The organism is Flavobacterium enshiense (genome assembly GCF_022836875.1).
In the GTDB taxonomy this organism is placed as follows: domain Bacteria; phylum Bacteroidota; class Bacteroidia; order Flavobacteriales; family Flavobacteriaceae; genus Flavobacterium; species Flavobacterium enshiense_A.
The window spans coordinates 1,730,145-1,787,815 of the sequence record NZ_CP090376.1 but is presented as its reverse complement, the minus strand read 5'-3'; the positions used below and the strand labels follow the sequence as shown (position 1 = coordinate 1,787,815).

Here is a 57,671-nt window from a genome sequence, read left to right as displayed (position 1 = left end):
AAAACAAACCTTTATTCGATGATACTATAGCCCTATAAAAATCATGGCTATAAGTGAATTCATGAGCTCTTGGTACCATACTATGAAAGTACTCTTTTGAAATAGCCAATGCATATCCTTGTTTACCATCTAAGTCCATTTGGTGAACTTGGTTTGGGGTAATCAAAAGAATCTCGCCATTTTCAATTTCATAATTATTAAAGTCAAGAAAATGAGAAGAATGATCAACTACATTTGTAAACCATAAAATTTCGAAAAAATTATGTCTGTGGATATTTACGAAATAGTTAGGGTTAGCATTCTCTATTCTTGTAATGACACAAAAATCCAAATCATCTAAATTATGTGTAGATATTTCGTTTACAACCTTCTTCATAACAACATTTTATCATTTAATAATTCACTAAAAAATTAATCATTTTATTTAATCAAAGTTTTTCAAGAATTTAATGCATGAAATCTACTCGCTGCTCAAAGCTTCTGACTGACACCTCTACAAAAATAAAAATTAAATAATCAAGAATAAAACTCGTTCTCTTGACAAATTCGTAACAACATTGAAAATGCTACAAACAAAAAAACCTCAACAGTTTAAAAACTATTGAGGTTTCAACTTCCGATTCAGCGAAGTTGAATTTATCTGGAAGTAAATATAAAACTTACCAAAACTATTCAATTATGCAACTATTTCCTATTGGTAAGCTTCTTCATGAACATTTGCCACTGCTCTACCTGATGGATCATTCAGTTTTTTAAAAGCTTCATCCCATTCCAATGCTATTTTTGTACTACAAGCCACACTTGCTTCCTGAGGCACACATAAAGCCGCGGTATCACTTGGATAATGTTCGCTAAAAATTGTACGATAATAATATTCTTCTTTATTCATTGGAGTTTGAATTGGGAATCTGAATTTAGCATTAGCCAATTGCTCATCTGAAACTGCTTGAGCAACTATTTCTTTCAACGTATCAATCCAGCTATACCCTACTCCATCACTAAATTGCTCTTTTTGGCGCCAAGCAACACTTTCTGGCAACATATCTTCAAAAGCTTTACGTAGCACCCATTTTTCCATACGCTCTCCGTTGATCATTTTATCCTGCGGGTTGATTCGCATGGCCACATCCATAAACTCTTTATCCAAGAAAGGCACACGTCCTTCGATACCCCATGCCGCTAAACTTTTGTTAGCACGCAAACAATCGTACATATAAAGCTTACTTAATTTACGAACTGTCTCTTCATGAAATTCTTTAGCGTTTGGCGCTTTATGAAAATACAAATAGCCACCAAACAACTCATCTGAACCCTCACCTGAAAGCACCATTTTAATTCCCATTGATTTAATAACACGAGCCATTAAATACATTGGCGTACTCGCACGAACAGTAGTTACATCGTATGTTTCCAAATTATAAATCACATCACGAATAGCATCTAAACCTTCCTGAATGGTGAATTTAATTTCGTGGTGAATGGTTCCTAAATGATCTGCTACTTTTTGTGCAGCTGCCAAATCTGGAGAACCTTCCAACCCTACAGCAAACGAATGCAATTGTGGATACCATGCTTCAGATTGATCATCAGTTTCTACACGACGGCTAGCATATTTTTTGGCAATAGCCGAAGTAATTGAAGAATCCAATCCACCTGAAAGCAATACTCCATAAGGCACATCACTCATCAACTGACGGTGAACAGCAGCTTCTAAAGCTTCACGAATAGCCTGAATACTTGTTTCGTTTTCTTTAACAGCATCGAATTCCGTCCATTCTCTATCATACCATTTCACCAATTGCCCATCTTTGCTATGTAAATAATGTCCTGGTGGGAATAATTCAATTTTTGAGCAATAACCTTCTAAAGCCTTTAATTCAGACGCTACATAAAAGGTTCCATGTTTGTCCCATCCTATATACAACGGAATAATTCCGATATGATCACGAGCAATAAAATATTCATCTTTTTCTACATCGTATAAAGCAAAACCAAAAATTCCGTTCATTTCATCAACAAACGTTGGTCCTTTTTCTTTGTACAAAGCCAAAATAACTTCACAGTCGCTTTGCGTTTTAAAATCATACTTCGACGAGCTCAGCAACCCGCCTTCAAACTGTTTACGCAATTCACGGTGGTTGTATATTTCGCCATTAGCCGCTAAAACCAAATTACCATCAGGACTGAATAAAGGCTGTTTCCCAGAAGCCGGATCAACAATAGCTAAACGCTCATGCGCTAAAACAGCTTTGTCATTAGAAAAAATCCCACTCCAATCCGGACCACGATGACGGATAATTTTTGCCATCTCTAATACTTGAGGGCGTAAAGTTTCAGCTTTTTGCTTTAAATCGAAGGCACATACAATTCCACACATAATATATTTTAGATTTTAGAAATCAGATTTCAGATTTGAAAATTGATTTAATTATTATTTTATTTCTGAAACAAAATTGCGCTATAAAGTTTTAATTAGAAACCTTAACCAATTATTTAATTACAATTTTATATTTTAAAATTTAATTTACGGCTAAAATGAAATTAAAACCATTAAAAACGGAAGTTTTGGATTACAGATTGTAATTTCAGTTTATTTTACTGTATTCAACATTGAATTTAACGCGAAGATTTCAAGGTTAAAACCCGACAAAATGTTCTTAGAAACATTACAAAAAGTAAAATGGTTTGTCCTTTAGCCCTGATGGGAGTATCATCCTTTTGTGGAGTTTTGACGGAACAAAAGATAAAACGGACAGCAGGAAAATGGTTTGCTGACAGCTCCAAGCCATTCGCTCCAAAAAAAATCCCGAACTTTCGTCCGGGATTACCATTTATTTCACTTGTTTTCCTTTTATAAACGTATTTTTTGGCTTGATTAGCAAAACCTGTTCGATAGGCACCGTCATAAAATCAGCATCGAAAATGGTGAAATCGGCCCATTTTCCAACTTCCAGACTTCCTTTTTCGTTTTCTTCAAAATCAGAATAAGCTGCCCAGATAGTCATCCCTTTTAAGGTTTCTTCGCGTGTTAAGGCATTTTCAGGCAAAAAGCCGCCCGAAGGAAAGCCTTTCAAGTCCTTACGCGCTACCGCTGCATAGAATGTATACATAGGATTGACTTCTTCGACCGGGAAATCGGTTCCAAGAGCAATCACTCCAGCCTTGTCAAGCATTTTCTTATAAGCGTACGCATTTTTAATTCGCTGCATTCCCAGTCTTTCCGTAGACCAATATACGTCGGAAGTCGCATGCGTAGGTTGAACAGAGGGAATAATTCCCGATTTGAAATAATCGAAATCCTTTTCGCGCAACACTTGGGCGTGTTCTATTTTCCAGCGTCTGTCTTTTTTCCCCGTCAGCACTTCTTTATAAATTTTCAACATTACCGTATTGGTCGAATCACCAATGGCATGCGTGTTCATCTGAAAATCAGAGGCCGCTATTCTCTTTGCTGTCTTGCGCATTTCCTCTATTGGCGACAATAATGCCCCAAATTGTTTCGGCCTGTCGAAATAAGGTTTGTGCAGGCAGGCGCCGCGTGACCCCAAAGCACCATCTGCCATAAATTTAAAGGAACGCACATTGAGCTTATCGGTTTTATAAATACCTTTTTCAATGTAATAATCCAGATTTTCCTTGGACGCCTTAACCATTGCATAAATATTGATATCCAATCGGTTTTCACGCTGTAAACTATCAATCAGGTTGATTACACCACGTTCAAGTCCGGCTTCGTTAATGGTCGTTAATCCATATTCGAACATTGTCTTTTGTGCCGACATAAGCGCATTTATCTGTTCCGTTCTTGATGGCTTTGGCATACTATTGTACACCAGCTCCATCGGATTATCTATCAATATTCCGGTCAGCGTACCATTTTTAACTTCAATCTGACCGCCTTCTGCTTTCGTTTTCGGAGTGATTCCTGCCATTTTCAACGCAACAGAATTAGCTATCAATGCATGACCGTCTATACGTGTAAGTACTATAGGTATGTCCGGAAAAATCAAATCCAGCACCTGATTATTAGGAAACTCCCTATCAGGCCAGTCATTCTGATCCCATCCCCTGCCTTGAATATATGCTATTTTCTTTTTGCCTTTGAATTGGCTAACCCTTTCGATTACCTCTTCGAAACTTTTGGTTCCGCGTAAATCTACCGTCTGGAGATTCATTCCGTAGTTATAAAAATGAGCATGAGCATCATAAAACCCCGGGTAGATGAATTTATTTTTAGCATCGTAAATATCATTCGAAGAAAACATTTCATTGATTTCAGCCGTTTTCCCTATCCCGACGATTTTACCTCCGGAAACAGCGATAGCTTCTGCTTTCTCGAAATTCTTATTAACCGTATAAACAGTAGCATTGTTTATGATAAAATCGACAGGTTGCTTTTGGGCATTGGCAAGACAACAAGCCAGCACGGAAAGAAGTGCAATTTTAAATTTCATTTTTTGACAGTTTTAAGTTTCCCGCCCGTTATTCGAAGGCAGAAAAATTGGTTTCCAAATATACCGATTAAAGATTAGTATTACAAATAAAGAACTGACTCAGAATCAGATTTTTAAATTCGTTTTTTTTTGTAAACAATTTTATGATAGTCTTACATTTTGTGTAGCTCCTTACTAATTAGGACTTCGTTTTCATCGTCAAAACAAACAAATAGTACTTTTTCTATTTCAATGTGATTAGACAGAAATTCGGAAACGGTTTTAACAGCTATTTTTGCTGCCTCTTCTTTTGGAAATCGGTAGACACCAGTACTTATGCTCGGAAATGCAACTGACTTACAATTATTTTCAACGGCTAATTTTAGTGAATTTATATAGCAATCGGCAAGCCTTTCTCTTTCATTATTGTTTCCGCCGTACCATATTGGCCCAACTGTATGAATTACATATTGAGCAGGAAGATTTCCTGCTGTGGTAATTACTGCCTGTCCGGTTTCACAGCCTCCTTGTTTTGCTACAATTTTTTTGCATTCCTCCAGGATAGTATTTCCGCCAGCCCTGTGGATGGCACCATCCACTCCGCCTCCACCCATAAGGGATGAGTTGGCTGCGTTTACTATAGCATCTACATTAATTTTAGTAATATCTCCTCTAACAACTTCAATCATGATTTTTCGATTTGATGGTATGATACTAATTTAGTAAATTACATAACATCTTCAATCACAAACCGGGAGCCTTTAACCTCAACAACATCGCCGATTTGTTTTCCCAATATTTGAGAACCCAACGGCGATTGTGGCGACAGTGCTAAAATTGAAATGCCGTCAATGGTTATTTTGGGCAAAGCGGCACTGATAAAAAGCTGCAATCCATTTGCTTTTACCAGACTTCCGACAGCAATGGTCTTATTGGAAACCGTTGCGTCAATTTTACTCAAAATCCCTTTAAAATTAACAGCTTCCTGAAGTTTCGCACTCAGTTTTTCCTGCTCGAGATGCATCATGGACAATGCGGTTTCGTGTTTGTCTCCGGCCGAACTTTTAGCATCGTTTTGCGCATCGTCTGCCAAACCGGAAATCATGTCGCGGTATACATCAATTTTATCCTGAAGCAAGGTTAAATGATGATTGAGTATTTTTTGTTTAAAGGTCATGTTTACAAATTTAAAAAGCACAAAAGGGTTGCTTTTGTGCTTCAAAGTTATGCTTTAAAAACGCTTACTAAAAATCAAATTTATAGTTTGCTCCCAATAAAACCTGGAAGCCCTGAACAGGATAGTTCAACCAACGCTCATATTGCTGATTTGCGATATTGTTAAGTTTAAGGAAACCTGTAAGACGCTCGTTGTGTTTGTATCCCACATGAGCATTTAAGTCGAAATAACTGTCTAATGTCACAATCTTTGTCAATGGTTCTGTTAATGTAATATCGTTGTAATAGAATTGATCTTTACGATCTCCAACAAAGAAAATGTCGGCACCTGCGTACCATTTTTTTGTGATATCCACATCCAGGTCGGCCCCGATTTTCAAACTTGGTAAGTTCCACGCTTCAGCCTGATCGGTTGAATAACCGTTGAATGTTCCGTTGATTCCGAACGCCACATTCTTAGAAAAATCCATTTTCAGTTCTCCGAATAAGCTTACAGTCTTCAGATCATCGTATACCACTCCGAATGAATTTCCATAAACATAGCCTTCGGTATTTGGATTGGCCGTTTCATAAGGATTAGCAGTAAAGAACGCTTTGTCATCTTCAGCCATATAGGAACCTCTTACATTGAAAGCCACAGTATTGGACAATTTTCCCTTAAGTCCCACATAAATATCATATTGCTGATTGGTTGGTGCTATGGCAAGCGTTGGGGAAACGAATTTATTTTCTTCGACAAAATCGGCAAAAGAGTTCTGTTTCAGATTTCCTTCTGCACCAGCATAGGCAATCATGATATCGCCTACAAGCTTATATGAAGCTTTGATTTGAGGATATACAAATATTTTATCATCTGTTATGTCATTAACTATCCCTCTGCTATAGAAAAACCCGGCTCCTGCCTGAACAGACAAATCATCCTTTTGCAATAAAATGCTCGGTACCACTCCGAAATTCAGATAACTATAACTCATATCCGGCACTCCTAAATAATCTTTTTCAAAACTTCCGCCTACATAATCTGCTACGAATTCCGTTTTGAATTTATATTCTTTCACTTCAAAATCGAAAGACGGTTTAATGAAAAATCTGTTTTCTTCCGAGCCGTGAGAATCCCAAAAACGTTTAAAAAGCATTGGTGTTTCGTCCATCATTCCTTCTTTCACGTCTAATTTAGCACCCAAGGTAAGCGTCTGATAAGTTTGATCCTCGTTTATCGAATTGATGGCATCATCATTAAAAGGGACAAATTCAGTTGGTAATCCATACCAATTATACATTTGGTGTTTGTAGCCTAAATCGGCATTCCAGTCTATTTCACGAGTACGGCTTCCGTAAGTGATATCCAATGCTGTATTGTAGTAACTGTCATCCAATTTTACCTCATCAATTCCGCCCTGGGATGATAAATGACGAAACATTCCACCCACATAATCATTATTGGACAAATCCTGAGTGACAAATAATTCAGCATTCACGGTTCCGTAATTCCCGATACCCAGAGTGGCATAATTTTTAAACAGACGTTCTTTAGCCTCTTTGTCCACATCGGCAGCCCTACCCTTTGCCGGGGTAAATGTTGATGCTACCGGAAAAGAAAAGATGTTATACTTGATTTCTTCTTTTTGCGTATTGGTTTCATCGTCGATAACCGGCGTTTCTTTTACTTTGAAAGCGTCGGAGATGGTTGGTGTGTATGGCTTAACCACGTTTACCACTTCCGTTCCGATATTTTCGTCTTTTTTCTGCGCAAAAGTCTGCAATCCTGTAAAAAGAAAACCGATGGCTGTTATATACTTTACTGTCTTATTCATATTTATTTTTTTAGGGAAAAGAGATAAGGGAAAAGAATCTGCAAATGTTTTCATTTCCGATATTTTATGTTTCCTTCTATTTTTCTGACTTCTTACTTTGTTATGGATGAATTTCGTTTGGCTTCCTCGCCTTTAATGAAATCGAGTTCGGTCTGGGCCTCTGAAACGACATCCTCAAAAGAAGCAAAGTTTTTTATTACGCTCTCCAAAATATAGGTTGCCTGAAAACTGTCTTTCAGTCCGTAGAAGTTTTTCGCCATGACAATCAACCCTTTGGCTCCAAAATATTTGTAACCTGAATAATCCTTGGCTAATTTCTGAACCACTTCATTGGATTTTTCAAACTTGCCTTCCTTGTTTTTAAAATAAGCATCATAATACATTGCTTCCGCAGCTAATTCTCCTTTGGCGATTTTCTGCAGTTTCGCATAGGCATCTTTGGCTTTTGCTTCATCGTTGGTTTTGATTGCCGAGCGTGCTACGATAATCTGAGCATCACTTTTTACTTTGTCATCCGTTTTCGGATTAGACAACACTTTGTCTGCATAAACAACTGCGTTGGCAAATTCCTTTTGCTCATAATAGCTTTTCATCAGATTGGATTGCGCAAAAGTTACGTTCTGCGGGAAATCAGCTTCAGCCTCCAAACGCTGTAAAACAGGAATTGCTTTTTCGTAGGTTTTGTTTTTCAGATGAATTTCACTCAAACGTGCCAGCGACTGTTCTGTAAATTCATTTCTGGATTTACTGATAACGTATTCGTAGTTAGGAATGGCTGTCGTTCCCAATCCGTCAGCAAAATACAACTGGGCAAGATAAAAATTGGCTTTCAGTGCATGCAATCCATCAGGGAAATCACCTAAATATCCTGTAAAAGCTGAAATAGCCTGTTTATTATTATTCTGTAAGTATTGTTTTTCGGCTGATTTATAGGTATCATTATCCAAATCGGCATTGGAAACTTCTACAAAATCAAGTGTTTTAACCCAAGCGGCATACTCATTCACTTTATTGTTATCCATATAAATTAAACGAGCGGTTGAAACAGCTTCATTGGCTTCCTCCGTACGCGGAAATTTAGCAACCACTTCTTTGAATTTCGCTAATGCCTGCTGGTCTTTATCATTGTTGTAGTACACCAATCCCTGACGCAAAATCGACTTCGAAACATAAGAACTCCCATTATATTCACCAATTAAACGATCATAAGCTTCCACGGCTTTATTTACGTTATTTTGGGTTACATAGGTGTTCCCTAATTCGTATAATGCATCATCAGCATATTTAGAATCAGGATGTTTTTTCATAAACGAACTTAGGTTTTCGATTTTCAAATCGTTTTTACCTACAAATCCATATGAAATTGCTTTTTGAAAATGAGCGTAATCATCATCAACACCCCTAAGTTCCATGACCTTGTTATAAGCATCCATGGCTGGCCAGTATTTTGAAGTCACAAAGTAGCTGTCGCCCATTCGCAAATAAGCATCATTGAGACGTACCTTGTCGCTCTTTTCTGTGTTGATATACTCCTGAAAATGTTTCGCGGCATTTTCGTATTCTTTCAGTTTGAAGTAAGTGTACGCTAAATTATAGTCTGCATTTTTTGCTTCGGGAACATTTTTTGCCTCGGAAGAACCTGCAAACTGTTTGAAACTCAATAACGCATCACTAAATTGATCTAAATTATATTCGGTTTCCCCTTTCCAAAAAGTGGCTCTCGCAGTAAACTTTGCGTCACGAGGCTCTGCAATTGATTTATTGAATAAAGTGAGCGCTTCTTTATAATTTCCGTCGGTATACAATTCCAAACCTCGGTAAAACGTAACCTTCTGATACGCCGAACGGTTTTGCGGATTTTTATTTTTTTCCAATAAACTCAATGCTTCCTTATAATTTTTCGAAGTGATATATGAATTTACCAACAGGTTTTCAATTTCCTGCTTATAAGACGTTTGCGGGTATTTTGCCAAATAAGCCTGTAATACTTCCGGCACACTTTGGTATGGGTTTCCGATTTCATAACTGATTTTGGCATAATTTAGAAAAGCATCTTCTTGAATTTTAAGATCAAAATTCATTTCAGAAGCATTTTTAAAAGCATTCAATGCTTCCTGTTTCTTACCTACTTTCAGATAACTTTCCCCTAAATGATAATAAGCATTTTGAGCCACACCATCCCGACCTTCGATAATTTTGTTGAACTGAGCAATGGCATTTTCATAATCTCCCGCTTTGTAATAAGCATAACCCAACTGGTAAAAATCGGTATTGTTCCACTTCCCTTTTTTCCCTTTGTAATTTAGCAGGTACGGAAGCGCTTTATCGTATTGTTTCAGGTTGAAATAACTTTCCCCGATGATTTTGGATAATTCCGATTTTTCTTCGGCATTGGATTTTGACAGTTGAGGAACTCCCAAATCGATTGCTTTTTGGAAATTTCCCAATTTAAAATTCATATCAGCCTGGAAATAGGACATTTTTTCCTTGTATTTGTCCTGATCCTGAACCTGATCGAAGTATTTTGTGGCATCTTTATAATTATCGGTTTCATAAGCCATATACCCTAAATAGTATTTCGCCTGAGACCCGAATTCTTTGGAATTGACCACTTTGTTGAAGTATTTGTCGGCTTCCTTTTTATCCTTGGCCGAAAAATAACAATATCCTTTCTGGAAATTGAATCTCTCACGCTCCTCATTTGTCATCGAGGCCTCATCCACATTCTCAAAATATTTTAGAGCCTGCGGATAATTGGATTGGTCAAAATAATAATGCGCTACTTCTATAAATGCCTGATTTTGTTTAGATGAAGTCGGATATTCTTCAACAAAATTTTCAACCATCATATCCGCTCCGGGCTGTTCCAGACGAATAGCGCAATTCGCTGCATAATAAGCGCAATCCGATTTTACTTCATAACTCACTTTTGAGCCTTTCACTCTTTCAAAAAGTATTTGGGCCGCATTATACTGGTGATCTTTATAAAGGGCAACAGCCTTATCAAAATCGGTTAATTCATAAGTATAGATGTTGGATTGTTGTGCAGAAACATTTACCGCACTAAAAATCAGAGAAGTATAGAGAAACTTATCCAGTTTTCGCATAATTATTGGCTTTTTAAAAATCAAATATATCAAATTCCCGCCGTTATTAACGCGCAATTTGAATGCTTTATTATAAGGGTTTTCAACAAAGTTGAGAAGGAAGGGATAAGAGAAAAGGAAAAAGGGATAAGAGAAAAAGTACTAAGTAAAAAGAAACAAAATTTAAAAATGAAATGATAATGCTTCCACAATCTCAAACTTCTTGGCTCTTCCTTATCCCTTTTTCCTTCTCCCTCTTCCCTTCTAAGATTCAATCAAATAATTTTCATACGTTTTTTTGATTAAGTTCGTTCTACTTATTACTTTTACAAAAATTAAATCACGAAACATGTCACAAACGATACTTTCCCTTAAAAACGTAACCATTTACCAAGAACATAATGCGATTTTAACCAACGTAAACCTTGATGTCAAACACGGTGAATTTCTGTATGTAATTGGAAAAACAGGTTCGGGAAAGAGTAGTTTTATGAAAACCCTATATGCCGATTTATCGCTTACAGAGGGTACCGGAACCATCGTTGACTATGATTTAACTTCTTTGAAAGAAAATGACATTCCTTTTTTAAGACGAAAGCTGGGTATTGTTTTCCAGGATTTCAAATTATTACCGGACAGAAATGTGCATGATAATCTGGAATTTGTGCTAAAAGCTACCGGGTGGACGGAAAAAGAGGAAATCCAGCACAAGATCGAGGAAGTATTGGACAAGGTAGGCATGAAATCAATGACGTCCAAAATGCCACACCAACTTTCAGGAGGTGAGCAGCAGCGTGTTGCCATAGCTCGTGCATTGCTTAACGATCCGGAACTTATCCTTGCTGACGAACCTACAGGAAACCTTGACCCACAAACCAGTGTGGAAGTAATGGAAGTACTGAAAAAAATCAACCAAAACGGAAAGACGATTATCATGGCAACGCACGATTATGCACTGATTATGAAATATCCTTCCAAAACGTTGAAATGTGAGGATAAAACCCTGTTTGAGGTAGTGCAGCGAACGATATAATTATTTATCCTTTTTGTAAACGTGTGGATTTTCCACAATACCCTTTTTAAATAATTTTCGGACTCCCATTCGAAGCCAGGTATCGCATTGCAGTAAGATATCGGTTATTTTATTTTCAGGTCTCCCGCGAAAGGAGGTTACATGAAATTCATCTGATTGCAACAACGGTTGTTTTGAAAAATAGTAATTGGAAATACAACATCTGTTTCCTTCAAAAACAACCGGAGAAACCGAATGAAGCGAATTGTTATGGGTCGCCATAACTACAAGTCTGTTGAATTTACTATGAATCGTGATTTGCGGATTTTTTAATCCATTTGGCCATAATTCCAAATTCCCACCATATTCTTCTTTCCAGTCCGGTGTCACATAATAAAGCAGGTTTAAAACCCTCCAAAGATTTCGGTCTTTATCATGTGAATTATCCAAATGCGGATTCAAAAACTGTTTGTTTGCCATTAAAGAAATTCCGCCGGCATACAAGTTTTCATCCGGAATCGCACTAGCAATTCCGCATATTTCAGCAATGAGACCAACTACCTTTTTATCCTGAAAAGCATAAATAATCTCCTCAATCAATGGATTATATAAATTCATCTGAGCAGCCACATACTTATCTTCACGGATGCTTTTTTTCAGCACCATTGTTTCAGGTGACGGAAAAAGACCATGCAGTTCCTCTGCCAGATTATCAGGAAGCAAATCATCCAGGAAAAAATAACCAATACTGTCTTTGGAACTTTCATATTGTTCCTTCAGGATTTCCTTATGCTGATTAATCGAGTCAAAAATCTGCCTCGCAAATGCTTCCCTATTCATGACAAATCAATTTTTCAATTTTTAAGGCGTTGTTGGTATCACTCATATAATTTTCCAAAACTTCTTTTCTCCTTGGGTAATCCGAAAAACTTTTCTCAGACAATGCTTCGATTTGAGCTATTAATTCTTCATCATTTTTGGCTGTCACGCACAAATCAGAAACAACGGTATCATCAATAATATTCTCGTTGATAATACAAAACCGCGTGTTGAAAAGGGAATTAATCGCCTTTAATTTTGTTCCCGATTTCTGAAAGGACCAACTGATACTGATATGCGATTTTTGCAGCATTGTTTTCAACTGCTCAAAATCGTTGAGTTTTACAAACTGAATATTCTCGCTGCCACCAATTAGTTTTTGAACGAAATCTTCATTTGATCCTGAGGCAATAACCAACTTTCGATGTGGCAGTTTCCTGAAAACATCAATTAAAAACACCACGCATTTTCTGTTATCTGATGTATTTAAATCGCCATGGTAAATAGAATATTCTCCAAAACCTTCCAATGGCAAAACAGTATCATTTCCATGAAATACCGGAACATATGTGGACTTTTCACAAAACTGACGAGCCTTCTCATTTTCGAATTTCGACAACGTAATTACCTCATCAAATTTTGAAAAAACATCTTTATACTTAGTGTATTTCATCGCTTCCAGTTTGAATGCGATTTTCTTCAGCAGCGAATTTTCACTCTTCGAAATCCCGTTAAAATAATCCTCCTCGATATTTTGAAGTCTCAAAATTTTTCTGTGGTTTTTAATACGGGAATCATATACCGAGCATGTGGTTTTAAGTCCTTCAAATAAGATCGGTGCTTCTGTTTTAGCTATATTTTCAGCTAATCTTCTATCCCCTCTTGAAATCACCGAAAAAGGCAAAGCACTAAAAAAATGGAAAGGACTATTGGTAATTTCATAAAAGTAAATGGACTTGCAAAGTTTTTCTAATTCGTCAAACTCACTTGGAATTTCTTTTACAAAACAATGCAGGTGTATGGCGAATCCAATACTATGCAAAGCTTTAAGTTTGTAAAAGACATCAATCACTCCGCCATAATTGGGTGGATACGGATTATCAAAGCTAACTATATGTAGTACTTTTTCGTTCATTTCTGTGTCACAAATATACTATTTTAAATTGGTCAATACAGATTTGATTATATTTGGAATCCGAAAACATCACTATGCCGTTTTTTTCCGTAATTATACCGCTTTACAATAAAGAAAACTACATCAGGAACACTCTGAAATGTGTTCTTGAGCAGTCGTTTTCCGATTTTGAAATCATTATTGTAAATGATGGATCTACTGACAACGGATTAGAAATCGTTAAAGAATTTACAGATTCCCGAATTGTAATTTTAGAACAGACTAACAAAGGAGTTTCTGCTGCACGAAATACAGGAATTGAAGAAGCTTCCGGAACACTGATTGCTTTGCTGGATGCCGATGATTATTGGTTTCCGAATCATCTGGAAGTACTTCATAAACTGTATAGTGATTTCCCCGATGCCGGCATGTATTGTTCTCGATACAAAATCAAATTTGCGGAAAACAACCTCTATACACCAAAGTTAAACGGAATTTCAGAAAATTTCAGAGGAATTGTCCCTGATTTCTTCCACTCAAGTTATGTCGACCGGATTGCATGGACCTCTATTGTGGCCATTCCAAAAGAAATTTTAAAAACCATTGGTGGATTTAATACCGAGGTTTCTAATGGTCAGGATTTGGATTTATGGATACGTATCGCGGTAAAATTTCCAGCTGCCATTTCCGATGGGATTACAGCGCACTATCATTATGAAATCAGCGACAGTTTGGCAAAAAGAAGCATACTGAATAAAAAATTGATGGATTTTGGTCAATTTTCCGAAGATGAGAAGAAAAATCCATCGTTAAAAAAGTTTCTGGACATTTACCGTATTGAATACGCATTACATTATCATATGTTTGGCAATGATGATAAAATGACCTTTTATCTGAAAAATATTGATACGGAAAACCTAGCTTATAAAACCAAATTTCTTTTCCTTTTACCTGGATCTGTACTGAGAACTCTTTTAAAAGTCAAGCGGTGGTTAAATGAAATCGGTATTAACTTTACCGTCTACCATTAACATAACTAAGATACTCCTTGTATTCCCTGATATAATCGCTTTCATCAAACAGTTCAGAAACTACTGACAAACAAACAGATCCTGAAGAAAAATTTCTTATTTCACGCCAAATACCCGGATTAATCAACAGCCCTTCATTGGGTTTATTTAAGGTTACAACATGCTCCATTGCTCCATCTTTCAGAACTACTTCAAAACTTCCGCTCAACGCAACTAAAAATTGTTTCAGTTTCTTGTGTGCATGCCCACCGCGTTCCGCACCGCTGGGAACATCGTATAAATAATACACCCTCTTTATTTCAAACGGAATTGTATCCCCTTCAATCACCGAAAGGTTTCCGCGACGATCTTCTATTTTAGGAAGTGAAATAACTTGTATTTCATTACTATTTGTTCTCATTTCGTATTTCTACTATTTTTTTATGTCCTTGTTTTGCACTTCTAAGAACAGACATAAGATTAATAATACTTAGTTTATACTGCTTTAAATCAAAAAACAATTTAATAGCTAGCCAAAATATAAAATAGTTCTTAAAAATTCTAGTTAATAAAGCGCCCATAATATAATAGCGTTCTATTTCACTTGTTTTTTCCGAGGTTGTTAATGCTTCGTGTTTCACTATTATTTGAGGTTCAAAAACAATTTTCATCATTTTTTTTTTCAAATCAAATAAAAAAACTGCTTCCTCACCCATTTCAAAAGCCGCTCCTAATCCAAAATTTTCATCAAATTGAACCTCAGCCTTGTCAAGAATAGCCTTATTCAGAGTCATTTCTATTGAACTAACATTGAAGATATCAAAAGTATTCAACTTGGTTTTTGAATCCGAGGGATATTTTTTAATATAACAACCGTTTGACTTAACAGCACAAAAATTTATTGCGACCGCATCTTGAAACCTATTAAAAGCGTTAATTATTTTTGAACTAAAATCCGTTTGATATGCCACATCATCATCAGCGATCACAAGAATCTTCCCCTTAGCATTGCTAATGGCTAAATTCCTACTCTTAGACAACCCTTTTTCAAAAGAATTTATTGCTCTTATGTTAGGATAATTCGAAATTAGGAGTTTGCTGCTTTCCGTTTGATTAATAATTAAAATTGAAAATTTGGAGAAATGACAAAAGGGAAACATCGGTATTAAAAAATCTAATGAATCCCTATTCATGGTGGAAACTAGAATTTCTATGTCTTCTTCTCTGTAAACGGAATCTAATTTATCTTTCATATTTTTACAAATATAAAAAATACTTTCCTGACAAAAACAAATTTAAAAATCGATAGTTCTTTCCTCTTCATTAATCTCAAAATTGCCCACCCCCTTTAAATTTTAAAATTCTCTTTTCATTCTAATTAAATATTAAATTTATATTTTTGATTTTTATATAACCCCCTATCTATTTAAATAGTCTACTCGTATTCTTCCATGCATAATTATCCGCTAGTCAGCATTATCTGTTTGAGTTACAATCACGCCCAATTTGTGGAGGAATCCCTGAATTCGGTACTGTCCCAAACCTATGAAAACATTGAGCTTTTAATTGCAGATGACTGTAGCACAGACAATTCAAAAGCTGTTATAGAACAATGGTTAAAAAAGCATCTGGATATTACTTTTATATCGAATCCGACGAATATCGGAAATACAAAGACCTTCAATAAATTACTGGCTTTATCCAAAGGTGATTATATTATTGACCTCGCTGCCGACGATGTATTGCTCCCCGATTGTGTTGAAAAACAACTTTTTGCATTTCAAAATTCAAAATTTAAGAATACGGGCATCGTTTATGGAAATGCAGAAATGATTTCTGAAAACAACGAACATCTTGGGTATTACTTCGAGACTGATGAAAAACTAAAAACAATTATCAAACCGGCTTCGGGAGATATTTATATGGCTATATTGAGTCAAAGCAGTAAAATTTGTTCGGTTTCTTCTTTGGTGAAGCGCGAAGTTATAGAAAACCTGGGCGGTTATGACGAAAATTTAGCCTATGAAGATTTAGACCTATGGATAAGAGCCTCAAGATTATATAACTTTGAATTTATTGACGAAATTTTAATTCAAAAAAGAGAAGTTCCTTCTTCTTTAGGAAATCAGTTTTTTAAAAAATCCAGCAAAAGAACCCGAAAAATAAATTATTCTTCCTATCTGGTCATAAAGAAAGCCATTCAGCTAAACAAGACCAAAGAAGAAAACAAAGCACTGCTCAAAAGGATGCACTATGAAATGATGAAGGCATGGCAATCTTGTGATTTTATATTGTTACTGAAATATTTCCCCCTTGAAATCTGGTTGCGAATTAAATAACAACAAACGGATTTTACCATATCCTATATTTTGAAAAAAAAATCATGCTAAAATACAAATCAAATAAAAAGTATATTCCAGCACTAACTGGAGTAAGGGCTTTAGCGGCTTATTTTGTATATTTTTGTCATTTTGTGTTTTTCTATCCAAATATTTTTACCAAAAACGTAAATTATTTTATAAGTGAATTATACATTGGTGTAGCAATGTTTTTTGTATTAAGCGGTTTTTTAATTGCCTATCAATATTATGACACGCTTAAATTTAACTTCAAAACCTATATAACAAATAGATTTGCAAGGATTTACCCCATGTACTTTATCTTCACATCAGGTTATTTTCTTTTTCAATCAATAACTCAAAATAAGTTTACTCTTCCTCATTATAAGCTCTACCTCTTAAACATTACATTTCTGAGAAGTTTTTTTTATGATTTTTTTAAATTAGGCATAGGTACTGGCTGGTCATTAACCTTAGAAGAAATATTTTATCTTATAGCACCCCTTTTATTTTATTTAATTAAGAAAAGTAAAATATATATACTATTCATTCCTTTAACCTTTTTTTTAACCGGATTGTTATTAGTAAACCTCATTGGTGTCCATGATTATAACGGGTTTCTAATCGACAACTCTTTTATGTTTAATTACACCATATTTGGCCGTATTTCTGAATTTATTTTTGGGATAATTCTAGCATTAATTGTAAAAAAATACAGCACTGTTTTAAATACAAAATATTGCACATATATAGGCCTAGCCTTTATTCTTTTGGGGGTATATTTATTATCATCATTAAAGGATAACCTTATAACCGATGGATTCGATAAATTTCCAGGAAAATTAATCAATACTTTTTTCATTCCTGTTTTTGGTGTACTCCCTTTTTATTGGGGCTTAATAACCGAAAAAACAATTGTTTCAAAAATTCTGGAAAGTCAATTATTTCAGTTAATCGGAAAAAGTAGTTATGTTTTTTATTTAATACATGTTTGGTTTTTATCGCTACTAAAAAACAACGACTCACATAATCATCTTTTGGAATTTATTTTTATAAATTTAATATCTATTGCTTTCTATTATTTCCTTGAAGAACCGTTAAACATTTTTTTCAGAGGAAAAAAAATTAAACGTTTACTGTTATACAAGTCCAACAAACCTTATGCTGAAAAGATTGCATCATCAGATGATTAAACCGCGACAGATTTGTAATTTGGTCGCAAACTAAATACCCCGTAAACCTATAAAAAAACAAAAAGACCTCAATAAATGATTGAACAATCGGAAATTCTAAATTATTTAAAAACAAAATCATTAAACTTGAGTCTTATCGATAAACTTAAAGTAAACTATAGACCATTAATCTGCCCTTTTGATGTTTTATTGAAATATGTTGGTGAAAATGAGTCTGTCTTTGATATTGGTTGTGGTTCAGGGCAATTTTGTGCTCTCATTGCAAAATTCAGCAAAGCAACAACTATTCACGGCATAGAAATTTCTGAAACTCTTGTATCAAATGCGATAGCTATAAATCAAGAATTCAAAAATGAAAAAGAAGTTACTTTTGAAGTTTTTGATGGTAGCACAATTCCTATTGAGATTAAAAAATATTCAATTATATATCTGATTGATGTTTTACACCATGTTCCAAAAAATAAACAAATCCTTTTTTTAAAAGAAATATATTCAAAAATGGATGTTGGTAGTAAACTGATTCTTAAAGATATTAATGCTGATCATCCGTTTGTTTATTTCAATAAAATACATGATTTATTGTTTAGTAAAGAAATTGGAAATGAAATAAGTTTACAGTTTGCAAAAAAAACAGTTGAATCTATAGGCTTTAAAACGATAGAAGAATTTAGTAAAACAACATTTATATATCCGCATTATTTTTTAATTCTTGAAAAATGAAAACTATACATTATAAAATTATCTTTTTCAGTATTCTTATTTTCTATTGTCTTGTTTTTAGTCAATTTGGAATGGAAAATTGGGATACCGGATACATTCCAAGTTTTTCTTGGCGTGTCATAAATGGTCAAGATATTTATGAAGATTTCATTTATAAGGGGCCTCCAATAAGCATATACTTTCACGCTTTTTGGATGAAAATACTTCCTATTGAGGGGCAGTTTTATTTTATAAGAATAGTGAATTATTTGTTGTTTGCAATACAAGTATATTTTGTACTGTCTGCATTTGATTTGATTTATAAATTTAAAAATTATGGCATCAACAAATGGGCGTTAATGATTGCCTGCTTTGTTATATCCATTCATAATTTCCCTCCTTATCCTTGGCCAACAACAGATGGCTTATTATTTGCATCTATTGCTTTTTGGATAATGGCAAAAGACAAATCCGATTCTTTTATTCATTTAGCTCTAATTGCTTTTTTCAGTTTAGTATCAGCCCTTACAAAACAATCCTTTTACTTAATTCCGATTGGTTTTTTAGCATGTATTTTTATTAAATCAGGAATAAAAAAATCATTCCAATTTGGGCTTTTATTATTGTTTTTTGTAGGCATATTTTTATTATGGATTAGTAGTTTTACAACTATTTCAAATTATCTTGAACAAACATCTAATCAAACAAGTTTTACAGATTTATATAAATCTGGCGTAGATAATTACATTCATTGTATTAGAAACAAATGGATTATGTTATGTACTATACTTATTCCGATATTACCAAGTTATTTCTTGAGAAAAATAAATTCTAATGCACTACAAGAATATTTAAAATGGCTAATCATTTCGTTTTCAATAGTGAGTGTTTTATATCATCTATTTCAAAACGAACGACAGGCTTCCTTAATTTTTTATATAACTTGTGCCTTGTCTATAGTTTATTATTATTTTTTCATACAAAAAGACATCAAATTCATAGCTCCAATCTTGCTGGTATTATTAATAGCTTGGTCAACAGCTATCAGTGTTGGTTATCCTTTCACAATGTTATTTTCAACAGGGATGATAGCCTCATTTATCATCTTATTTCAGCAAGAAATTCCAAAGTTTAGATATAATAAAGTTTTATATTACTCCATTATAATTGGCGTTAGTTTTATTTCATTTGCTTCCAATAGAAATCCATATCGGGATAGTTCATTAGAAAAATTAAATTACTCTTTGGAAACTATTTCTCTAAAATTAAAATATATTAAAACCGATAAAGAAACATTTGAAAAACATAATGAAATCAAAAAATTAATAAAAAAATACGGAAAAAACTTTATTGTTGCTCCTGGTACACCAATGGCAAATTATGTTTTTGGCAGTCAAAGCAAATTGCCAGCTGATTGGATAATTACAAACGAAGTAATGGGCAGAGAAGCTCTATTTATAAAATTAGCCTCAAACAAAAAAAATTATATTTTTATCGAGAAAGAATATATCATTGACAAGCCCTACATTAATTACAAAATTTTATACAGTGGAATTACATCTTTTATATATGAAAACTTCAATAAAATTGACGAAACCAAACACTATTTAGTTTACAATTCATTACAAGATGATAAAAAATTACCTTAAACTCATAAGGGTTGAGCAATATCTAAAAAACCTGTTTGTTTTTGCACCGCTTTTTTTTAGCCGACAGTTTTTCGAAATGAATTTACTGTGGGATGTTTCTATTATTTTTATTTGCTTTTCGTTAGCAGCCAGCGGTATTTATATCATTAACGATTACCTCGACATCAATGAAGACAGGCTCCATCCGCAAAAATCGAAAAGGCCGCTTGCTTCATCCAAAATAGCGGTAAAAAACGCCCTGATTCTAATGATTTTATTGGAAGCCACGAGCCTCATAACATCATATATTGTCAGCAAACCTGTTTTTTATATCATCCTGCTATACCTTATAATGAATGTTTGTTACAGTAAATGGCTTAAACACATCGCTATTTTAGACGTTAATATAATTGCTATAGGATTTGTTTTAAGGCTTTTGGCAGGCGGATTTACAGCCAATGTTACACCTTCGGAATGGATTGTATTAATCACCTTCCTTTTAGCCATGTTTTTAGGTCTTTCGAAAAGACGCACTGATGTTATTCACGCTCAAAACGGAAAAACAGTTCGAAAAAATATAGAGAGTTACAGTCTCACTTTTATTGACATTATCTTAGCAGTGCTGGCGGGAATAATTATTGTATGCTATATTTTTTACTGCATCTCGCCCGATAACGAGCAAAATTACCATTCAACATATCTTTACTTTTCTACAATATTTGTTATAAACGGCTTATTGCGCTATTTGAAAATAACAATTGTCGATCAGGCCAGTTATTCTCCGACACTGGTGCTTCTAAAAGACCTTTATATTCAAATTTGTTTTGTGTTATGGTTCCTGTTTATGGGCTATTTATTGTATTTCAATGTGTAATGGAATGAAAACATTAGCCTTATTTGATTTTGACCATACGCTTTACCGAAAAGACAGTCTTCTTGAGTTTACAAAATTCAGTAAAGGCACTTTAAATTACTACCTAGGACTTTTAACACTGTTCCCTATACTCGCTGGTTTTAAACTTGGCTTTATTTCCAACGAAAAAGCAAAAGAAAAATTTTTTGCCTATTTTTTTTCTGGAATGAGCTATCCGGATTTCCGCCATTCTGCCAAAATATTCGCCCAAACAAAAATCGTAAAAGATTTAAACAAGACTTATTTTGAATCTTTAAAACATCATCACGATAACCTTGACGACATTTACATTGTCACGGCTTCTTTTCCTGAATGGATACAACCTTGGAGCCAAATGTATGGTATTGAAGTAATCGGTACAAAACCGGCAACACATTCAGGAATTTTAACCGGGAATTTTAGTACCAAAAACTGTTACGGTCCACAAAAAGTAATACGAATTGCAGAAAGACTAAATTTGGCCGATTTTGATAAGATCTATGTCTATGGAAACGGAACTGGCGATAAAGAGATGTTAACTTTGGAAAGACGCTAAAAATACTATTTAAGACCTAATAAGCCTTAAACAATTTATCTCTCAAACAAATACTCAAAAACAGGAAGTACACTAAATAGGTGATGAAATAAGCCATTACCACTCCTTCAATATGATATTGTTTCATAAGATAAACAGACAAAAAGTATTGTACTGTAAACGATAATAATTCGGAAACAATAAAAAGTCTCGTCATCTTTTTAGCTAAAAGCAAATAACCTAAAATAAGGGATAAAGCTTTAAAAACATCTCCTATCAATTGCCAGAAAAACAAATCACTTACCGAAAAAAATTCAGGAGAAAACAATATCCTGATTATCAAATCACGAACAAAGAAAATACACAAAAGAGCTAAAACAAAAAGCGGAATTATGTTTTTAAAATAGGAATAAAAAACAGCTTTAGTTTCTTTGTCATTAGTAGTCAAAATAAGTTTCGGCAAAAAGTAAAGCGTAACCAGAGTGGTCAAAAACATCATATAATAGGTCGATATTCTTGAAACAGCTTCCCAATACCCTGCATGTTCAACTCCTAAATTTTCAATAACATGATTTCGGATAGCCAAAAAAACAAAAGGTCCCAAAACACCTGAAACCAAAGCCATGAGGGTATAGGACATTAAATCTTTAAGAATAACGAAATCAAAATGTCTTATCGAAAGATATTTCAAAACAGGAAATTCGGTATTAATGTAATAATAAGAAACAAAAAAAAGCAATGAAGGAGAAATTACTACGGCCAGAAGTGCCCCATAGGTTTTCAAATAAACAATTAAAACAACCGTAATAATCAAACTGATTATATTGCCAAAAATGGAAATGTAAATTACCTTCTCAAACTTTCTCAGGCCATTAATGATAGCAACAAAAATAAAATTAGCCGCATGCCATGGTAAAGCTATTGCAAGTGCCTTAAAAACGAATCCGTATTGATTGTTAGATCCGAAAATTTTTAAATTCCAATATGACGATAAGGCAAACAAGCTTATACTGATAATAATTGCCAAACTAAAAAGTGTTATGAGAGCTGTCGAGATAATCTTTTTTAGTTCCGATTCATTTCTTTCATTTTCGGCAACATATTTAACAGTTCCATTTTGAAAACCTAATACCGAAACCGTTTCTACCCCTGAAAAGAAATTGCGAAGGTTGCCCACTAATGCCATTCCGGAAGGCCCTATAAAAATTGCTATGACTTTAGAAGTGATTAATCCGATAGCAATTTTTATCAATACGCTTATACCATTTAGAGAACTAACTCTAAAAAGCGGCTTGTTGATTATATTTCGGATAAAATTCAAATTAATATTGATTTAACTTTTTTATCACGAAACTTACTTCTTCTTCAGACAAAACTGGACTTATAGGCAAACTCAACACCTCATTGTGGATTTTTTCGGTAATCGGAAGGGATAAATGATGATATTCCTTCATGGCTTTTTGCCTGTGCGGTGCCACCGGATAATGGATCATCGTCTCAATACCGTTTTCTTTTAAATACTGCTGTAAACCTTCACGATTTTCTGTCCGGATAACAAACAAATGAAAAACATGATTATCAGAACCATCATAAAACGGCAGCACTATTTTATCATTTTTTATTTCTGACAGAAAACGATTGGCAATGGTTCTTCTTTTTTCATTTTCAGCAGCCAGATAAGGCAATTTCACTCTTAAAAAAGCAGCCTGAAGTTCGTCTAATCGGGAATTAAACCCAATATAATCGTTATAATATTTTTGGTTGGAACCATAATTGGAAAGCGCCTTTATAACCTTGGCTAATTTTTCATCATTGGTTACAACAGCTCCAGCATCGCCTAAAGCCCCTAAATTCTTACCAGGATAAAAACTAAACGTTCTGGTGCGGCTTCCTTTGAATTTTATGCCGTGGGCCTGAGCAGCATCTTCTACGATCAGTAAATTATACTTATAACCAATTTCCATAATTTCATCCATCGGAGCGAGATGACCATACAGGTGAACAATCAGCATTCCTTTGGTTTTAGGGGAAATTTTCGCTTCAATAAGCTTCGGGTCAATGTTAAAGGTATTGATATCCGGTTCGACCAAAACAGGTACCAAACCAGCATGTAAGATTCCTAAAATGGATGCAATGTAAGTGTTAGCGGGCACAATAATTTCATCTCCTTTTTGAAGATTGCCCATTTCGATATAGGCATTTAAAGTCAGCGTAATTGCATCCAGCCCGTTTCCAACTCCGATACAATATTTTGAACCAGCGTAAGCCGCAAATTCTTCTTCAAAAGCTTTTACTTCACCCCCTAAAATGTACCATCCTTTTTCCAGGAACTGATTTAACTTTTCCTGAAATTTTGCTTCATAAGGTTTGTTAATCGCTTTTATGTCTAAAAAAGGAATCATAACAATACGTTTTCCAATAATGAATGATTTGCTGTATCTACTTCGTAAAAATCCTGGGTCACCAAACCACAGCCAAAAGTTTCTTTCCAGTACTGCAAACCTTCGTTAATATTCCTTCCCTGATTTTCATTGGAAATCCCGAAGTCAAAATACTTTTTACCGGAGAAAACTTCTGAGATTAATTTATGGTGCAAAAAATCAAGGCTTCCCAATTCATTTTTATTGATGTTGGACGAAATATACTGTGAATGAGCAACACAATCTGTTTCGAAAATAGTTGTCCCGGCCACAATTTTCCCTTGATGATACACATTAAATTGACGGATATTTTTCGGGAATTTTGACTTTAAAAAAGTAATTTCCTCCAAACTGTGCACCGGCGAAACATTATGCTTTTGACTTAAATTCGGAATCAGGATTTCATTCCAGAATTCTGCAAAACTTTGCGTTTCTTCTATTTCAAGACCGCTTTTTAAGCCTCTTTTCACGCCTTCCTTTCGATCTTTGGACAATTTGATTTCTTGGGACAAGTCCAAAACAGAAAGCAGGTCTCTTCTATATAATTTAGCTTCGGTCAGAAAAAGTAAATAGTTTAGTTCATCTGAGAGCTTCCCGGTATAAAAAAAAGGAAATTCCTTAACATAAAGTTTTTTAATATCGGACTGATTCAAAAACTCCAGTATCATTTTAAACGCCAAAAGAGTCGTTTTCAATTTTGCTTTCCCGGAAGTTACCACACCTCCGAAAGTTAGCCCCTGATGTGAAAAAACACTTCCATCCCTAATATTCGCAGGCAAAACCGCAATTAACGATTCATCTTTGAAAACCAAAAGTGAAAAATCTTCAAACCGGTCTGCGTGATACTCCATGAAATCCCTGTGAAAAAGAAATGTTGCATTTTTGGCCTGATGTATAAAATCATTCCATAGTGCATAATCGGATTTCTGATATTTTCTTACTGTATACTTTTTCACCAAACCTTGATAAACTCCCGAAAAGTAGTAATTTTTCTTCAGATTAAACCAATCTTTTACTGAACCAGTCACATCCAGTAAAAAATAATTGCTAATTTTAACAAAAAACAATTTGCGGTGAGGTCCAAATTACTTCTTTTTTACAGCGTACTTTTTTTACTCTTTTCCGGAAATTTATTCGGGCAAAACATTGTGCTTTATGAACAATTTTTTGGCAGATATGACTTTACCTTCATAGGCAATACCTTAAACCCTGAAGAAAATGGCTTCCTTTCTCCTACTTATATTTTAACGAGTTCTTCTGCCAATTTGAATTTGAATCCGGGAGATAGAGTTGAACGTGCGTACTTATATTGGGCTGGTTCAGGCACAGGAGACTTTAACATCAAATTAAATGGGGTCGACATTATTCCACAAAGGTCTTTTTCAACAACACAAGCCAGTGCAGATAACCATCCCTTTTTCAGCGCTTTTTATGATATTACAACAATGGTTCAATCCATAGGAAACGCCACTTATACGGTTTCAGATTTTGACTTAAATGACTTAGTATCCACTTACAACCAAAACGGTACTAATTTTGCCGGATGGGCCATTTTAATAGTTTATGAAAATAACGCCTTACCTCAAAACCAGATTAGTATTTATGATGGTTTGCAAAATGTTCCTGATCAATTAGAAATTAATTTAACCAATCTGTATGTATTAGATAATCAGGACTCAAAAGTAGGATTCATTGCCTGGGAAGGAGACAGACTGCTACCAAGTTCCTCAGAATATTATGAAAGGTTTACAATAAACAATCGTTATACATTGTCGAATACTATTAATCCTCCTAACAATCAGTTTAACGGTACCAATTCTGTTACAGGCGCTACCAATTTATATAATATGGATTTAGATATTTATCTGATTGACCCGTACATAAATATAGGGGACACCTCTGTAAACTTTAAACTGGAATCTAATCAGGATTTCATCATGATAAATACAGTCGCCATCAAACTTAACAATCAGTTGCCCGACGCCACAGTATCAATTGACAATTACACATTAAAATGCGACATTCGTGAGCTTCCTATTGAATATACCGTTTATAATATTAACAGTACTGACCCGCTTCCTGCAGGAACACAAATTGGGATTTATGCCAATGGTGAATTAATTGCAACCAACCAAACCCCTACTGTTTTAGGAATTGGAGAAAGCGTAAACCTCTCACAAGTTGTTACAATTCCAAGTAGTATCCCAATAGATTTCACACTTTCTATAATTGCAGATCCGGATGGACTCGTGACAGAACTTATAGAAACAAACAATGCTGATATCGAAGAAATCAGTTTATGGGTCTTGCCTGTTTTCAACCAACCGCAAGATTTAATTAGTTGCAACTTGGGCTCAACAGCAGCATATTTCGATTTTTCTTCTTACGATCAAAGCATTAAAACTGACACTGCTCATCTTATCACTTTCCATGAAAGCCTAACTGATGCAGAGTTTAATCAGAACCCAATTCTAAATACTTTCAATTATTATTCTGCGACTACGCCTCATCAGATTTTCGTACGTATTGAAAATGAACATGGCTGTTACTCACTTACTTCATTCTTTTTACGCACACGTAACTGCGCTCCAATCATCTACAACGCCGTTTCTGTTAATGGAGATGATATGAACGACACCTTCCATATAGAAGGATTATACAATATCTTTCTAAACTTCGATCTTTATATCTATAACCGTTGGGGAAGAGAAATCTGGAAAGGAAACAATAATACGCCGGAATGGGATGGCTATATAAAAGACGGCGTTGGAAGCAATCAAGCTCCCGACGGAACCTATTTTTATATTTTACACCTAAATGACCCTGATTATCCGAAACCGTTAAATGGTTATCTCTACCTTAACCACTAATTCTTTTCAACCGTTGGCAAAGACCAATGAAAGATTACAGCCATTAACCGAATGGCTATTATTAATACAGAAGTCGCTAAATACACCATATTTTCGGGGATTTCAATGCTTTTGAGGAAAAAGAAGAAGATTCCTCCAATGATACAAATCGTAGCGTAGATTTCCTTGCGGAAAATCACCGGAATCTCATTACACAAAATGTCGCGGATAACCCCTCCAAAGCAAGCTGTCATCGTACCTAAAGCAATACAGATAACAGGGTGAAGATTTACTTCCAGGCCTTTTTCCAAACCGATTAAAGTAAAAACACCTAACCCGATGGTATCAAACAAAAACATTGACTTTCGGAAACGATCTAGTTTTTCCTTAAAAATCATAGCTAATACAAATCCCAAAAGGATAATATAAACATAGTCCAGATTCATCATCCATCCTACCGGAGTCCTTCCTATAAGAACATCACGTAAAGTTCCGCCACCAACCGCAGTAACAAAGGCAATGATGAAAACCCCAAAAGGGTCCATCTTTTTATTCATCGCCGTTAATGCGCCTGACACAGCAAATGCCATGGTTCCTAAAATATCAAGTATTTCAAACATTATTACATATTTCGAGTGAAGTAATTATAATCTTTCAATACGGTTCGGATAAAATCGGAATCATTGCCTGATTGGTTTTTAATTCCCGTAACCGTTTCAATCTTTTCCCGGAGTTTATAAATCAATCTAAAATCCTGTTTTTTTAAAGCCGATTCAAATGTCTCCTTGATGATTCGGGCATCATTATCCGAAAGTTTGATTACCAATGGATAAATTGGCACATAATCATCATCGATTTCCTGAAGAATGGTATGGTTGATATTGATCTTGTTTTTTAGCGAAATAACCGCCGTTCCTGCCGCCATATCTCCCAAACGCTGATTTTTACTGCTCACGATAATTGCTATTAAACCGATTATCCCGCTTCCGATTGTAATTTCAATAATCCGGAAAAGCCAGCGCATCAGATAATCCCCGAAACCGGCCTGATAGCCATCAATTTTTATCACTTTCATCTTCATTATTTTTTTTCCGAAAGTCTGCCCTTCCATCAGGCTTTCCTGCAGCAGCGAATAAAAAATAACCGGAAGACCAAAAAGCATTATTACAGCGTTTTGTGACCATTGATCCGTACTCTCCATAAAATCGTTCAGGCCAATCAGATAGAAAAAAACATAGTAAACAACAATGACATACGCTACTTTTATCAGCAAATCAAGCAACTGTGCAACAATCCTGTCACCAACCGAGGCGGCCTGAAAATTTATATTCACATTTTGCGTGGTCGTTATCGATAATTCTGACATATTTTATATTTTAGCCCTTAATGAGAGAAGTAGCGTTTATACGACAAAATAAAGAAAAATGGCTTGAATTTGAACAAGCTATTTTTGGCAAAGCTAAAAAAAATCCGGATGAATTGGCAAGTTTGTACATTCATTTGGTGAATGATTTGTCATACGCGCAAACCTACTATCCTAAAAGCAAAACAGTTGTCTATCTGAACCATCTGGCTTCTCAGATTTACCAAAAAATTTATAAAACCAAACGCGAAGAAACCAACAGGCTTGTCTATTTCTTTAAAACAGAAGTTCCTTTGTTGGTCTATGAATACAGAAGATATATCTTATTTGCTTTTCTCCTCTTTTTCCTTTGTACCGGAATCGGCGTGCTCTCAGCACACAATGATGCAACTTTTGCCCGTCTTATCATGGGAGATGCCTATGTAAATATGACATTAGAAAACATCGAAAAAGGGAATCCGGTGGCTGTTTATAAAAGCGGCAGCGACTGGGGCAGTTTCATCGGTATTACGCTCAACAACCTGATCGTGGGAGCCAAATGTTATGTCTACGGTATTTTTGCAGGCCTCGGAACGTTTCTCTTTTTGATACAAAATTCCATTATGCTGGGTTCGTTCCAGTATTTTTTCTATCAGGAAAATGTATTCTGGGAAAGTGTACGTGGCATCTGGATTCACGGAGCCATGGAAATCTTCGGCATGGTCATCGAAGCCGGTTGCGGATTCATATTAGGAGCCAGCATACTGTTTCCCAAAACCTACTCCCGTCTTAATTCTTTTAAAACCGGATTCAAGGATAGCCTTAAAATCTTCATGGCCACGATTCCGTTTACCATTGCAGCCGGATTCTTGGAAGGTTTTATCACCCGATACTCGATAGACATGCCAAGAGTCTTAAATGTTTTCATCATTTTAGGAACCTTAGCGGTAATAGCCTTTTATTTTCTGGTTTATCCATTCATCATTAATCGAAAAACAAATAAAAATCATGTTTCAGCTTTTTAAAAAAAGAAACTTCGGCGAATTGGTCGGAGACACCTTTACATTTTTCAAAATGTACGGTAAACATTACTTCCGTAACTACTTTATCATAAACGGAGGTTTTTTACTGATACTTTTAGTTTTAATATACTTCCTAATGAAAGTATTTTTTGACGGAATGTCCGCTAATTTTGGAGGAGGAATGAATACAATGGGTAATAATTTCGATGCCTATATCAACGACAATCTGGGCTTGTTTATCGGATTGGGTATTTTTACAGGTATCAGCATTCTTTTCCTAACTCTTTTGAGCTATGCTTTTCCTGTGGCTTATTTAAATCTGATGGAAAAGAATACTGATTTTTCAACCGATGAAATCATTGCCGTAATCAAAAGTAAAGCAGGTAAAATCGTTATCTTTTTTATCGCTTCACTGTTTATCTTAATCCCAGTCATGTTTGTTGTGTTAGGATTGTGTTTTGCCTTGGTATTCATCCTAATAGGAATCCCTTTAATGCTGATAATGATTCCAGCCATGATGTGTTGGATTTCACTTAGCTTTTTCGATTACATGAGTACCGACAATAGCTACTTCGAATCTTTGGGCAATGGATTCGGTTTACTGAGACAAAACTTCTGGCCGACAGTTGGTTCGACTGCAGTTATGTATCTGATTATGCAGATTATCGTAGGTTTTGTGAGTATGATTCCGTACATGTTCGGGATTTTTTCAATGTTCACGTCTCTTGATTCTCAAAATGCTTCTGCCGGTTTCGGTGGGGAGCAGTTTTCTTTCCTTATGGTCATGATGGGACTTACCATGATTTTATCGATAGTAATGAATTTCATTTTCCAGAACTTTATCTTAGTAAATCAGGGAATCATCTATTACAGTCTGCGTGAAGAAAACGAAAACAATTCACCTAAAAGTCAAATTGATTTGATTGGTATTGAAAGTGAATAAGGTACTTTTTTACATACTATTTTTTATAACAGGTCTTGCTTTTTCACAAGTAAGTAAAGATGCTGTTGCCAATACTAACGAACCTATTGTTGATGAAAGCATTGTAATTGTTCCGGTCAGTTACAGGGATAATTTTCAGCGTGATTATGCTTCTGAGGAATTTCAGTACCAACCATTGATCAAAGACACCTCCCGCTGGGATAACTTTAAAGCCTGGCTTCAGTATTGGTTAGATCGTATTTTCTCTTTTGGTGAGGGAGAAGGAAATGCTACTGTATTTGAAATTGTGATAAAGGTGATGGCCATCCTTATTGTTCTTTTTGTGGTTTATCTGATTGTAAAAGCCATTATCGATAAAGAAGGCGTCTGGATTTTCGGAAAATCGTCTAAAAAGAAAATCAATGTTACCGAGTATTCTGAAGAAAACATCCATACGATCGATTTCAGAAACATTATCGAAAAGTGCAAAGCAGCCAACAACCATCGTTTATCGATTCGGTATTATTACTTATGGCTCTTGAAAAAAATGTCGGATAACGGCGTAATCGAATGGGATATTGAAAAAACCAATTCCGATTACCTTTACGAAATAAAGCGTGATTCGCTAAAAGAAGATTTCCAATACCTATCCTACATTTATGATTACAGTTGGTATGGCGAATTCCGCGTTGATGATGCCTTATTTGAAAAGGCCGAAAAAGCGTTTGTCAAAACCATTAATTCTATCTAAATGAACAGAACACTCAAAATATACATTGCGTTTTTTGTTCTGATTGCTATTGGAATTATAGTTATAGACGCCAACCGTAAAAAACCGATTGACTGGTCGACTACGTATGCCACAAGAGACAAAATCCCGTTTGGCCTTTACGTTTTCAATAAAGAGATCGATGGCTTATTACCCGAACATAAGGTACAGCGTTTCGAAAGCACATTATACGAATATCTGGATCCCAAATACAACTTTGCCGATTCTACTTACAACGTAAAAGGTTCGCTTTTGTTCATTTCAGAAAATAACGAATTCGACGAACCTTCGTTAAACGAACTGATTTGGTTTGTGGAACACGGAAATACTGCTTTTTTAAGCATGAAAGATTTTCCTCAAAAGCTGATGGATACCTTAAAAACCGAATTCGGAAACCAGTATTCTTTATCAGACAGCCTGTATTTCAAACTGACCAACGACGTTTTCAGGCATCAGAAATACAAATTTACAAAAGGGGCGAGTCTTTCTTATTTCAATAAGATTGATTCGATGAACACGACAGTTTTAGGCCGTCAGGAAATTGATACCTCTAAACATGTTAATTTTATAAAAGTTCCGTTTGGAAAAGGTAATTTCTACCTTCATACCCAACCGGCTGCTTTTTCAAATTACTACTTACTGAACAAGAAAAATGCAGACTACAGTGCCAATATTTTGTCCTATTTACCGAAAGGAAACATTTATTGGCAAACAAAAGGCTTCAATAACACGGAAGCATCAAGCTCTCCGATGCGCTATATTTTGAGCCAACCTGCTTTAAAATGGGCCTGGTACTTATTCCTGGGCGGAATGTTCATTTTTATGATTTTCAATGCCAAACGAAGACAGCGTATCATCCCTATTAAAGTCCCGTTACAGAATACCACGGTGGATTTCACTAAAACCATCGGAAATTTATACCTACAGGAAGGAAATCATTATGTCATCATCGATAAAAAAATCATCTACTTCCTTGAAAAAATACGTACCGATTACCTGATAGACACTTTTAATCTGGATGAAACATTTATTAATCGTCTGTATCAGAAAACCGGAAAAAACAAATCGGACATTGAACATGTTGTGCGACTGATAAAAAAACACCGCAACAATATGGACAGCACCGAAAAAGATGTTATTGAAATCAGCAAAGCAATAGATAAATTAAAATAAAAAAGTAATATGGATACTTTCGAAAATAATCATACTCCGCTAACAGAAACACCAAACCCTGATTTTTTAGGTGAGCCCGTTCAAACAAATACAGTTTCAGATGAAAATGTAAACTTTCAGACCCGAATCAATCTGGCGCCATTATTACAAAGCGTAAACGAAATCAAAGCCGAACTGAGTTCGGTTATCGTAGGTCAGCATAAAATGATTGACCAGTTGTTGGTGGCTGTTTTATCGAACGGACACGTACTTTTGGAAGGCGTTCCTGGAGTTGCTAAAACTATAACTGCCAAATTGCTTTCCAAAACATTGGCATTGGATTTCAGCCGTATTCAGTTTACGCCCGATTTAATGCCGTCGGATATCATCGGAACGTCTGTTTTTGACTTGTCGAAATCGGAATTCCAGTTCAAAAAAGGTCCGGTTTTTTCCAATTTCATCCTTATTGACGAGATCAACCGTGCCCCTGCCAAAACACAAGCAGCGCTGTTTGAAGTAATGGAAGAACGCCAGATTACCGTTGACGGAAAAGCCTATAAAATGGATACTCCGTTTTTGGTTATCGCTACCCAAAACCCTATTGAACAGGAAGGAACGTATCGTTTGCCAGAAGCGCAATTAGACCGTTTCCTGTTTAAAATCAGTATTGATTATCCTAATCTTGATGAAGAAATCAGCATCCTTCAAAAGGAAAATGCACTTCAGGACCGAAATAAATTGGATAACATCCGCCAAATTCTTTCGAAAGCGGAAATCGGAAAATACCAGAGCCTTGTGAAACAAATTATGGTTGAAAGTCATCTCATGGAATACATTGCCAAAATAACAATAAATACCCGTGAAAATGCATTCCTTTATTTAGGTGCATCGCCACGCGCATCCATTGCTATTTTGAATGCCGCCAAAGGTTTTGCAGCGCTTCGCGGACGTGATTTCGTAACTCCGGAAGACATCAAGGATGCCGCAGTTCCTGTATTGCAGCACCGTGTTGTAGTAACGCCGGAACGCGAAATGGAAGGTATCACTTCAACCGAAATCATCCGACAAATTATTGATACCGTAGAAATTCCGCGCTAATGCAGTTTTTTAAGAGATTATACCTGAACAATCTGTTTTTCTATGTGCTTTTGGGCATCATGGCAGGTTTTGTTTTGGCCTATTTTTTCCCAAGCCTGTACAAGGTTTGCTGGCTCTTTTTGTTTTTACTGATGGCCTTCACCGCTATCGATATATTGCTGCTTTTTGCCAGCCGTCAGGATATAAAAGCATCACGGACAACCCCGGAAAAACTTTCTAACGGAGACGAAAACGCCATAACCATCAAACTTAAAAACCACTACTCTTTCCGTGTATTTATGAAGGTAATCGATGAGATTCCGTTTCAGTTTCAGATACGTAATTTCGAAATCAAACGAAAATTAGACGCTAATGAAAAAGACCAGTTCGAGTATCAGTTACGCCCAACAGAACGAGGAGAATATTTCTTCGGAAACCTGAATGTTTACATCTCATCCCCGATTCGTCTGATTTCAAGACGTTTTACGTTTTCCAACAATCAAATGGTGCCTACGTATCCTTCATACATTCAATTGCGAAAGTATGATCTGATGGCTTTTTCAAACAATCTGATGCAATACGGACTGAAAAGAATCCGCCGCATTGGGCATACAATGGAGTTTGAACAAATTAAGGAATACGTTCAGGGCGACGATATCCGAACTTTAAACTGGAAAGCCACCGCAAAACGCAATCAACTGATGGTAAATCAGTTTCAGGATGAAAAATCACAATCGGTTTACATGGTTATCGATAAAGGCCGCGTAATGAAAATGCCTTTCAACGGATTGAGCCTGCTGGATTATTCGATTAATGCCACCTTGGTTTTATCCAATGTGATTCTGAAAAAAGGCGACAAAGCCGGATTGTTTTCGTTCTCCAAAAAAGTAGAAAACAGGGTTTTGGCCGAACGCCGTCAGTCGCAGATGAACCTGATTCTGGAAAACCTTTACAATATCAAAACCGATTTCTTCGAAAGCGATTACAGCCGTTTGTATGTGGATATCAAAAAGAACATCAATCATCGAAGCCTGATTATTCTGTATACCAATTTCGAAACCGTTGATGGTTTGCACCGCCAACTACCCTATCTGAAAGGAATTGCAAAAAATCATTTACTGGTTGTCGTTTTCTTTAACAATACTGAGTTAAACGAGTTGATTCACAAGAAAGCAACGACTATTCAGGATGTATATGATCAGACGATTGCTGAAAAATTTGCTTTCGAAAAGCGTTTGATTGTAAACGAACTTAAGAAATACGGTATCTATTCGGTGCTGACCCAGCCGGAGAACCTGACTTTGGATACTATTAACAAATACCTGGAAATTAAAGCGAGGGGAATTTTGTAAGAACTTCGGAATATCTCCTTAATTTTGCTCCTTCAGCTACATTAAAATGAAACAAATCACTTCCGTTCAGAATCCGTATATAAAATCCCTGGTACAACTTCAGGAAAAAGCCAAAACCCGCAAACAAACGGGGACATTTTTAATTGAAGGTCAGCGTGAAATCATGCTAGCGCAAAAAGGGGGTTATGAACTGGAAACCATTTTGTTTTTACCCGAATTGATTTCAGAAAACGAAATCCGACAGTTAACGCGACAAAAAGTCGAACTGATTGAAATTTCAAAAGAAGTCTATCAAAAATTGGCTTACCGCGATACCACAGAAGGAATTCTTGCCATTGCCAAAACCAAATCTTTACAATTATCGGATTTAAAACTATCCGAAAACCCGCTGATTTTAGTTGCCGAAGCCACCGAAAAACCGGGAAATATCGGGGCTCTTTTACGAACTGCTGACGCTGCTAACCTTGATGCGGTAATTATTGCCAATCCGAAAAGCGATATGTATAACCCGAATGTGGTTCGCTCGAGTGTTGGATGTTTATTTACCCGACAGATTGCTGTAGGTTCTACCGAAGAGGTTATCGCTTATCTGAAAGAAAAAAACATTGCCGTTTATTGTGCCACACTACAGGATTCTACCTCCTATCATACTCAGGATTACTCTACTCCATCCGCATTGGTTGTAGGCACGGAAGCCACTGGATTGACCGAAGCCTGGAGAAATGCCAGTACTAAAAACATTATCATCCCGATGCAGGGCGAAATCGATTCAATGAACGTTTCGGTTGCGGCTGCCATACTTATCTTTGAAGCAAAAAGACAGAGAGGGTTTTAAAAAAATTACGAATTATGAATTACAAATTTCAAATTATGAATTTTAGAGTTTCAATTATAGTTGCGGCATTATTAATTGGTTTTAGTGTATCTGCCCAAATGACATCAACTCAAATTGATGAATTGGTGGAAAAAAGCATGAAGGCATTCAACGTTCCCGGAATTGCAGTCGCCATAGTAAAAGACGGAAAAGTGGTTCACTCAAAAGGATACGGAGTTCGTTCCATCATCACTAAACAAAAAGTGGATGAAAACACCTTGTTCGGAATTGCATCCAACAGTAAAGCGTTCACGGCTTCGGCTTTAGCCATTCTAGCGGATGAAAAAAAACTGAACTGGGACGATAAAGTCGTAAAATACATTCCCGATTTCAAGATGTACAATGACTATGTGACCAATGAATTCACTATTAGAGACCTGCTTACTCACAGAAGCGGTCTCGGAATGGGCGCCGGCGATTTAATGCTTTGGCCTGAGGGAAGTGATTTTACCTCAAACGACATCATCCATAATTTAAGGTATTTGAAACCGGTATCTAGTTTCCGAACTAAATTCGACTACGACAATTTACTTTACATAGTAGCCGGAGAAATCATTCAAAAAGTATCAGGAAAATCCTGGCCTGAATTTGTGGAAAGCCGCATCATGCTTCCGCTTCAAATGGAAAAAAGTAAAGGAAACTGGCACCGAATCCCTGATACTACAAACGTTGTCACTCCTCACGTACCTTTAAAAGGGAAACTGGGAATCACCAAACAAAGTAAAAATCCCGTTATGGATGCTGCCGGCGGAATATTCTCTAACGTTTCCGATATGAGCAAATGGGTAATGATGCAATTGAACAAAGGAAAATACGGACCGGAAAACAAGGTGCTGTTCAGTGAAAAACAGCAAAACGAAATGTGGGCTGCGCAGACCATAATCCCTTCAAACACAACACCGCCTTACAATACGCACTTCAGCGCTTACGGATTGGGTTGGTTCTTAAATGATGTGAAAGGGTACAAACAAATTTCTCATACCGGAGGCCTTGAAGGTATGGTAACACAGGTAACCTTGCTGCCGGAGCTGAACTTAGGTATCGTAGTTTTAACCAATCAGCAGGCAGGATCTGCTTTTACAGCTATTACCAATACCATCAAGAACACTTATTTGGAAATCCCATACAAGGATTATGTAGAAATGTACAGCAAGCGGACACAGGAAGCTACTACCAACGCGGACAAATCAACAGAGGAAGTATGGACAGCTGTGGCAAACAACAAAACAACACAAAAAGTAAATCTTGATAAAATTGTGGGAACCTATGCTGACAATTGGTTGGGAGAAATCTCAATCAGCGAGAAAAAAGGCAAATACTATTTCGCTTCAAAACGATCTCCAAAATTATCCGGAGAGGTTTTCTTTTACAAAGACAACAGCTTTGCAGTAAAATGGTTTAACCGTAATATGGAAGCAGATGCATTTATAAATGCGACCTACGACACAACAGGAAAAACCATCAATATAAAGATGAAACCTATTTCGGAATTGACGGATTTCAGTTATGATTTTCAGGATTTGGATTTCAACCGGACTAAATAAATATGAAACGAATGAAAACTTCCAGCCTTTGAAAGCCTGGAAGTTTTTGAATAGTTAGTTAATCAAAATAAAACTGTTCCCTTTTAATCGGTAGTGAAAAGTTACTTTACTCCAGAATTACCTGTTTAATTTGCATTGGAATAAAGATCTCTGCATGTTAGGGAAATGCCAATCTGATATGTCCACATTTGCTTTCGCTGGAATAGTCAACTACTTGAAAGCAAAAATCCCGCTGAATGCGGGATTTTTCAATATACTTAGCAAAAACACTATTTCACAATTAATTTTGCCGTAAACAATTTTCGGGAATGAATTTTCAAAATATACACTCCTTTAGGTAAATCCTGAGTAATCAAAGAATATTTATTATTATTTACATTTTTAGTGGCATACATTAATTTCCCTTCGGTGTTGAAAATTTCAATTTCATCAATAGGATAATCGGATTGAATGAAGGTTTGATTTGCGTTATTTGTCGGATTTGGATATACTTTTAATCCGTTATCAATCTTAAAATCAGTATTGCTTAAGGTGGAGTCAACCACTTCAAAAGAAACTCTGTTTGACACCTCATTATAAGAATCATTAGTAAACATCACTACGAAATAATTACCGGTTTGCGTTGGTAATTCAGTTCCTGTAATATTTTGGGTTCCTTCAGCCAATCCATTAAAATAAGTATAACTCACTAAAGGGTCAACATTGGGATTATCTCCCTGATGATAAATTCCTAACCAGTCTTTCACAATCCCGGGAGCATCTGTCCAAGAAGCTGAAATTTGCTCACCCAAATCATATACCGGTTTGTTTATCCATAATTCGGTTACTAAATCCCCTATTTTAAAGAACACTTTATTGCCTATGGGATTGTAACCGTTTTGTAAATAATACTCGGCATAATAATATCCTTTTGGTAAACCGCTGAACGTTTTAGAACCTGAAACTGTTGTAACATACTGCCAACTTGCAGACGGAACACTTCCTCCTGGATTTACTCCCATTTTGTAAATTCCGATCCAGTCGTTAGCTAATTGCGGGCCATTAGTATAACTTACAATTACAGAAGAACCTACGGCATATTCTGTCTGATTGGTGCTTAATACAGGAACAGGACCAACATAAAAATATTTTCTGGACGCAATTTCCGTGTACCCGCCATTTGAAAATATCGCTGCATAATACCGTCCTTTAGTAGCTAATCCGCTTGAGAAATTTATAAAACCGCTGGTACTTCCGTTGGTATACTGCCACGTTAGTGAGGGTGATGAAGCTCCCGGTGTCTGCCCTTCCTTATATAAGCCGATCCACGTTGATGTGCTCGCCGGTGCGTCTGTAAAATTAACCCTTATGGCTGCGTTTTGCGCGTAGGTTAAAGCATCCGTAGTTATTGCCGTATTGACAGTCGTGCTTCCGGTAACGGTAAACGTCTTAATATCACTCCACGGTGACCATTCCAGATTGCGGTCTCTGTAACGTAATTTCACATAATACTGGCCATTTGGAAGTGAATTTGAAGCCAGGTCCATCTTAGTAATATCAACTCCAAGATTAATATTAACCGTCGAATCTCTTTGTGTTCCGTACTTTCCGTATAAATTTTCAAAATCACGATACACTTCTTTTTTAATGATGTCGAATGTTGGTGTCTGTGAAATTAAAAACTGACTGGTATTTAATAATTCTGTCGTAGTTGTACTGTAAGCAGATCCATTTACGGTTAACGGCAGCGTTACATTTTCTGAAAAGGTATTTGTAATGGATGGTTTTTCCGGAGCAGGTTTGTTTTTATACCGGTGGAATGTATCCATCAATTGATTGTCTTTCCATCGATCCACACTTCCGATAGAATAACTTTCAACATCCATTGTTCCGTTGATCACATCGATATCAACTATCTGATAAATCCAGTTGCAGATTGTTTTCTGAACATCTTCAAAATCCTGTTCAGTAGACGAACCCCAATACTGGTCCCAAGCTGTCCCGCCGGAAATTATATTGTAGGTTGGCGTATTTTTTAATTGGCCTCTATGGTAAAGATGATGGTGTGCTCCAATATGCATTGAATACTTTGGAGAAGTAACCAATAAAGGCACGGCAGTATTTCTAACCCAGGTCGAAATATCGCCAACATACTGTTCAGCCTGATACGGCCTGTGGCTTAATGAGAAAATCCAGTCAACAGTGTTATCAGTATTTGCCGCGGCGACAACCTGTTGCAACCAAGCTAACTGAGCACCACCAGTGTGTTCAGAACTCAAACTGACGAACAATACGTTCCCGGCTTGTTGGGCATAATAATTTTCAGTTCCCGAAGAAATTCCTTTGTATGACAGTTCATTAATATAGAAATGATCGTAATACGAATTCATTCCTAATGTTCCGTATGTTTCATGATTTCCAACAGTGGTCTGAATTGGAATATTCCCAGATAAGCCTCTGTTTTTCTTAAAGTGCACATGTTCATAATGATCCAGTGTTCCCACATCAACCTGATCGCCAACCATAAAAGTCATGGCAATATTATCTTCCGGTGATAATGTTGCTCCCCATTTCTGTCTTATTTTTCTTTTTGCCCCGGATACCAGCGAATCATAACGTGGTACCGCTTTTAACTGATTGTCTCCCATGATAAGGAAACGAATATGACCGTCAGCAGTAGCAGCTTGCCCCGGATTTGGCAATGTTTTAAATGAATTGATGGAAGACACATCCGTTCCTGTTTTTATTCTGTAATAGTATTTTGTATTGGGTGTAAGATTCGTAAGCTTTACACTATGGTAAAAATAATTGCCGGGATAACCCGAATCGGTAAAAACATTGGTGTTTCCTGTAACTGTTACATTAAGATTGGAAACTGTCGTTCCGTACTCAACAACCGATTCCGGGTTACTGCTGGTTTTCCAGTTCACATAAATGGATGTGGGCGTAGCGTTTTGCAAATAAGGATACAAGGTTTGCGCCTTCGAGACAAATCCTATACATAAAAGGACTGCTAAGAGATAAAGTTTTTTCATGGTTGTGTTTATTAATTTAGACCTGACAAAAGTATTGTCCCGAAATCCAAAAGCTTTTAACACAACGTTACCCTTCTTTTACACTTACTTACCTATAATGTTACTAATGTAAATTAATTATCTTTTTTTCACTTACAAAAAAACTTTGTTTTCAGTAAATAACCCCATTGAAAAAAGATTTTCTTAAACTTCAACAGAAGGAACAAATATTCCAGTTCCTTGAAGTTACTCGACTTTGTAGTCATATCTATAAAGTAGAAAGCTACAACTTATTGCTATATCTTCTCTCTTTATTATACTTTAATACTATTTCCAAAAATCATTTCTCAAAGTGGGAGGCTTTGCGCAGCGTGACTTTTGTTATATCCGCAAATATTTTTAACAACATTATTTTCTAAAAATACAGCGCCGGTTATATGCTATTTTTCTTATCTTTAAAACATTAAAAATCAACAAAAAACATACGGCAATGGCACAAGTTTCTATTTATCTGAATTTTCAGGGCAACACTGAAGAAGCATTCAATTTTTACAAAAAAGTATTCAACAGCGAGTTTGACACTCCAATCATTCGCATGGGAGACATGCCCGGCCCGGAAGGAGCTCCGCAACTTTCTGACGAAGAAAAAAACAAAGTAATGCACGTGAGCATGCCTATTATCGGCGGAACCAGAATCATGGCCACTGATATGTTGGAAAGCATGGGTCACAAAGTTGTAATCGGAAACAACACAACGATCAATTTAGACCTTGACACAAAAGAAGATGCTGATAAATATTACGCCCTTTTAGCTGAAGGTTCTACAGAGTGCATGCCTATGAGCCAGCAACCTTGGGGATACTGGGGAGTTTGTTTGGATAGATTTGGTATCCGCTGGATGTTCAACGTAATGAACAAATAATAATCTGAAAATCATATTTCAGAAAAAGAGATCATGTAAATGACCCCTTTTTACTTTATATTATCCCCTGACAGCAAGGATTGCGAATCCTTACCTACAATGAAAAGCAGCATACTGCAACTGTAAAAAGTTGTGTTTTTTTTAAACTAATCTGTACTATCTTTTTTTTATTGATGTGGCTTCGCGAGCTTTAGTCACTGGAAAGTTGTGTTTAATTTTCACAATTCACAACTCATAACTTGTAATTCATAATTCGTAATTCATAAATCACACTTAATATTTTGGAATTTCACTCATTTTCCCTTATTTTTAGGTACTCAATGAAGCATCATGACAGAAATCGATTTAGAAGCTGAAAATAAGGCTATTGCAAAAGAATATAAGGAACTGCTCCGCATAAGTTACCAAACGCTTTCCGAAGAAGACAAAAAACTTATCCGAAAAGCATTTGATGTAGCTGTGGATGCGCATAAAGACCAACGCCGTAAATCGGGTGAGGCTTATATTTTCCATCCGATTGCCGTTGCCAAGATTGTAGCCAACGAAATCGGATTGGGCGCCACTGCCATTGCAGCAGCTTTAATGCATGATGTGGTGGAAGACACAGACATTACAGTGGAAGACATCGAACGCATGTTCAATCCTAAAATAGCGCGTATTGTTGATGGTCTTACCAAAATGGCGAAAGTCAAAACCGATCAGGAAATTTCCATGCAGGCGGAAAACTTCCGCAAGATGCTGCTAACACTTAATGATGATGTTCGAGTAATTCTTATCAAAATTGCCGATCGACTGCACAACATGCAAACCATGGAAAGCATGGTGGATTACAAACAGGCGAAAATCGCTTCGGAAACCTTATACATATATGCTCCTCTCGCCCACCGATTGGGTCTTTATAACATAAAAACCCAGCTAGAAGATTTAGGTTTAAAATATACCGAACCTACTGTTTACAACGACATTGTAAGCAAAATGAAAGAAAGCAAGGAAGAGCAACAGGCTTATATCAAATCAATTGCCGATGTCCTTAAAAGTTCTTTAGACGAAGAAGGTATCGAGTATACCATGAAAGGCCGACCGAAATCGGTTTACTCGATCAGACGCAAAATGGTGGCACAAAACGTTACTTTTGACGAAGTATATGACAAATTTGCACTGCGAATCATCTACAAATCAAATCCGCATGACGAAAAATTCCTGGCCTGGAAAATTTATTCGATTGTTACCGACCATTATCGCCCCAGTCCGAGCCGTTTGCGCGATTGGATTTCTTCGCCTAAATCAACGGGATATGAAGCATTGCACATTACCGTTATGGGTCCGAAAGGCCGCTGGGTGGAAATTCAGGTACGAAGCGAACGCATGGATGAAATCGCCGAAAAAGGATATGCAGCACATTACAAATACAAACAGGGAGCTACGGAAGAAAACAGCCTGGACGTTTGGCTGAACCAACTAAAAGAGGCTCTGGAAAATTCTGAAAGCAATGCTGTTGACTTTGTAGAAGATTTCAAACTGAACCTGTATGCCAAGGAAATTTACGTCTTCACTCCTAAAGGGGAAATCAAATCGTTGCCAAAAGGAGCCACAACACTAGATTTTGCCTTCAGTATCCACTCGGAAGTGGGAGTAAAAACTAGAGGAACACGGGTTAACGGAAGACTGGTTCCGCTAAATCATGTTTTGAACAGCGGAGATCAGGTGGAAATCATTACATCGCCTAACCAGAAACCAACTGCGAACTGGCTGGATTATGTCACCACATCCCGCGCAAAAAACAAAATCAGAAACGTACTTAATGAGGGCACCAAAAGAATAGCCGAAGACGGAAAAGAAATCCTTAACCGTAAACTGCGTCATCTTAAAATCACGCTTAACGAACAAACCATTAATGAACTTGTAAACTTTTTCAAATTACAAACCAGTCTGGATTTGTTCTATCGCGCCGGACTTGGTACTATCGACAATCAGCAGTTAAAAGATTATGCTGCGCAGAAAAGCAATACTTTGGTTAATTTCTTCAAAAAAACCATCAAACGCTCGCCTTCTGCACATCCGGAGCATATCCATAAAGAAGAAATAAGCAAAAACTACGATTTATTGGTTTTTGGAGCAGAACAGGACAAACTGGATTACAAATTGGCCACATGCTGTAACCCGATTCCGGGCGATGATGTGTTCGGATTTGTAACCATCAACGAAGGCATTAAAGTGCACCGTAAAAATTGTCCGAATGCTCTTAGCATGCAATCTAATTTCGCTTATCGCATCATTCAGGCTAAATGGATAGACTCCTCACAGGAAGAGTTCAAAGCATCCCTAAAAATCACCGGAATGGACACCCTTGGTTTAACCAACGAACTGACCAAGGTAATCTCCAACCAAATGAACGTAAACATCCAGAGTATTTCCTTAAGTGGTGAAGCAGGACTATTTAACGGACAGGTAACTGTTATCGTCCAGAACAACATCATCCTGAAAAAGCTGATCGAAAATATCAAGAAAATTGATGGAGTGGATAAAGTAACACGCGTAAACAATGTTTAAAACAGCTGTTAAGATTACAATCTTGTTCTTATTTTTAGCTTCTTACAATACAAGTTTTAGCCAGGCAAATGGACGAGTGAAATATTGGGTTGATAAAGAAGGTAAAAAAATATCCGTAAATAATTTAAGATCCAGATCAGAAAAGGAAGATTTAGCCTGGGCAATTCACAAATCAGAAGACAGCGGTTATGTAGCTACTTTAAAAAACCCAATATATCAGGCATACAACACCAGGTATGATTCCATAAAAAATTATTTTCAAAAAGCTACAAATCGTGAATTTAAAGAAGGTACCATCTTTTTAATTTCCTATTACTATAAAGATGATTTCTGCTCTAGTTATTCAACAAATCACTGTACAAAAAATATAATCAATGACAGGAAGACTTTTTTTTCACAGATCAAAAATTATGTTGAAACCAACCACAAAAACATTATTTACTTTGTTTTCTTTGATAACGGTATACAACTGGACAACGATTTTACTTCTGAAAAAGAATTTTTCTTCACTGATACCGATAATTTTTTAAAAAGAAACCTTATGACCTCCCCAAGTCTTTCCGGCTCTCAATTGATTATAAAACCGGATGGAACCACTTTGGTCAGAAATGGCGAATACCGTGCCGACTGGATGGTCAACCATCTTAAACCTGAAATTTGGAATTCTTTTTATGAATCCGAATAAATAATCTTTCACCTCACAAAAAATAACCGTATCTTTGCCGGTCTTTTATAGCAAACCTTAAATGGAAAACAATAAGAATCAGGAAATTGTAAAATCAGTATTCACGAAATATCTTGAAGAAAAAGGGCATCGCAAAACGCCGGAACGCTATGCTATCCTTCAGGAAATTTACGAAAGTCATGATCATTTTGACATTGAATCGCTGTATATCAAAATGAAAAACAAAAACTATCGTGTGAGCCGTGCTACGCTTTACAACACGATTGAATTGTTATTGGAATGCGGTTTGGTAAGACGTCATCAGTTTGGTCAGAATCAGGCTCATTACGAGAAATCCTATTTCGACAAACAACACGATCACATCATTATGAGCGACACCGGCGAAGTAATCGAATTTTGTGATCCGAGAATCCAGACGATAAAACAAACCATCGAAGAAATTTTCGGCATCAGCATTCACAACCATTCGCTTTATTTTTACGCGACAAAAAAACAGGAATAAAATAGGATTGCTTGTTTAAGCCATCTTAAAAAATATAAAACAACTAAAATAACAAACAACACAATGACAGTAGATTTACTGCTAGGCTTACAGTGGGGCGACGAAGGCAAAGGAAAAATCGTTGATGTTCTTACTTCAAAATATGACATCATTGCTCGTTTTCAGGGCGGACCTAACGCCGGACACACTTTAGAATTTGACGGAATCAAACACGTTTTAAGAACTATCCCTTCAGGGATTTTCCACAAAACAGCTGTTAACATCATCGGAAACGGTGTAGTTATCGATCCGGTGGTTTTCCAAAAAGAATTGGAAGGTCTTGAAAAATTCAACATGGACATCAAATCTAAACTACTGATTTCCAGAAAAGCTCATTTAATTTTACCAACACACCGCTTATTGGATGCTGCTTCTGAAACAGCGAAAGGAAAAGCGAAAATCGGTTCTACCTTAAAAGGAATTGGCCCAACTTATATGGACAAAACCGGTAGAAACGGAATCCGTGTAGGAGATATTGAGCTTACTGATTTTAAAGAGCGCTACAGAGCTTTAGCTGACAAACATGAAGCGATGATTTCGTTTTATGATGTTGATATGCAGTACAATTTACAGGAAATGGAAGCTGAGTTTTTTGCAGCTATCGAAGTTTTAAAAACATTGCAGTTCATTGACAGCGAAGAATATTTAAACAGTGCAATGAAAGCAGGAAAATCAATCCTTGCTGAAGGCGCTCAGGGTTCATTATTAGATATCGATTTCGGAACATATCCATTTGTTACTTCGTCAAATACTACTGCTGCAGGAGCTTGTACAGGTTTAGGAATCGCTCCTAACAAAGTAAAAGACGTTTTCGGAATTTTCAAAGCATACACTACCCGTGTTGGTAGCGGACCTTTCCCTACAGAATTATTCGACGAAGACGGACAAACCATGGCTAAAGTTGGAAACGAATTCGGTTCTGTTACCGGACGTGCGCGTCGTTGCGGATGGTTAGACCTTGTAGCCTTAAAATATGCGGTACAAGTAAACGGTGTTACTCAGTTATACATGATGAAAGGCGACGTTCTTTCAGGTTTCGACACTTTAAGAGTTTGTACAGGATATAAATACAAAGGTGATGTTATCAGCCACCTGCCTTACAATATCGAGGAAGAAAACGTAACTCCGGTTTATGTGGAGAAAAAAGGATGGAAAGCCGATTTAACAGGCATGACCAAATACGACGAACTTCCAGCCGAATTGAAAGAGTATGTGGAATTCATCGAGAAAGAAGTTGGAGTTCCAATCAAAGTGATTTCTGTAGGACCAGACAGGACACAGACGATCATGAAATAATTTGGAAACGCTTTCTTCGGAAGGCGTTTTTTTTTATTAATTTAGATACCTCAATAGAACAATATGAAAAAAATATTCTTTTCCCTCATAATTGCTTTTGTACTTATATCGTGCACCGACCAAGACGACACTCTGACAACACCTTCATCCAACACTTCGAGAGATTTAATGTTTTTAAAGGTAGATTTTCAGACAAATGCTTTTAGAGGCGGAACAGAATATCATTTTGAAAATGTAGCAATGTCTCCAACTATTCCATTTGAGGAAACATATGTACCGCCAAGTGATTTTGGAAGCTATTCATTAAAATATATCCCAGCTAACACAGTGGTTTTTAGCGGTACAATTTCTTGGATGGGTGGACAAAACGATTATCCTGTTCAACACCCATCTACCGATTTTCAGACAAGCCAAAATACTGCAAGCGTAAATCTAACTACGGCTCAATATTTTACTCCAACAGCCGATATAATAGCTAGTGAAGGATATTCAAACCTAAACTATCACGCTGTTTGGGATGTCGTAAAAAATCTTGAAATAACGAATCAATATATGAGCAACAATGCTAAAGTAGGCTTTTTACTTTACACCCCAGGTTTAGGAATTTTTCAACCCCAGAATGCCTGCTGGTTTGTAATTCTATATAAATAAGTAAAATAAAAAAGCTTTCTTCGGAAGGCTTTTTTTGTAACTATCCCATGAAGATATACACAAAGCACCACAGTGAAACATAAAAACTTTTATAAGAGAATATAGATAACATTTTTAATTTCTGATTTCAAATTTCTGCTTTCTACTCCTCAGCACAAATAATTCTTAATAAAAATCGGCTTTCACGGATTTTACTTAAATTTGGGCAAAATTTCACGCCTTGAAAAAACATATTATATTTATATTAAGTGCCCTTTTTGTTGGACTTACCTCTTTAGCACAAGACAAAAAAATTATACGAATTGTCCATTCTGATTTCATCGACATGGATCAAACCGAAATTCCGGGTGCTATCCTGTTTACCGGAAACGTTCAGGTAGAACACGACGGAGTGATTATCAATTGCAACAAAGCCTATCATTTTAAAGATGAAAACTATGTAAAAGCCTTTGGTAATGTGCGTTTAAACCAGGGAGACTCCATTTCAATGATTAGCAGGTATGCCGAATACAATGGTAATCAAAAATTTGCTTTTGCAACGGGAGATGTGATTTTACGCTCACCGGAATCTACTTTAACAACAGATACCATCAACTTCGACAGAGCCATCCAGCAGGCATATTACAGCACTTACGGAACCATTGTCAACAAAGAAAACACCCTAAGAAGTAAATCAGGACGTTATTTTTTAAATGAAAAGAAATACCAGTTTAAAACTGCGGTAACAGTTACCAATCCGCAATGTACAATCAAAACAAACCATTTGGATTTTTATGACAATTCCGGACATGCGTATGTTTTTGGCCCATCCACTATTACCAGTAAAGAGAATGTAATTTACACAGAGAACGGTTTTTACGACACCAAAAACCACACCTCAAACCTGTCAAAAAACTCAACAATCACCTATAAAAACCGGAAAATAAAGGGAGACAAGATTTATTACGACCGGAAACAGGAATTTTCCAAGGCCATCAATAACGTAAAAATTACAGACAGCATCAACCGCATGATTGTAAAAGGACATTATGCCGAGATGTATAAAAACAAAGATTCCATGTTTATCACCAAAAAAGCATTGGTTTCTTCCTTTGTAGAAAACGATTCGGTTTACATTCACGCAAAGCGCTTGCTGGTTACAGGAAAACCAGGAGAACGCGTTGTACGCGGTTTTAACAATGCCCGAATATATAAGTCGGACATGAGCGGAAAATGCGATTCAATTCATTCCGATCAGAAAAAAGGATTGACGCAATTAATCGGAAGGCCTATCTTATGGAGCCAGAAAAGCCAATTAACCGGAGAGATAATGCACCTGATCGGAAATAACAAAACCGAAAAACTGGACTCCCTAAAAGTGATGAACGATGCTTTTATTATCCAGAAAGACACGATTGGCAATGGTTATAATCAGGTAAAAGGACTGAATCTGTACGGGAAATTCCGCGACAACAAACTCTATGAAGTCGACATGGTAAAAAACGCCGAAATGATTTACTACATGTATAACGACAAAAACGAATTAGTAGGTATTGACAAAGGCGTTTGCAGTTCGATTCATCTGGAACTAGAAGACAACAAGATACAAACAGTAACGAAATTCGTGAATCCGGAAGGACAGATTTATCCCGAAAAAGACTTACCTGAAAGCGCACGGAAACTTAGAGGATTCATTTGGCGTGGAGATGAGGAAATCAAAACCCTGGCCGATATTTTCCCTAAAGAAGAAAACGAATTAGGTGAAAAAATAGCCCTAGAAAGCAAAAAAGAACTCTTAAAGGCGGAGAAACCCATGGAAGTTAAAAAGGAAACTTTAAACTACGGCAAACCGGAAAAGAAAACAACTCCACCAGTTAAAAAGAAAAAAAAATAGTTTTCAATCACGCTTATCAGTTTTCAAAATAACTGAACACCCGAATCCTAGAATACCTTAACAATGCTAAAAGATTTCTATAAATACCAAGCCCAAACCTCACCGCATCCTCTTGGAATGGAGGTTTCACACGCCAAAGGTTCATACATATATGACACCAACGGGAAAGCCTATTTAGACTTTGTAGCCGGTGTTTCCGCCTGCACACTTGGCCATCAGCACCCTAGAGTTCGTGAAGCGATTGTAAGCCAGCTGGACAAATATGCACACGTAATGGTGTATGGTGAATATGCACAGAATCCTGCGGTAGAACTATGTCGATTATTGGCAGAAAACACTCCTGCTCCCTTAGATAAAGTCTATTTGGTAAATTCAGGAACAGAGGCTACGGAAGGTGCTTTAAAATTAGCTCGCCGTGTAACCGGAAGAAGCCAGCTTATTTCATGTTATAATGCCTATCACGGAAATACCATGGGTTCGATGAGTGTGATGGGATTTGAAGAACGTAAGCAAATCTTCCGCCCATTAATTCCGGATGTTGATTTTATAACATTCAACAATGAAGACGATTTACAGAAAATCACAGAAAAAACGGCGGGAATCATCATGGAAACCATTCAAGGTGGCGCCGGATTCATTCAGCCTCATAATGATTTCCTGAAAAAAGTACGCCAACGTTGTGATGAAGTGGGTGCTTTATTGATTTTAGACGAAATTCAGCCCGGATTCGGACGTACAGGAAAACTGTTCGGATTCCAGAATTATGATATTGTTCCTGATGTTGTTGTAATGGGTAAAGGAATGGGCGGCGGCATGCCTGTAGGCGCTTTTATGGCCAAAACAGAATACATGGATTTGCTGAGCCACGATCCGAAATTAGGACATATTACGACTTTTGGGGGCCATCCTGTTATAGCCGCAGCATGTCTTGCAACGTTAAAAGAGCTACTTGAGACGGATTTAATGCCTCAGACCTTGGAAAAAGAGCAATTAATTCGTAAATTACTAGTACATCCTTTAATTAAAGAGGTCCGAGGCGAAGGTTTAATGCTGGCCGCAATGACAGAAAGTCCTGAAATCACCAATAAAGTAATATTCAAATGTCAGGACAAAGGACTCATCTTATTCTGGCTACTGTTTGAAGGGTGCGCCATTCGCATCACTCCGCCCCTAACCCTGACTAATGAAGAGATTGAAGAAGGTTGTGGCATCATTCTTGAAGCTATGAATGAAGTGATGGAGGAATTAATGAGCGAGGAACAATCAAAAACAACTGAAAACCAATAGCAAAAAGCTAAAAATCAATTGTTAATAATATTGTTTACAACATAAAAACGTTCATCTCTAAAAGGTTTAAAACCTTTAGTAATTTTAATAAGGATAATTTTAAACAAGTGGAGTATGTATTTGAGTAACGAGGAAGAGGAAAACAGTTTATCCTTATCAAAGTTTGAATCTATGTTGAAAACCAACAAGGTATTCTTCTTTGACTCTGAAGAGTTTGAAGACATCATTCTTCACTATCTCGACACGGGCAGAATAAACTTGGCCAAAAAGGCTTTAAAATTAGGCTTAGAACAACACCCCAAATCAACTGGTTTGAAGTTGGTTCAAGTAGAACTTTTAATATTTGAGGACAAACTCGACATAGCTGAAAAAATGCTGAATGAGTTATATGCTCTCGAACCTACAAACGAAGAAATTTATATTCTAAAGGCAAATATTCACTCGAAAAGGGATGAACATGAAAAAGCCGTTGAATTACTAAAATATGCACTGAAATATACCGACGATTATGTGGATGTTTATTCCTTAATCGGTATGGAATATTTATTCATGGACGAATTGGAACTGGCGAAGGAAAACTTTATTAAATGTCTGGACGAAGATTTAGACGATCATTCCGCCCTGTACAACGTAGTATATTGCTTTGACTTCTTAGACCAGAACAACGAAGCTATTTTATTCCTGAACAGTTTTATAGACCGAAACCCTTACAGTGAAGTCGCATGGCACCAACTTGGACGTCAATATTATACCATAAAGGATTATGACCAGGCTGTTCGTGCTTTCGATTATGCTACCCTGATTGATGAAAATTTCCTTGGCGCTTATCTTGAAAAAGCAAAAGCCCTTGAAAAACTGAAAAAATATCAGGAAGCCATTGACTGTTATATGGTTACCATGGAACTGGATGACGCTACCTCTTTCGCTTTATTACGCGTAGGTAAATGTCATGAAAAATTAGGCAACACCGAATTAGCACTGCAGTTCTATTTAAAAACCGTTCACGAAGATCCTTTGTTGGACAAGGCCTGGATTGCCATAACCGACTTTTACATTCGTCTTAAAAATTTCCAAAAGGCCTTATACTATGTAAATAAAGCCTTGGGAATTGATAATGAAAACAAACTGTACTGGAAAAGATATGCCACAATCAACAGAGCGTTGCATTTCTTTGAAGAAGCAGAATATGGTTACCGAAAAGCAGTGGAATATGGCGATTATGAATTAGACACCTGGTTATTCTGGGCAGATATTTTACAATTCCTGGGTGAATTTGAAAGCGCCGTCCAAACACTTTTACAGGCATCAGAATATTTCCCTGAAGAATATGAAGTGGAATATCGTTTAGCAGGCTTGTATTTTATGCTTCAGGATGATACCAAAGGAAAATTCCACCTTGCCAACGGATTGAGACAGAATTTCGAAAACAGAACACTGCTGGAAGAACTATTCCCGGTAATCTGGAACCGAAAAATTGTTCAGAATGCTGTTGAAAAACATAAAAAAGCAAACGAAGAGTAAACCAAATACAACATTTTACTATTAACTTTACGGTCAATTAGAATCTAATTGACCGTTTTTTATAGCATAAAATCTTCAAACTTTTACACGAATAAAAATGAAATCGAAAAAGGCAAAAAAACCGAAAAAGAAGAAGTTTGGATTAATTGGAAAGAATATAAGCTATTCGTTTTCCAAAAAATACTTTACGGAGAAATTTGAAAAAATCAATTTCACACATTATTCGTATAAAAATTTCGACATCGCCTCTATTGAGGAATTACCTACAATCCTCGGCAATATCAAAAACCTGAAAGGCCTGAATGTTACTATTCCTTACAAAGAAGCGGTGCTGCCTTATCTGACGACTTTATCAAAAAACGCCGAAATCATTGGGGCGGTCAACGTAATCAAAGTTTCAAAAAATGGTGATTTAAAAGGTTACAACTCTGATTTTTATGGATTTAAAAAAGCATTGAGTCCTTTATTAAAAAAACAACATAAAAGAGCATTAATACTCGGTACCGGAGGAGCCAGCAAAGCCGTAGCTTATGCTTTGCGAAAAATGCATATCGAGTATGATTTTGTTTCCCGAAACCCAACAGAATACCAGTTTTCATACGAGGAACTGACTCAGGAACTTTTTTCCGAATACCAAATCATCATCAATACCACACCTGTTGGTACTTCGCCAAACACAGATGATTGTCCTCCCTTGGATTATTCTTTGTTTACCGAAAACCACATCGCTTTCGATTTGATTTACAACCCGGAAGAAACCAAATTTTTACGTTTAGCTAAAGAAAATGGCGCTACGACCAAAAACGGTTATGACATGCTGGTTTTCCAGGCCGAAAAAGCTTGGGAAATCTGGAATAAATAGTTGTTTTTTTTTATAAAAATCACAAATTTTACCGAAAAGCAAAAACTTCCCTCAAACAGCCCCGATGGAAGCGAAAATCCTTTTATTTTTTTCAATTCATAGAATTAATACTACAAAAAAATAAAAGATTGGAGCGCACAGCGGGAACATGGAAACCAAACACGCACAAACCATTCGCTACCCTTCCAAAACAATTATCATTTAAACAGAAAAATCTGTTCATTTAACCGGTTTTCCTTTGAATTATCGGCATGCTTTAGTATCTTTCGGCTCAATTTTGTTAAACTTAAGCATTATTTACAATGTTAGAAGAAAAGAATGATAACCTGCCACAGGCAGAAGGACAGGAGCAAATTACACAAGAGGAAACTGCTCAAACCACAAATCAATCTGCTATAGAGGCGATTGAAAGTTCGAACGCAGAAGAAAACGAAGACGAAAGCATCAGTGAAGGGCATGACATTCCGATGCTGAACTATGAGGCCATGTCGATGGATGAGCTAACCTCTGAACTACACAAATTGGTTACCAACGAAAAATTACTTTCAATCCGCAATCACGTTGAAGAAATCAAAAAAGAATTCATGGCGAAATACCATCATTTTATTGAGGAAAAGCGCGATGAGTACAGTCATGAAAACAATGGCGACACTAGCGGATTCGAATACCATTTCCCACTAAAACACAAATTCGATACGATTTACAATCTGTATAAAGACCAGAAAAACCAGCATTTTAAACAAATGCAGAACAGTCTTAAACACAATTTGGATTTACGTTTAGCCATCATCGAAGAACTGAAAAATGTTATCGATAATTCCGGCGAAAACATGCAGGAAATGTTGAAAACGGTAAATGAACTTCGTGAACGCTGGAAAAATGCCGGACCGATTCCTCGCGACAAATACAATCACGTTTGGAACAATTTCCACTTCCACATTGAACGTTTTTACGATCATTTACACTTAGACCGTGAAGCACGCGACCTTGACTTTAAACACAACTATGAATTAAAATCGAAAATCATAGCCCGTGTGGAAGAGTTGATCAATGAGGAAGATGTACCGAAAGCTTTCCGCGAATTACAATCATTGCATAAAATCTGGAAAGAAGAAATCGGACCTGTTTCCCGTGAACACCGCGAAGAATTGTGGAACCGCTTCAGCGAACTGACCAAACATCTACACGACAAACGCGAAGCTATTTTCAATAAAGCAAGAGAAATTGAAGTGGAGAATCTGGTTAAGAAAAAAGAAATCATTGCACAGATAGAAGCCATTGCCAACGAACAAGTAGCCGCTCACAGCGCTTGGCAAGGCCAAATCGAAAGAATAGAAGCCCTTCGTTCTGCATTTATGCAAGCCGGAAAAGTGCCTTTGGAGGTTAATGAAGCTACCTGGACTGCCTTTAAAGATGCCGTCCGTAATTTCAACGCACAAAAAAATGCATTTTACAAGGACATCAAAAAAGACCAGCAGGACAACCTGAACAAAAAAATGGCCTTGGTGGAAAAAGCAAAATCGTTGCAGGAAAGCGATGATTTTAATGTCACAACACCAATCATGAAGCAAATTCAGGAAGAATGGAAAAAAATTGGCCACGTACCTAAAAAATATTCCGACAGCGTTTGGAAGGATTTTAAAGATGCCTGCAATCATTACTTCGACAGAATGCATGAGAAACGTAATGAGGTAAGCAATGAGGAATTGGAAGCTTTCGACAAGAAAAAAGAGTATTTGGATATCTTAAAGGATTTTCAATTGACAGGTGAGCACAAAACCGATTTAGATGCTATTAAAAAACATATTGAAACCTGGAAAACATTCGGTAAAGTACCTCATGTAAGACGTCATATTGAAGGTAAATTCAACAAGATACTGGATGCTTTATTTGACAAACTGAGCTTATCTAAGAAAGATGCCGAAATGGCGAAGTTCAGTAACCGTTTGGAGCAGCTTTCAGGAAATGAGGATACACGACAACTGCAAAACGAGCAAATCTACATTATGCGTAAGATTGAGGAAATGCAGGGAGAAATCATCCAGTTAGAAAACAACATTCAGTTTATCAGCAGCGGCAAGAAAACAAAAGATGAAAATCCGTTTGTAAGAGAAGTTCAAAAAAGCATTGACCGTCATAAAGAAGAATTGAAAACCTGGAAAGAGAAACTAAAACAGATTCGAAGCCTTAAACAGGAATAGGCAGAACAAAAATAAAAACCGCATCTTATATAATAAGTTGCGGTTTTTTTTTACGTCAATTCGATTTTAAAAATCCAACTCATCTTATGAACAGCGAGGAATTAAAAAAACTGCAAACTCCCTTAAAAGAGAAATATACCAAGGATGGTGATGCTGCTTTGATAACCTTAAAAGCAAAGGGAAATATTGGCGAAAATATTTCGTGTAAAATCGAAACAGGGTTAAGGATATCAGAAGCAGGTCTTCATCCCGCAACAGGCGGAACGGGTTTTCAATTATGTTCCGGAGACATGTTGCTCGAATCGTTAGTTGCCTGTGCAGGAGTTACCCTCAGCGCTGTTGCAACAGCATTGGAAATCAATCTAACTGAAGGTATTGTTAAAGCCGAAGGCGATTTGGACTTTAGAGGAACGCTCGGAATTTCAAGAGATGTTCCGGTTGGTTTCAAGCAAATACGATTGATTTTTGAGATCAAAACAAACGAAAGCGATGAAAAAATCCAGACGCTTTTAAAATTGACCGAACGTTACTGTGTCGTTTACCAAACGTTGATAAACAGTGTAAAGGTAGATTCAAAAATCATGAACCTTTAAAATTTACTTTCGGCCATAATCCCAAGTCACTAACACTTTGCGTGTTGTAATTGTTGGCTCAGACACTATTTTTTTCGTAATTCGAGGCGTAACCTGCAAATCCATGTAGTTTTCATCTTTAAACTTTTTATGTTCGATTATAGCCGAAACTTTCACGTTAACATCTATTGACTGAACGTAGTTATCGTTTTTCAGCATTACGAAGTAACGGCCCTGAAGCATGTTACTTTCTGTGAATTTTTTAAATGTAGCCACTCCTTTCCCAAAATCGAAGGATTTGATTGGTTTTCCCTCCAGGTATAGTTTTTTGTTTTCTTCATTAACCAACGCATATTCCACATCCTCACCGTTTGAAGGCAAGGCCAGGTTCGTGATTGCCCCTGCCGCGAGTCCGCCCAAAGGTGTTGAAAAATAACTCGCCACACCTTGAACTGCTCCCACAATCATTTTACGGTTTTGGTTCCAGTATTCACTGCTTTCCTTCCCTACGCCAACCCAATAAGCCCAGGCAACGACTTTTTTGGTTTCATTTTCAGTAATCAGGTTTTTTGGTAAGGTAAAATACACATTGGTTGTATTGGTATCCAAAGTAGTTTTTGCATTCACGCGCTGACTTTTATCCAAAACCATTTCTTCGTATTTCTTCTCATAAGCCACTGCTTTTCTCATTTTCTGAACCATCAGTGTATCATATCCTAAAACCACATCTTTGGTTACCGAATTCCACGTTGTGTCCTGTACGGTCACCCATTTTACAGCAGTATCGAAATTAGCTGCAGCATCACCCGGAGGAATACGCTGGATTAACACCGAAACAGTTCTCCATTCAGTACTCTCATTTTTGAATTTGAACTGGTAAGCCGATTTGTGAATCACCACGATTTCTTGCTTCTTCACCTTTTTATCATCCACTACCTTAAATTTGGTATTATCAGGATATTCGGCAACGGAAACTTCGCTTATCTTTTTACCATCTTCTTCCGAAAAAGTAAATATGATGCGGTCGCCTTCCGTAAAGCCAAAAACCAATTCTTCGGTTGAATTCGGTTTAATTTTTAAAGTCTGCTCGGTAACTTTAACAGCTTTTTGAGCTACTACCGCATTGGTAATCAATAGTAATAAAAGGGTTATTTTTTTCATTCCTGCTTTATTATTTTGTAAAATCATAATCGCGCTCCACTTTAGCGATTCGTACTTTAAATTCATTATACCAATCGGTTCTGCCTTTTTCACGGGCAATGGTATGTTCGGCATCCATTTTCCAGTTTTTAATGGATTCAAGATCTTTCCAATACGAAACCGTAATTCCGATTTCATTTCTTGCCGATTCCACTCCCAAAAATCCGCGTTGCTGACTGGCCAATTCTACCATTCGATCTGCCGTTTGGGAATAGCCTTCTTCGACTTCCGATCTTTCAGAAGTAAAAATTACAGCATAATAAGGTGGTTCAGGTGTTTTTGCTATCATATTTTTCCTTTATAACTTATAACTTCTTAGCTTCCTCCCAAAACACATCCATTTCAGCTAAAGTCATATCCGAAAGCTGCTTCCCTATTTCATTCGCTTTGCTTTCCAGATACATGAAACGCTTCATAAACTTCTTATTAGTACGCTCTAAGGCATCCTCCGGGTTGATTTTCAAAAACCGCGCATAATTTATCATGGAGAACAAAACATCGCCAAATTCGGCTTCTATTTTATCATGATTGGCATTTTCAACTTCATGCTGCAATTCGGCTAATTCCTCCTGAACTTTCTCCCAAACCTGATGCGGTTCTTCCCAGTCGAAACCAACTCCTTTTACTTTGTCCTGAATGCGACTCGCTTTTACCAAGGCAGGCAGACTCTTCGGAACACCTTCCAAAACTGATTTTTTACCTTCTTTAAGTTTTAGTTTTTCCCAGTTTTGTTTGACTTGTTCTTCATTTTCAACAACCACATCACCGTAAATATGCGGATGACGGTCAATCAGCTTATCACAAATGGAATTCGCAACATCGGCTATATCAAAAGCCTGTTTTTCGCTTCCGATCTTGGAATAAAAAACAATATGCAGCAACACATCGCCTAACTCCTTTTTGATTTCATCCAAATCGTTATCCAGAATCGCATCGCCCAATTCATAGACTTCTTCAATGGTTAAATGACGTAGACTTTCGAGCGTTTGCTTTTTATCCCACGGACATTTTTCACGTAAATCGTCCATGATATCCAGTAATCGGCCAAAAGCGTCCAATTGTTGCTGACGTGTGTTCATTGTTTTAGAATTTGTGTAAAAATAAGAAATCCCGCCCAACAAGGACAGGATTTATTTACAGTATCTTTTTTAAGATTTATTCTTCAGTTTTAGCCGCTTCAGCAGGAGCAGGAACTTCTTTAGAAATCAATCCTTTTGCCTGAAGCATGTTGTACCAGTTCAATACTTTTTTAATATCGGAACCATATACTCTTTCCTCATCGTATTCCGGTAGAATTTCTCTGAAATAAGCTGCCTGCTTAGCATTATCTTCTTTGTGAGACATTGCAGGACCATTATCTTCTTTTTCAGCTATTCTTCTGAAAACTTCAGATAAACGTACTTCTTCGTTATAAGTATAAATTGAAATTTCGGACAACAAACTT

The 57,671-nt window shown here is 36.5% G+C and carries 50 protein-coding genes (2 of these 50 cut by a window edge); 29 read left to right on the top strand and 21 right to left on the bottom strand.

Annotated elements, in window-relative coordinates:
* From LZF87_RS07970 to LZF87_RS07940, 7 genes are all read right to left on the bottom strand, one after another.
* Window positions 1-376: the 5' portion of a helix-turn-helix domain-containing protein gene (locus LZF87_RS07970; RefSeq protein ID WP_244338303.1), read on the bottom strand. Its footprint begins 461 nt before the window's first position; the window shows 376 of its 837 coding nt (coding positions 1-376); it begins with the start codon at window positions 374-376; the stop codon falls past the left edge of the window.
* A 315-nt stretch (window positions 377-691) separates the two neighbouring features.
* Window positions 692-2,377 carry an asparagine synthase B gene (gene asnB, locus LZF87_RS07965; protein ID WP_244338301.1) on the bottom strand — a complete coding sequence of 562 codons (1,686 nt, stop codon included), beginning with the start codon at window positions 2,375-2,377 and terminating at the stop codon, window positions 692-694.
* Between the two features lie 454 nt (window positions 2,378-2,831).
* The gene (locus LZF87_RS07960) at window positions 2,832-4,454 is read right to left on the bottom strand and encodes an amidohydrolase (protein ID WP_244338299.1); all 1,623 of its coding nucleotides are present in this window, start codon (window positions 4,452-4,454) and stop codon (window positions 2,832-2,834) included.
* A 152-nt stretch (window positions 4,455-4,606) separates the two neighbouring features.
* A complete protein-coding gene (locus tag LZF87_RS07955) occupies window positions 4,607-5,122 on the bottom strand; it encodes an O-acetyl-ADP-ribose deacetylase (RefSeq protein ID WP_244338297.1) in 516 nt (171 codons plus the stop codon).
* A 38-nt stretch (window positions 5,123-5,160) separates the two neighbouring features.
* Complete coding sequence (locus tag LZF87_RS07950) at window positions 5,161-5,610, bottom strand: GreA/GreB family elongation factor (RefSeq protein WP_244338295.1); 450 nt, start codon at window positions 5,608-5,610, stop codon at window positions 5,161-5,163.
* Window positions 5,611-5,677: 67 nt separating this feature from the next.
* Window positions 5,678-7,423: a TonB-dependent receptor gene (locus LZF87_RS07945; RefSeq protein ID WP_244338292.1), complete on the bottom strand. Its 1,746-nt coding sequence runs from the start codon at window positions 7,421-7,423 to the stop codon at window positions 5,678-5,680.
* Between the two features lie 92 nt (window positions 7,424-7,515).
* On the bottom strand, window positions 7,516-10,530 hold the full coding sequence (locus LZF87_RS07940; RefSeq protein WP_244338291.1) for a tetratricopeptide repeat protein: 3,015 nt from the start codon (window positions 10,528-10,530) through the stop codon (window positions 7,516-7,518).
* 328 nt (window positions 10,531-10,858) lie between these two features.
* Between LZF87_RS07940 and LZF87_RS07935 the strand changes: the two genes are divergently transcribed.
* Window positions 10,859-11,542, top strand: a complete 684-nt coding sequence (locus LZF87_RS07935; protein WP_244338289.1) for a cell division ATP-binding protein FtsE — start codon at window positions 10,859-10,861, stop codon at window positions 11,540-11,542.
* Here LZF87_RS07935 and LZF87_RS07930 read toward each other — a convergent pair whose 3' ends face one another.
* Together LZF87_RS07930 and LZF87_RS07925 are read right to left on the bottom strand one after the other, a co-directional pair.
* Window positions 11,543-12,361: a 2OG-Fe(II) oxygenase gene (locus LZF87_RS07930; protein WP_244338287.1), complete on the bottom strand. Its 819-nt coding sequence runs from the start codon at window positions 12,359-12,361 to the stop codon at window positions 11,543-11,545.
* Window positions 12,354-13,475, bottom strand: a complete 1,122-nt coding sequence (locus tag LZF87_RS07925; RefSeq protein ID WP_244338285.1) for a hypothetical protein — start codon at window positions 13,473-13,475, stop codon at window positions 12,354-12,356. The genes LZF87_RS07930 and LZF87_RS07925 overlap by 8 nt, the downstream gene beginning before the upstream one ends.
* Window positions 13,476-13,549: 74 nt before the next feature.
* On the opposite strand from LZF87_RS07925, the gene LZF87_RS07920 reads away from it, so the two are divergent.
* A complete protein-coding gene (locus LZF87_RS07920) occupies window positions 13,550-14,485 on the top strand; it encodes a glycosyltransferase family 2 protein (protein ID WP_244338283.1) in 936 nt (311 codons plus the stop codon).
* Here LZF87_RS07920 and LZF87_RS07915 read toward each other — a convergent pair.
* Both LZF87_RS07915 and LZF87_RS07910 read right to left on the bottom strand, forming a co-directional pair.
* Window positions 14,469-14,885, bottom strand: a complete 417-nt coding sequence (locus tag LZF87_RS07915) for a sugar 3,4-ketoisomerase (RefSeq protein ID WP_244338281.1) — start codon at window positions 14,883-14,885, stop codon at window positions 14,469-14,471. The two genes, LZF87_RS07920 and LZF87_RS07915, sit on opposite strands and share 17 nt — an antisense overlap.
* Window positions 14,872-15,717 carry a glycosyltransferase family 2 protein gene (locus LZF87_RS07910; protein WP_244338279.1) on the bottom strand — a complete coding sequence of 282 codons (846 nt, stop codon included), beginning with the start codon at window positions 15,715-15,717 and terminating at the stop codon, window positions 14,872-14,874. Before LZF87_RS07910 ends, LZF87_RS07915 begins: the two co-directional genes overlap by 14 nt.
* Window positions 15,718-15,948: 231 nt before the next feature.
* On the opposite strand from LZF87_RS07910, the gene LZF87_RS07905 reads away from it, so the two are divergent.
* From LZF87_RS07905 to LZF87_RS07880, 6 genes are all read left to right on the top strand, one after another.
* Window positions 15,949-16,803 (top strand): glycosyltransferase, encoded by an 855-nt coding sequence (locus tag LZF87_RS07905; protein WP_244338278.1) that lies wholly within the window; start codon window positions 15,949-15,951, stop codon window positions 16,801-16,803.
* Window positions 16,804-16,847: 44 nt separating this feature from the next.
* Window positions 16,848-17,996, top strand: coding sequence for an acyltransferase family protein (locus LZF87_RS07900; RefSeq protein ID WP_244338276.1), 1,149 nt, complete (start codon window positions 16,848-16,850; stop codon window positions 17,994-17,996).
* Window positions 17,997-18,071: 75 nt separating this feature from the next.
* Window positions 18,072-18,716 (top strand): class I SAM-dependent methyltransferase, encoded by a 645-nt coding sequence (locus LZF87_RS07895; RefSeq protein ID WP_244338274.1) that lies wholly within the window; start codon window positions 18,072-18,074, stop codon window positions 18,714-18,716.
* On the top strand, window positions 18,713-20,344 hold the full coding sequence (locus LZF87_RS07890) for a hypothetical protein (RefSeq protein WP_244338272.1): 1,632 nt from the start codon (window positions 18,713-18,715) through the stop codon (window positions 20,342-20,344). Before LZF87_RS07895 ends, LZF87_RS07890 begins: the two co-directional genes overlap by 4 nt.
* On the top strand, window positions 20,325-21,197 hold the full coding sequence (locus tag LZF87_RS07885; RefSeq protein WP_244338270.1) for a decaprenyl-phosphate phosphoribosyltransferase: 873 nt from the start codon (window positions 20,325-20,327) through the stop codon (window positions 21,195-21,197). Before LZF87_RS07890 ends, LZF87_RS07885 begins: the two co-directional genes overlap by 20 nt.
* A gap of 4 nt (window positions 21,198-21,201) precedes the next feature.
* The gene (locus LZF87_RS07880) at window positions 21,202-21,771 is read left to right on the top strand and encodes an HAD family hydrolase (RefSeq protein WP_244338269.1); all 570 of its coding nucleotides are present in this window, start codon (window positions 21,202-21,204) and stop codon (window positions 21,769-21,771) included.
* Window positions 21,772-21,787: 16 nt separating this feature from the next.
* Here LZF87_RS07880 and LZF87_RS07875 read toward each other — a convergent pair whose 3' ends face one another.
* From LZF87_RS07875 to LZF87_RS07865, 3 genes are all read right to left on the bottom strand, one after another.
* Entirely contained in the window at window positions 21,788-23,002 is a 1,215-nt protein-coding gene (locus LZF87_RS07875) for an O-antigen translocase (protein ID WP_244338268.1), read from the bottom strand.
* Window positions 23,003-23,072: 70 nt separating this feature from the next.
* Window positions 23,073-24,152 (bottom strand): DegT/DnrJ/EryC1/StrS family aminotransferase, encoded by a 1,080-nt coding sequence (locus tag LZF87_RS07870; RefSeq protein ID WP_244338266.1) that lies wholly within the window; start codon window positions 24,150-24,152, stop codon window positions 23,073-23,075.
* Complete coding sequence (locus LZF87_RS07865) at window positions 24,149-25,126, bottom strand: GNAT family N-acetyltransferase (RefSeq protein WP_244338265.1); 978 nt, start codon at window positions 25,124-25,126, stop codon at window positions 24,149-24,151. The genes LZF87_RS07870 and LZF87_RS07865 overlap by 4 nt, the downstream gene beginning before the upstream one ends.
* 192 nt (window positions 25,127-25,318) lie before the next feature.
* Here LZF87_RS07865 and LZF87_RS07860 point away from each other — a divergent pair, with 192 nt between their 5' ends.
* Window positions 25,319-27,040 (top strand): gliding motility-associated C-terminal domain-containing protein, encoded by a 1,722-nt coding sequence (locus tag LZF87_RS07860; protein WP_244338264.1) that lies wholly within the window; start codon window positions 25,319-25,321, stop codon window positions 27,038-27,040.
* Here the strand turns inward: LZF87_RS07860 and LZF87_RS07855 are convergent.
* Window positions 27,037-27,639 carry a trimeric intracellular cation channel family protein gene (locus LZF87_RS07855; protein ID WP_244338263.1) on the bottom strand — a complete coding sequence of 201 codons (603 nt, stop codon included), beginning with the start codon at window positions 27,637-27,639 and terminating at the stop codon, window positions 27,037-27,039. The two genes, LZF87_RS07860 and LZF87_RS07855, sit on opposite strands and share 4 nt — an antisense overlap.
* Window positions 27,640-27,641: 2 nt before the next feature.
* Window positions 27,642-28,385: an RDD family protein gene (locus LZF87_RS07850; protein WP_244338261.1), complete on the bottom strand. Its 744-nt coding sequence runs from the start codon at window positions 28,383-28,385 to the stop codon at window positions 27,642-27,644.
* 20 nt (window positions 28,386-28,405) lie between these two features.
* Between LZF87_RS07850 and LZF87_RS07845 the strand changes: the two genes are divergently transcribed.
* From LZF87_RS07845 to LZF87_RS07810, 8 genes are all read left to right on the top strand, one after another.
* The gene (locus tag LZF87_RS07845; protein WP_244338259.1) at window positions 28,406-29,386 is read left to right on the top strand and encodes a stage II sporulation protein M; all 981 of its coding nucleotides are present in this window, start codon (window positions 28,406-28,408) and stop codon (window positions 29,384-29,386) included.
* A gap of 133 nt (window positions 29,387-29,519) precedes the next feature.
* On the top strand, window positions 29,520-30,326 hold the full coding sequence (locus tag LZF87_RS07840; RefSeq protein ID WP_244338257.1) for a hypothetical protein: 807 nt from the start codon (window positions 29,520-29,522) through the stop codon (window positions 30,324-30,326).
* Window positions 30,319-31,056, top strand: a complete 738-nt coding sequence (locus tag LZF87_RS07835; protein WP_244338255.1) for a DUF4129 domain-containing protein — start codon at window positions 30,319-30,321, stop codon at window positions 31,054-31,056. Before LZF87_RS07840 ends, LZF87_RS07835 begins: the two co-directional genes overlap by 8 nt.
* Window positions 31,057-32,247, top strand: coding sequence for a DUF4350 domain-containing protein (locus LZF87_RS07830; protein WP_244338254.1), 1,191 nt, complete (start codon window positions 31,057-31,059; stop codon window positions 32,245-32,247).
* Window positions 32,248-32,256: 9 nt separating this feature from the next.
* On the top strand, window positions 32,257-33,324 hold the full coding sequence (locus tag LZF87_RS07825) for an AAA family ATPase (RefSeq protein WP_244338252.1): 1,068 nt from the start codon (window positions 32,257-32,259) through the stop codon (window positions 33,322-33,324).
* Entirely contained in the window at window positions 33,324-34,655 is a 1,332-nt protein-coding gene (locus tag LZF87_RS07820; RefSeq protein ID WP_244338250.1) for a DUF58 domain-containing protein, read from the top strand. Before LZF87_RS07825 ends, LZF87_RS07820 begins: the two co-directional genes overlap by 1 nt.
* 46 nt (window positions 34,656-34,701) lie before the next feature.
* Window positions 34,702-35,490 carry a TrmH family RNA methyltransferase gene (locus LZF87_RS07815; RefSeq protein WP_244338248.1) on the top strand — a complete coding sequence of 263 codons (789 nt, stop codon included), beginning with the start codon at window positions 34,702-34,704 and terminating at the stop codon, window positions 35,488-35,490.
* A gap of 14 nt (window positions 35,491-35,504) precedes the next feature.
* Entirely contained in the window at window positions 35,505-37,073 is a 1,569-nt protein-coding gene (locus LZF87_RS07810) for a serine hydrolase (RefSeq protein ID WP_244338246.1), read from the top strand.
* Window positions 37,074-37,342: 269 nt separating this feature from the next.
* Here LZF87_RS07810 and LZF87_RS07805 read toward each other — a convergent pair whose 3' ends face one another.
* Window positions 37,343-40,087 carry a fibronectin type III domain-containing protein gene (locus LZF87_RS07805; RefSeq protein WP_244338244.1) on the bottom strand — a complete coding sequence of 915 codons (2,745 nt, stop codon included), beginning with the start codon at window positions 40,085-40,087 and terminating at the stop codon, window positions 37,343-37,345.
* A gap of 469 nt (window positions 40,088-40,556) precedes the next feature.
* Between LZF87_RS07805 and LZF87_RS07800 the strand changes: the two genes are divergently transcribed.
* The 12 genes from LZF87_RS07800 (at window position 40,557) to LZF87_RS07745 (ending at window position 55,048) form a co-directional block, all read left to right on the top strand.
* Window positions 40,557-40,988 (top strand): VOC family protein, encoded by a 432-nt coding sequence (locus LZF87_RS07800; RefSeq protein WP_244338242.1) that lies wholly within the window; start codon window positions 40,557-40,559, stop codon window positions 40,986-40,988.
* 330 nt (window positions 40,989-41,318) lie between these two features.
* On the top strand, window positions 41,319-43,538 hold the full coding sequence (locus LZF87_RS07795; protein WP_244338240.1) for a RelA/SpoT family protein: 2,220 nt from the start codon (window positions 41,319-41,321) through the stop codon (window positions 43,536-43,538).
* Entirely contained in the window at window positions 43,531-44,223 is a 693-nt protein-coding gene (locus tag LZF87_RS07790) for a hypothetical protein (RefSeq protein WP_244338238.1), read from the top strand. Before LZF87_RS07795 ends, LZF87_RS07790 begins: the two co-directional genes overlap by 8 nt.
* A 61-nt stretch (window positions 44,224-44,284) precedes the next feature.
* Window positions 44,285-44,725, top strand: coding sequence for a Fur family transcriptional regulator (locus tag LZF87_RS07785; protein ID WP_244338236.1), 441 nt, complete (start codon window positions 44,285-44,287; stop codon window positions 44,723-44,725).
* A 63-nt stretch (window positions 44,726-44,788) separates the two neighbouring features.
* Complete coding sequence (locus LZF87_RS07780; protein WP_244338234.1) at window positions 44,789-46,060, top strand: adenylosuccinate synthase; 1,272 nt, start codon at window positions 44,789-44,791, stop codon at window positions 46,058-46,060.
* Window positions 46,061-46,123: 63 nt separating this feature from the next.
* Window positions 46,124-46,711: a hypothetical protein gene (locus tag LZF87_RS07775; RefSeq protein ID WP_244338232.1), complete on the top strand. Its 588-nt coding sequence runs from the start codon at window positions 46,124-46,126 to the stop codon at window positions 46,709-46,711.
* A 220-nt stretch (window positions 46,712-46,931) separates the two neighbouring features.
* Window positions 46,932-48,584: an OstA-like protein gene (locus LZF87_RS07770; protein WP_319800001.1), complete on the top strand. Its 1,653-nt coding sequence runs from the start codon at window positions 46,932-46,934 to the stop codon at window positions 48,582-48,584.
* Between the two features lie 63 nt (window positions 48,585-48,647).
* On the top strand, window positions 48,648-49,871 hold the full coding sequence (locus tag LZF87_RS07765; protein ID WP_244338229.1) for an aspartate aminotransferase family protein: 1,224 nt from the start codon (window positions 48,648-48,650) through the stop codon (window positions 49,869-49,871).
* 114 nt (window positions 49,872-49,985) lie between these two features.
* On the top strand, window positions 49,986-51,392 hold the full coding sequence (locus tag LZF87_RS07760) for a tetratricopeptide repeat protein (protein WP_244338227.1): 1,407 nt from the start codon (window positions 49,986-49,988) through the stop codon (window positions 51,390-51,392).
* Between the two features lie 97 nt (window positions 51,393-51,489).
* Window positions 51,490-52,254: a shikimate dehydrogenase family protein gene (locus tag LZF87_RS07755; RefSeq protein ID WP_244338224.1), complete on the top strand. Its 765-nt coding sequence runs from the start codon at window positions 51,490-51,492 to the stop codon at window positions 52,252-52,254.
* Between the two features lie 302 nt (window positions 52,255-52,556).
* Entirely contained in the window at window positions 52,557-54,455 is a 1,899-nt protein-coding gene (locus LZF87_RS07750; RefSeq protein WP_244338222.1) for a DUF349 domain-containing protein, read from the top strand.
* An 86-nt stretch (window positions 54,456-54,541) separates the two neighbouring features.
* Window positions 54,542-55,048, top strand: a complete 507-nt coding sequence (locus LZF87_RS07745; protein ID WP_244338220.1) for an OsmC family protein — start codon at window positions 54,542-54,544, stop codon at window positions 55,046-55,048.
* A gap of 3 nt (window positions 55,049-55,051) precedes the next feature.
* On the opposite strand, the gene LZF87_RS07740 is transcribed toward LZF87_RS07745, so the two are convergent.
* From LZF87_RS07740 to LZF87_RS07725, 4 genes are all read right to left on the bottom strand, one after another.
* A complete protein-coding gene (locus LZF87_RS07740) occupies window positions 55,052-56,188 on the bottom strand; it encodes a hypothetical protein (RefSeq protein ID WP_244338218.1) in 1,137 nt (378 codons plus the stop codon).
* Window positions 56,189-56,198: 10 nt separating this feature from the next.
* The gene (locus LZF87_RS07735; protein ID WP_244338216.1) at window positions 56,199-56,516 is read right to left on the bottom strand and encodes an antibiotic biosynthesis monooxygenase family protein; all 318 of its coding nucleotides are present in this window, start codon (window positions 56,514-56,516) and stop codon (window positions 56,199-56,201) included.
* A gap of 16 nt (window positions 56,517-56,532) precedes the next feature.
* Window positions 56,533-57,306: a nucleoside triphosphate pyrophosphohydrolase gene (gene mazG / locus LZF87_RS07730; protein WP_244338214.1), complete on the bottom strand. Its 774-nt coding sequence runs from the start codon at window positions 57,304-57,306 to the stop codon at window positions 56,533-56,535.
* 76 nt (window positions 57,307-57,382) lie between these two features.
* On the bottom strand, window positions 57,383-57,671 hold the 3' portion of the coding sequence (locus LZF87_RS07725) for a DUF5606 family protein (RefSeq protein ID WP_244338213.1). It continues 134 nt past the right edge of the window; only the last 289 of its 423 coding nucleotides appear in the window; the start codon falls outside the window, past its right edge; it ends in the stop codon at window positions 57,383-57,385.

Bases quoted from the DNA above. Each gene is read 5' to 3' on its own strand.
- LZF87_RS07870 (WP_244338266.1), bottom strand. From the start codon at position 24,152: ATGATTCCTTTTTTAGACATAAAAGCGATTAACAAACCTTATGAAGCA.
- LZF87_RS07790 (WP_244338238.1), top strand. From the start codon at position 43,531: ATGTTTAAAACAGCTGTTAAGATTACAATCTTGTTCTTATTTTTAGCT.
- LZF87_RS07765 (WP_244338229.1), top strand. From the start codon at position 48,648: ATGCTAAAAGATTTCTATAAATACCAAGCCCAAACCTCACCGCATCCT.
- LZF87_RS07925 (WP_244338285.1), bottom strand. From the start codon at position 13,475: ATGAACGAAAAAGTACTACATATAGTTAGCTTTGATAATCCGTATCCA.
- LZF87_RS07820 (WP_244338250.1), top strand. From the start codon at position 33,324: ATGCAGTTTTTTAAGAGATTATACCTGAACAATCTGTTTTTCTATGTG.
- LZF87_RS07775 (WP_244338232.1), top strand. From the start codon at position 46,124: ATGAAAAAAATATTCTTTTCCCTCATAATTGCTTTTGTACTTATATCG.
- LZF87_RS07735 (WP_244338216.1), bottom strand. From the start codon at position 56,516: ATGATAGCAAAAACACCTGAACCACCTTATTATGCTGTAATTTTTACT.
- LZF87_RS07805 (WP_244338244.1), bottom strand. From the start codon at position 40,087: ATGAAAAAACTTTATCTCTTAGCAGTCCTTTTATGTATAGGATTTGTC.
- LZF87_RS07920 (WP_244338283.1), top strand. From the start codon at position 13,550: ATGCCGTTTTTTTCCGTAATTATACCGCTTTACAATAAAGAAAACTAC.
- LZF87_RS07840 (WP_244338257.1), top strand. From the start codon at position 29,520: ATGAAAGTATTTTTTGACGGAATGTCCGCTAATTTTGGAGGAGGAATG.
- LZF87_RS07830 (WP_244338254.1), top strand. From the start codon at position 31,057: ATGAACAGAACACTCAAAATATACATTGCGTTTTTTGTTCTGATTGCT.
- LZF87_RS07890 (WP_244338272.1), top strand. From the start codon at position 18,713: ATGAAAACTATACATTATAAAATTATCTTTTTCAGTATTCTTATTTTC.
- mazG (WP_244338214.1), bottom strand. From the start codon at position 57,306: ATGAACACACGTCAGCAACAATTGGACGCTTTTGGCCGATTACTGGAT.
- LZF87_RS07815 (WP_244338248.1), top strand. From the start codon at position 34,702: ATGAAACAAATCACTTCCGTTCAGAATCCGTATATAAAATCCCTGGTA.
- LZF87_RS07755 (WP_244338224.1), top strand. From the start codon at position 51,490: ATGAAATCGAAAAAGGCAAAAAAACCGAAAAAGAAGAAGTTTGGATTA.
- LZF87_RS07740 (WP_244338218.1), bottom strand. From the start codon at position 56,188: ATGAAAAAAATAACCCTTTTATTACTATTGATTACCAATGCGGTAGTA.
- LZF87_RS07760 (WP_244338227.1), top strand. From the start codon at position 49,986: ATGTATTTGAGTAACGAGGAAGAGGAAAACAGTTTATCCTTATCAAAG.
- LZF87_RS07915 (WP_244338281.1), bottom strand. From the start codon at position 14,885: ATGAGAACAAATAGTAATGAAATACAAGTTATTTCACTTCCTAAAATA.
- LZF87_RS07780 (WP_244338234.1), top strand. From the start codon at position 44,789: ATGACAGTAGATTTACTGCTAGGCTTACAGTGGGGCGACGAAGGCAAA.
- LZF87_RS07945 (WP_244338292.1), bottom strand. From the start codon at position 7,423: ATGAATAAGACAGTAAAGTATATAACAGCCATCGGTTTTCTTTTTACA.
- LZF87_RS07885 (WP_244338270.1), top strand. From the start codon at position 20,325: ATGATAAAAAATTACCTTAAACTCATAAGGGTTGAGCAATATCTAAAA.
- LZF87_RS07900 (WP_244338276.1), top strand. From the start codon at position 16,848: ATGCTAAAATACAAATCAAATAAAAAGTATATTCCAGCACTAACTGGA.
- LZF87_RS07880 (WP_244338269.1), top strand. From the start codon at position 21,202: ATGAAAACATTAGCCTTATTTGATTTTGACCATACGCTTTACCGAAAA.
- LZF87_RS07800 (WP_244338242.1), top strand. From the start codon at position 40,557: ATGGCACAAGTTTCTATTTATCTGAATTTTCAGGGCAACACTGAAGAA.
- LZF87_RS07745 (WP_244338220.1), top strand. From the start codon at position 54,542: ATGAACAGCGAGGAATTAAAAAAACTGCAAACTCCCTTAAAAGAGAAA.
- LZF87_RS07895 (WP_244338274.1), top strand. From the start codon at position 18,072: ATGATTGAACAATCGGAAATTCTAAATTATTTAAAAACAAAATCATTA.
- asnB (WP_244338301.1), bottom strand. From the start codon at position 2,377: ATGTGTGGAATTGTATGTGCCTTCGATTTAAAGCAAAAAGCTGAAACT.
- LZF87_RS07850 (WP_244338261.1), bottom strand. From the start codon at position 28,385: ATGTCAGAATTATCGATAACGACCACGCAAAATGTGAATATAAATTTT.
- LZF87_RS07910 (WP_244338279.1), bottom strand. From the start codon at position 15,717: ATGAAAGATAAATTAGATTCCGTTTACAGAGAAGAAGACATAGAAATT.
- LZF87_RS07825 (WP_244338252.1), top strand. From the start codon at position 32,257: ATGGATACTTTCGAAAATAATCATACTCCGCTAACAGAAACACCAAAC.
- LZF87_RS07940 (WP_244338291.1), bottom strand. From the start codon at position 10,530: ATGCGAAAACTGGATAAGTTTCTCTATACTTCTCTGATTTTTAGTGCG.
- LZF87_RS07930 (WP_244338287.1), bottom strand. From the start codon at position 12,361: ATGAATAGGGAAGCATTTGCGAGGCAGATTTTTGACTCGATTAATCAG.
- LZF87_RS07750 (WP_244338222.1), top strand. From the start codon at position 52,557: ATGTTAGAAGAAAAGAATGATAACCTGCCACAGGCAGAAGGACAGGAG.
- LZF87_RS07935 (WP_244338289.1), top strand. From the start codon at position 10,859: ATGTCACAAACGATACTTTCCCTTAAAAACGTAACCATTTACCAAGAA.
- LZF87_RS07845 (WP_244338259.1), top strand. From the start codon at position 28,406: ATGAGAGAAGTAGCGTTTATACGACAAAATAAAGAAAAATGGCTTGAA.
- LZF87_RS07810 (WP_244338246.1), top strand. From the start codon at position 35,505: ATGAATTACAAATTTCAAATTATGAATTTTAGAGTTTCAATTATAGTT.
- LZF87_RS07955 (WP_244338297.1), bottom strand. From the start codon at position 5,122: ATGATTGAAGTTGTTAGAGGAGATATTACTAAAATTAATGTAGATGCT.
- LZF87_RS07855 (WP_244338263.1), bottom strand. From the start codon at position 27,639: ATGTTTGAAATACTTGATATTTTAGGAACCATGGCATTTGCTGTGTCA.
- LZF87_RS07950 (WP_244338295.1), bottom strand. From the start codon at position 5,610: ATGACCTTTAAACAAAAAATACTCAATCATCATTTAACCTTGCTTCAG.
- LZF87_RS07795 (WP_244338240.1), top strand. From the start codon at position 41,319: ATGACAGAAATCGATTTAGAAGCTGAAAATAAGGCTATTGCAAAAGAA.
- LZF87_RS07960 (WP_244338299.1), bottom strand. From the start codon at position 4,454: ATGAAATTTAAAATTGCACTTCTTTCCGTGCTGGCTTGTTGTCTTGCC.
- LZF87_RS07785 (WP_244338236.1), top strand. From the start codon at position 44,285: ATGGAAAACAATAAGAATCAGGAAATTGTAAAATCAGTATTCACGAAA.